Raw genomic sequence first — 51,448 nt, forward strand, 5'->3', positions numbered from 1 at the left:
AAAGTTATACAGCCATCTGAATTAGTGGAGAAGGTTAAAAAAGTCGCTACGGGAATCCTTAGAACCGTTGAGCAGTAAGAAATAATATTAGTTAGTGTGATTTTTTTATCTCCCCTGCGAGTGGGGAAACATAGCAGAAGTCGATGGAAATTATAAATTGCTCAAGTTTCCATTAGTGCGCTTCCCCAACGAGTAGGGAAACCCTTTTAGAGTTGGCTTTGATTGTGGCAATGGGGCGTTTCCATTAGTGCGCTTCCCCAGCGAGTGGGGAAACCAAAATATTGCGTGCTCGTTTGTTGGGCGTTTATGCGTTTCCATTAGTGCGCTTCCCCAGCGAGTGGGGAAACTCTAGTCATCAAAACCCATTTACAGAGCCATTTCCACAACCAATTTTGACGGGGGAATATAAAAACCCCATTACGGCGATCGAGAAAACAATCAACCCCATTGCACAAAACTCTAAAAGTATTGATTTATCAAGGTTCTGACGTTTTGACGGGACCCCAGGGTTTTCGCCCTCGCTTTCCCCCGTCAAATTTAACTTCCACAAAAGTCAAATTTTTTGATTTCTGAAAAATTTATTTAGAAACTTATTTTATATTCGTTATTTGACTTAGGTCAAGCTTTTACTTCACCCGAGTTCGGGACAAGAAACTAGACAATTAACTTGATTACCAGGTTCAACCTGGTAACCAAAAATTATCACTTGTTTCCTAAAAGCTTCAAAACTAAAGCTATTCTTCCTCCGCGACCTCAGCAGTCTTATTTCGATCCAACTTCAAAATCAACACGCTCAAAGGTGGTAAACATAAATCTAAGGAATCAGGACGATTGTGAACCGACCAATTATCCGTCCACTTACCACCCAGATTACCCATGTTACTACCGCCATATTTACGAGCGTCACTATTAAATAACTCAGTGTAAAATCCTGGTTCGGGAACGCCGATCCGATAGTGGGAATGGGGCTGAGGAGTAAAGTTACAAATAGTAACTACAAAATCACTGCTTCCCTTATCGCGACGAATAAATGAAACTACACTGTGACGGTTGTCGCTACAATCAATCCACTCAAAACCTTCTTGAGCAAAATCTTGAGTATATAAAGCAGGTTCAGAACGATAGAGCTGATTAAGATCTTGGAAGAAACCTTTCAGTTGTGCGTGAGGTTCAAAATCTAATAAATTCCATTCCAAGTCACCCCAAACATTCCATTCACTCCACTGTCCGAATTCCATGCTCATAAACATGGTTTTCTTTCCAGGGTGAGCAAACATATAAGCGAATAAACAACGCTGATTAGCAAATTTTTGCCATCGGTCTCCTGGCATTTTACCAATGATGTTGCTTTTACCATGAACTACTTCATCATGGGAAAGCGCCAACATAAAGTTTTCGCTGTGGTTGTACCACATGCTGAAAGTAACGTTGTTTTGGTGGAATTGACGGAACCAGGGATCCATGCTGAAGTAGTCCAGCATGTCGTGCATCCAACCCATATTCCATTTTAGGTTGAAGCCCAGACCGCCAGTGTAAGTCGGCCATGATACCATGGGCCAAGATGTAGATTCTTCTGCAATGGAAAGTACTCCAGGGAAATAACTAAATAGTAAGTGATTTACCTGACGGAGGAAGTCGGCAGCTTCAATATTTTCTCTACCACCGTACTGATTGGGAAGCCATTCACCATCTTCACGGGCGTAGTCTAGGTACAGCATTGATGCGACCGCATCTACCCGAATCCCATCAATATGATATTTATCAAACCAGAATAAGGCATTCGCAACTAAGAAATTACGTACCTCATGGCGTGAATAATTAAATACTAAAGTTCCCCATTCTTTATGTTCGCCTTTACGGGGATCTGCATGTTCGTAAAGATGACTTCCATCAAAGAATGCTAAGCCATGTCCATCTTTAGGAAAGTGACCCGGAACCCAATCGACAATTACCCCAATATCATTTTGATGGCATTGGTCGATAAAGTACATAAAGTCTTCAGGGGTTCCATACCGGGAAGTACAAGCATAGTAACCAGTAACTTGATAACCCCAAGAACCATCGAAGGGATGCTCGGCGATCGGTAATAATTCAATATGGGTATACCCCAAATCCTTGACATAGGGAATCAGTTTTTCAGCTAATTCCCGATATGTTAAGAAACGAGCACCAGTATTGAGTTCCGATACTACAACAACATCCCCAAGTTCGCCATTGGGTAATTTGGGTGGTTCGTCAGCAGCAGCATGTAACCAAGAACCCAAATGTACTTCATAAACAGAAATAGGTTCTTGGAGGGGATCACTATTGCGTCGCTTTTCCATCCATTCTTGGTCGTTCCAAGTATGCGAATCTAAATTTGCGACGATAGATGCTGTTTTGGGTCGTGGTTCCTGCTGAAAACTAAAAGGATCGGATTTTTCGTAAATATGACCCTCATAGTTTTTGATCTCATATTTGTAACCTTCTCCCACTCCAATTTCAGGAATAAATAGTTCCCAAACACCAGTCGGACCTTTACGCATTTGGTGTTTCCGTCCATCCCATTCGTTGAAGTCTCCAAGAATAGAAACATTACGAGCGTTGGGAGCCCAAACAGCAAAATAAACTCCCGCAACACCATTGATTTCAGTGGGGTGCGCTCCTAGTTTCTCGTAGATCCGATGGTGATTACCTTCAGAAAATAAATGTAAATCAAAGTCTGTGAGCTTGGGGGAACGAAAAGCGTAAGGATCGTAAATAACTCGCTCGTGTTCTCCTTCTTTGATCCGGAATAAGTAATTTTTTGGTTCGTTTTCTGCTATGGTGCATTCAAAAAAATGTGAGTGATGCACCGTTTCCATCTCGTATTCCTCCCTTTCTTCGGGAAGTAATACCCATACTTTATCCGCTTTAGGTAAGTAGGCTCGCACTACCCAAAATTGTTCGCCATTTTCTTCTACTAGGTGGGAACCAAGAACTTCAAAAGGGTCTTGATGCTGGTTCCAAACAATGCTGTTGACCTGTTCTGGGGCGATGGTGGTAATTGACATGAAGCTATCCAGGTTGAATAAATTGAGTAACTAAATCGGCGATTAACTAAACTGGCTGTTATTTAGATTTTTTTATAATCTATATATTCTTTACATTTATTTGCAAATTTTTTCTTCACCAAAGATAACGGACATCAATTCCATTCTTAGCGTTCAAAAACCTGAAATTAAGGGTTTGGGAAGGCTTATTGTTCGATAAAGCTAAATTTTGGCTTAGATTCTTGTCTTCAGATTTTCGAGCTAAATTCAGGTTCAGATCTCAATCTAGGATTTTACGCTAAATTTGATTTGATGACCTCAGGCATCGGTTAAGCTAGTTAACCAGCTTTATTTAGACAGAGAAGTTTAGACAGAGAATAAAATATTTAGAATTCGCAATTTTATTTGTGAAAATAGAATCTGATATTCTGTTTTATATTTCAATTCTATTTATAAGCCCCTTTCCTCATCATAATTCTGAATGAATATAACACTGAAGTAAATTTTCAACTACAAAAAGTATTTAGCTTTTCTTAGAGAGCAACTAAACACCTGACTAAAAATATCCAACTAAATATCTATAAAAGGGAAAAATTGTTTAATTAAGCTACGTAAACGCAATAAAAAAACTGTTTCCCGGACTCGAGGACTTAACTTTGGAGGAAAAGTACGTTCCTGTATTTTTGCTGTAAGTTGCGCATATTCACCAGCTGTCAAGAGTTTACCATCTATTGGGGATCGCGCTTCGGTAATAATTTCCGTACGTAAAATTTCTTCTGGTATATCTTCTGGGGGTGGTAGTGCAATTGTCTTTGCTCCCCATTGAAAATTTAACACTGTACTAGTTAATACAGTGAAAATAAAGATAGTGACACCCAAGATAATTAATTTTACTATTGCCCTCACCCTTCTTAACTTCCTTTGTACTCTGACTGATACCTAAGTGTAGCCTCTGATTTTGTAATATCACCAGAGGTAATGGGCAAAGTTACTGAGAATGGGAAGTGTGGGAGGTGTGGGGAGTCACCATTTATTTTGACTTGCACATAGCGCTATACCTGTGGAAGCCAAACAAAAACCTGGTAATCAAAATTAGGTGTTACCAGGTAGATCCGAGTAGTTCAAAGGCATTGCATAAACGAGGGATGAATTTTTAAAATTTATCCCAGAGTCTAGTCCCCTAATTAAGCAACGCCAGTTCACAATAAAAAGGGCTATTCAACTGCAATCGCTAGAAGACAAAGTAATAAAAATTACGTTATTCTAAGCGAAAGAGATAATTAGATAGCTGAAAAGTTTAAATTAATACACTAACATGCAGTTAACATTACTGAACTGCAACACAATTAAACCTACGAGACTACTCTGCATTTGAAATTACTAGATTGTTTCGCAACTGGATTTATTGATTGCTTCGCAATACAAATTTTCGATTGCTTTGCAATACAAATTTTCGATTGCTTTGCAATACAAATCTTCGATTGCTTTGCAATACAAATCCTTAATTGCTTCGCAATTCCTTATGACACTTAACATTCGAGTGTTTATTGATTTTAGTAAACCGAAAATAACAGTTATCTAAGTATGGTGAGGAGCGCAAACACTCGTTTGTTGCGTGAGAGTAATTCAAACTGCAACTTCAGACTTATTTATTTCTCTTCTTTCTTTTCTTCTCCTGCTTTAGTATCAGTAGCCTCACCTCCATCAGTGGGCTCTGCTGCAGGGGGAGTAGTTTCTTCAGTGGTAGCACCACCTTCTTTCTTTTCTGCTTCTCCACCTTGTTCGCAGGCTCCTAGAGTGGTAGCCAAACCAAGTAAAAGAGCAAAACCAAGGATCTTAAATTTCATAACTCCTCTTTACACCAATTCTGACAATAAAAGTTCTTAGCCTGTTGAATACAATACCTTATTTACTGATTATTTGGACATTATTTTCAGTTTAAATACTAAAGAGTAATACTTTTGGGTTAGTTGCTTGTTATAGCAGGAGTTAGGAGTCAGGAGACAGGAGACAGGAGACAGAATTCAGGAGTGAAACCTGCTTTAAATATAATGAAACCTGCTGTACTTACTGTTTTTTAATCAGTGCTTTTACTAATCTCAGTTACGATAATAATATTTTTACCTTGCTATTTGCTACCTGAGTCGGCCATATTTGACTAAAATTAACAATCCTGAATCAACTTAATATCTTTTGAATAACTGAACCATTGACAATCCTGATTGTTGTTTTGTAACAAATCTTAGATTGTTACCTTGATGCTGAATATTTCATCTTGTAATTTTGTTAATACCTATCTATGCAAGCATCAATATTTCTGATGATTTACATAGTGCAAGAGTATTAGTGCTTTGGCAAATAATGCTGACCTGAGCAAAAGTAAAAAAATCATCTAAAGTGTAGTATTCGCTAACTAGGAAAATTATGTCTTTAGTTCAGTAAATTAGAGGATGTTTGAAAAGTTATATTATTTACCTAAAATATCTTGGATCCCCCTAAATCCCCCTTAACAAGGGGGACTTTTGCCCCATTTTTAAGGGGATTGGGGGATCACAATAAGGATATTGGGTAATAAGCTATACTTCCCAAACATCATCTTAGATAGTTTCCGAACAGGATTTGGCTTGGGTTCAATTACCGTTACTAGGAAAAGTATCAAGTGAATCAAAATCAACGTCAACATCAAATTCACGATCGCAATCGAAATCTTTATCCCCAGAATTCCCGTTCTGCGAGACGCCAAAAAATGAATAGCCAATCCGGAAACAGACAATTTGGGAGCAATGGAGTGAAAAATTATGAACTCCCTTTAGAAGCATCTTTAAGAAGACATCGACAAACACCAAAGAATTTTTCTTATATTCCCGATCGCAAAAGAAAAGTCCTGGAACCACCGCGTAGTAAATTTACTCGCGCTAACCGTTTGGAGTTTAGGGAAGTATCTAAAAGTAATGCTATTCCTGTTGTTCCCAATTCAGAATCACTACCTTTATGGTTGGTTCGTTGGCAAAATGTTCAGCGTTATTCTTCGATCGCAACTTTTTTACTGGTAATGGCAAGTTTAACAGTTTATGGTTGGACAGTATATGCTCAGCAACTGTGGAGTCAAAATTCTCGCACATTGCAGAAGTTACAACGTCAAGAGCGACAAATAACCACAGCAAATGAAACTATCAAAAATAAAATGGCAAAAGAAGCAGAAAAACCAGCCACTGGTTTAGTTGCTCCCACACCCAGTCGAGCGATTTTTATCCCACCTACGTCAACTGTCAGACAATCGATTTCTGGGGAAATTGCTCCAAATTTTGAGATCCAACAACCAAATAATACACCTATAGGGTATTGAAAAGTAAAAAGTAAAAAGTAAAAAGTAAAAATATAACCTGCGGTTACGCAATACCTATAGCTGCGCTATCGCTAGCTGCTAACAAAATTCAAAAGTCAAATAGGACTTTACAAGAAGGTGACCATAGTTCGATTTAATATTTTTGCAAGTCCATGCGAAAGTTCTCCCGTAAAACAAAGTTAAAAAATCTCAAGAATTCTAGCTTAAAGAATTCGGGTTCGAAGGGTTCAGGTTTAAAAGGTTCAGATATTAGGGGTTCAGGTTTAAAGAATTTGGGTTTAAAGAATTTGAGAAATTCTCAACAACAGAGATTTTCTCAAAGTAGAGGGAGAAAAAATCGCACTCCGAAACAACATCAAAAACGAGGTGTGAGATTTCGGTTATTTGTTGTCTGGAGCATACTAATTATCGCTGGTTCTGGGTTAGGTATTCATTTGTATAGTTTACAAATTATCCAGGGACCCAAGTTAACTAAAGAAGCGCGTTCCCAACAAATGTTTAATATGCGCCCTTTTATCCCTCGGCGCAAAATTATCGATCGCAATCGAGATGTGTTAGCGATCGACCGTCCTGTATATACTTTGTACGTTCATCCCAATCAGTTTAATTACACTATTGAAGTAGTTGCATCTAACCTGGCAAAGATTCTTGGTAAAGATGCAACCGAATTAGAAAAAAGATTCCGCAAGCATAAAAGTGGGATTCTCCTATCTCATGCTCTCCCTGAAGCAACTGCAGACCGATTATATGCTTTACGATTTGATGGTTTAGATCTGCGTCGAAAATATTCCCGATACTATCCCAAGGAAGATTTAGCTGCGGATGTTGTTGGTTATATTGATGGGGATCGACGTGGTCAAGCTGGAATTGAGCGTTCTCAGCAAAAAATGTTGGAGCGTCCCCCTCGTACTGTACGCTTGAGTAGGTCTGGTAATGGTTCTTTAATGCCAGATTATGCTCCAGAAGGCTTTTTACATTTTGATGATTTACAATTACAACTAACTATTGACAGTCGCTTACAGCGTTCTGCTCGCTCTGCTTTGACTAAGACTCTCAAAAAATGGAAAGCTAAGCGCGGTGCTGTAATTGTGATGGATGCGTGGGATGGTTCTTTATTGGCGCTGGTTTGTAGCCCGACTTATAATCCTAACAGATATAGCAAAAAAGATATTCCTTTATTTAGAAATTGGGCGGTTGCTGATTTATACGAGCCGGGTTCTACTTTTAAGCCTTTGAATGTAGCGATCGCTCTGGAAGCTGGCGTAATAAATCCCTTTGATGTTTTTAATGATAATGGAACTATTCAAGTAGCCGATCGCACCATTAAAAATGCGGATAATAAAGGTAACGGACGAGTAGATATTGCTAAAATTCTCCAACGTTCGAGCAATATTGGGATGGTAAAAATCATCCAAAGAATGAGACGTTCTAATTATTATAGTTGGTTGGAAAAAATTGGTTTGGGGGAACGTTCCAAAACAGATTTACCTTCGGAAGTTAATAGTCGTCTCAAGTCTGAAAGAGAATTTACTATTAAACCTATTGAACCTGCAACGGCTTCTTTTGGTCAGGGTTTTTCCCTTACACCATTACAGTTAGTCCAAATGGTCGGTTCTTTAGCAAACCAAGGTAAGTTAGTTACACCCCATGTAGTTAAGGGTTTGGTTGATAGCAAAGGAAAAATGCATGTTAAACCAAATTTAAATCCACCCCGTCAGATTTTTTCGCCAGGAACTACCCAAAAAGTTGTAGAGATGATGGAAACAGTAGTTTCCAAAGGTACGGGTAAACCAGCAAAAATATCAGGTTATCGGATTGCGGGGAAAACTGGTACTGCACAAAAAGCGGATCCGAATGGGGGTTATCGCGATGATGCAAAGATAACAAGTTTTGTCAGTATTTTACCGGTGAATTCTCCACGTTATGTTGTTTTAGCGATCGTGGATGAACCTAAGGGTGAAAATGCTTATGGTTCGACTGTTGCTGCACCCATTGCAAAATCAGTTATGGAAGCGTTGATCCCGTTGGAAGGAATTGCGCCGGAGAAAAGTAATGAGTAAGGAGTAAGGAGTAATGAGTAATGAGTCGTGAGGTAGAGACGTAGCAGAGGCTACGCCGACGCCAAAGGCTCTGCTACGTCTGTGCAGGAGTAATGATTAGATAGATAATGATTATTAAAATAGGGGATGTCCTAGAGAAGAGCAAAAAGTTAAAAGTCAAAAATCAAAATATTATTATTGGGGTTATAGGGAAGTTCTGAGAATATACACCCTGACTAAATTTCACATCTGAACAATTTCTAGATCTAGATTTTTCGATCTGCTCAATCTGGAATAGATGTTTTCGGGTAACAGCAACAAATTATTGAGTAGATAATATAAAGTAGTGTGGTTAAGCCACTCACTCTACATAGTCAACTGTAAATAAATGTTCTCTAGCCATTGGTTGGGTATTAAACCAAGTGCTATAGATTACTGATAATTGGTATAGTGCTGCATCCATTGCTAAACAATATTCTTTGTTTAACATTACGAATCCATCGTCATCTGTTCTTACATAACGTAGTTTTAGCTGAGTAATTCCAACTAAGTCTCTGTTTATTAATAAGTTGAAGATTTCTTCTGTCAGTTCTTGTAGTTTTGTTTTATGTTGCTTCGCGATTGTCATGGTGCGTTTTTATCTTAATGGTTTTTCACTTGACAAAAGGGTCTTGTAGGTAATTTTATATAAGTCATTCCCTTAAGTGGGCAAGATTTAAAATTATTAACAGAATATTAAGGAAGGAATGCTGTTGGTGTGGGGAAATTTTTAAAGTTATTAATATTTGGTTGTTTAGGGATAGGTTAGACAACAGATAGGGTAGATTAGGCAACGGATGTGGTTTTTGGGTTGAACCACGAGCGTAAGTAACGGATGTGAGTAATGGATGCGATCTCAAGTTGTACCTGATGTGATCGCTCTTGACATTCAAAACAGTCGCTACATATCTATCACTCATCACTCATTACTGTGCGCTGTCGCGCCCCGCTTCGCTAACATTACTCATTACTCATTACTCATTCCCCTTTCCCTTACATCATAAAGTTTTGCCAGATTTTCACGTACCTTAATAGTGTAAGGATTATTTTCCTCAAACTTTTGCTTCATAATCTCTAAAGCTTGTAGGTAAAAAGGTTCGGCTTCATCGTACCGTCCTTGGTTAAAGTAGAGTTTTGCCAAGTTGTTCAAACAAATAGCAACTTTGGGATGTTCCTTCCCCAGGCTTCTTATAATTTCTAAAGCTTTTAGGAACAAAGGTTCGGCTTCTTCATACCGTCCTTGGTTTGTGTAGAGTAAAGCCAAGTTATTCAAGTGAATAGCGGTACCAGGATGTCCCTCTCCCAACAGGCATTTTCTTATACCTAAAGCTTGTAGGTACAAAGATTCGGCTTCTTCGTACCGTCCTTGGTCTGCGTAGAGTGAAGCCAAGTTATTCAAGGGAATCGCGGTATCAGGATGTTTCTCCCCCAAGAGGCGTTTGTCCATATCTAAAGTTTTTAGGAACAAAGGTTCGGCTTCTTCGTAGCGTCCTTGGTCTTTGTAGAGATTAGCCAAGTTATTCAAGGGAATCGCGATATCAGGATGTTCCTCCCCCAAGAGGCGTTTTTTCATATCTAAAGCTTGTAGGTACAAAGGTTCGGCTTCTTCGTACCGTCTTTGATCGCTGTAGAGATTAGCCAACTGGTTCAAACAAATAGCGACATTGGGATGTTCCTCCCCCAAGAGGCGTTTTAAAGCTTCTAGGTAGAAAGGTTCGGCTTCTTCGTAGCGTCCTTGGTCTTTATAGAGATTAGCCAAATTGTTCAAACTTTCAGCGACATCGGGATGTTCCTCACCCAACAGGTGTTTTCTCATATCTAAAGCTTGTAGGAACAAAGGTTCGGCTTTTTCGTACCATCCTTGGTTATTGTAGAGATTAGCCAAGTTGTTCAAACTTTCAGCGACACCAGGATGTTCCTCACCTAATAGGCATTTTCTCATCTCTAAAGCTTTTAGGAACAAAGGTTCGGCTTCTGCGTAACGTCCTTGATTTTTGTAAAGTAACGCCAAGTAGTTCAAGCTAGTAGCAACATCGAGATGTTCCTCCCCCAACTGCTTTTTCACTACTTCTAGACACTGCTCATACCAAGATTGTGCTTGGTCATATAATCCTTGATCTTCGTAAAATCTACCATTACCAACAAAAGCCCAAATTAAATCATCATTACTGATATATTGAATCAGTTTCGGATTTTTCGTCTCTGCTAGATGAGGTATGGCGGAGGCAAATTTGGTAATATCCTTGAGTGTGAGTGAATCAATTTCATCGATCTGTTTAGCGATCGCTAACATTACCCGATTAAAAGCACGTATAAGATACTCTTCTCCCGATTGGTAAGTAGTATTGGGGGATTCTAACTCTTCTAACTTGATTTGGAAAAATTCCCGTAGCAGCGGATGCAGTTGATATGTTCCCTCACCTTTGTCCTGTAGCAAACTCAGTTTTAGGAGAACACAATCCCTAATATCTTCTAAATCTTCAGGGTCTTCATCAGGTAAACATTGTTTAACTAAATCCCAAGGTATTGGTGCAAAAGCAAATAAACTCAGTAAACAAGCGAGTTTTTTATCTTCATATTTTAATTCTTCCCAACTCAACTCAAATGCAGCTAACGCACTATTATGGGGTGCTGTCATATCCCCATCAGTATTAGTCAAAGCACGATGATTCAGGCGCTTTGTTTCTAACCTGCTCAACATTTCAGCCAGCGATAAATCTTGTTTCTGCGCCAGATATCTCCCGACTAGTTCTAACCCCAAGGGTAAATATCCTAACCATTCACATAATTTATTTGCTTGGGATTCCTCTGCATTCACCCGTTCCACAATGATGAATGACTGCAATAATTCCAATGCTGCTTTTGGTTCTAATACATTCAGGGATAATTTCTTAATAGACCTTCCTAAATGCGATCTGGTCGTAATCAGTACTTTAAACCGGGATAAACATGGAAGTAATGGTTTGATTTCTCCATAGTTGGTGAGGTTATCCAGGACTAGCAACGCTTCACCTTCACCCCAGCGCTGATAACAGTATTTTAATTGTGCTGCTAAATCTAAATTATCCGGTGGTTTTACATCAAAGTAAATTTGAGCAAGCTGTACTATCTGCAAACCCACATCTTCTAATGCTCGTAACCAACAAATTCCACCTTTGTAGGTTTCGCGGTGCGCAATTGCATATTGCAGAGCTAATTCTGTTTTCCCGATTCCACCCATCCCAGCAATCGAGGTAATCGATCGCCGCGCAGTTGAATCGATCGCGACTTGTTGATTTTGTTGTAGTAGTTTGTGGAGTTTTTGCAGTTCTTCATCTCGTCCCACAAACTTAATGACTCCACTCCGGGGAAGATTATGGAATTTGGTAGGAGCGGGTTTTGCTTGATTACCTTCGCTACGCTGTACCCCTGGTAATTGTTCTCGGCGATTTTGCCATTCTTCATCAAACTTTTTGAGATTCCCTTCTTTATCACTTTTGGGATACCACAGTTTTAGTTTAAAGTGCCAATTTGATGAACCGCGTTTATTTTCGCGCAAATCTTCAAGAATTTCTAAAAAGTTTTCTAGTGCTTTGAGTGCTTCTCGCACCTGTTCTTTATTCTCAAAACCAGTAAGTTCATCGAATACAGCTAATGTAGTACGAACAATTACTACTTGATTTAATGTATCCCATTCACATGTAATTTTAAAACGCTCGGGACGATCTAACTTGTCATTAGCATAAGCTAACAACTGTTCTAAAAGTATTCTTACTCGCGCTTTAACATCATCACCGTAGGAAGGATTTGGCATAAGTATAACTTATAGAAGCTTGCGGTAAAAGTTTGAGATAAAAAATTCGAAATAAAGTCTAGCGATCCCCCAAACTTATTCTACATACCCGAAACTTTAAACTCGCAACTTCCCAGGATTTAAGTTTTTCAACAAAGAGAATTTTCTTTCGGGTACTACCCCAAATTTACCTTTACCTCAGAGTTAGGAATTTAACAAATGAGAAAGGTAATCAGCTTTATTCAACGAAATAAGAAGAAGTTAATATTGGTTGCTGCGTTTGTAATTTCTTTGACAGCAGATCTGATTTTTCCTGGTGCGGGTGTTGCGATCGATTTACTGTTCCTACTATGGGAACTGTGGCAATTATATTGATATTACCCGTCGGTGCGCCCCTACCATAAATAAATATTGTTCGTGGTACGTTTCTATGTTGTGGAGATCGGGAATCTTAATCAAACACCGCTAAAACAGACTTGGCTAATAAATTGAAAATCTCATGGGATCCCCCTAAATTCCCCGTTGAGTTGGGGAACTTTGAATTTCCCCCCTTTTCAAGGGGGGTTAGGGGGGATCAAAAACTCGGTGGTGCAAACTGGTAACTCAGGCTAACACCGCTAAAACAGACTTGGGTAATAACTTGAAAATCTCATGGGATCCCCCTAAATTCCCCGTTGAGTTGGGGAACTTTGAATTTCCCCACTTTTCAAGGAGGGTTAGGGGGGATCAAAAACTTGGTGGTGCAAACTGGTAACTCAGGCTAACACTGCTAAAACAGACTTGGGTAATAACTTAAAAACCTCATGAGATCCCCCTAAATCCCCCTTGGAAAGGGGGACTTTGAATTTTACCCGCTTTTTGAAGGGTTAGGGAGGATCAAAAACTCGGTGATGCTTAGACCAATACCGCTAAAACAGACTTGGGTAACAACTTATCTTTAAACCAAACAATCTTAGCCGGGACATCATTTAATTTGACCCCTGCTTTATCTAAGTTCAACCGTTCGGAAATCGCCAAAATTAAGTCATTACGTTCGGAACGTCTCACCTGATAAAACTTCTTTTGTAAATATTCAGGACGCCAATACCCGACAATTTCTAACAAAAACGTTCTCCCATCGGGATGAACCAAGCGAAAATCCGGAATCATCACACTACCCGGAATCGGAATTAAATCCACTTCTCTTTCCAATACCCACTCAGTTTTTGCTGACTTCCATTTATTCGCAAAAGATTCTTCCAGCATACTATCGTAGGGTTTACCGGGGGAATAATGGGTAACTAAACCGCATTCCGAATTGAGGGTAAAACGTCCGGTCTTCCGAGCTTTGGTGTAAAAATCGCGGGTTTGCAATGTTGATGCTAAACTCCACTTGGTAACGTGAAGTAATGCGGGAATTAATTTCGCGATCGCTAATCCATATCTAGTACTGGGATGAAATAAACTTGTAGGTCCATCAATGGTAATAGTAAAACCGTGGTCTGCATCACCCTCAATATAAGACATTAATTGAAATAATTTGAGGTAGCGAAATAGTAGCTTATATTGTCCCGGAACATTACGATGGGCGTTAATAATTAACTGACTGGCTTTATAAAATACTCCCTGCACCTGGGACAAATTATAACGGTGCAATAATGATTCGGGAGTTGGCGCGTCGAAATTCGTTAAAATCTTGTTCTCATTTAAATCTGCATATAAACCATCCCGCACCTGTGAGGGAAGAATTTCTTTTTCTAATTCTCGACTTAATTCATCTGCAACTTTACCCAGGGTAATTTGAGTTGATTCGCGACTAGGTGAAGATTTTGCAGCAACAGCAAATACCTTTGCTCGCAGCATCGGTGGTTCCAAAGGACTTACCACCTCAAAGGTAGAAAAACTGCTTTTGAGAATATAAGCCAAACCCCGCTTCATCCGATAATCTGGGGTATCTCCTTCTAGATCGGAAAGTTTACGCTCCAATAAACCTTGGGTATTACCAACAGTATCCTCATAACAAGTAATGATTTCAGTAGCTATTGTTAAATTGCGATCGTCAATGCTCAACCGCTTGGGAATAATTTCTTCGCCATTATGGCGGTAACTTAGTAGATCTGTTGGGAGCATATGAAAAGTAAAAAGTAAAAAGTAAAAAGTAAAAAGTAAGAATTCACTAATTCCTTGCATGATGCTGCCATGTCATGCAATACCTACAGTACGCTACGCTAACACCAATTACCCATTACTCATTACCCATTACCCATTACCAATTACCCATTACCAAATCGCCAATCCCCAACCCCCACAAGATTAAGTTAAGTTTATTAAAGCTACTACTATCCGAACCACATAACATGGTGGAACAAATTAAGTCTCGCTATTCTGTTGCTTGGATTGAAAAAATCACTGAAGTTCCCCAAAGCGAATGGGATGCTTTAGCTGTCCCCTTAAAAACTCCCTTTTTTGAGTGGGACTGGTTACATAATATGGAAGCTTCTGCAAGCACTACGGCTAGAAGCGGTTGGAAACCACACCATTTAACTTTATGGCGAGACAAAAATTTAATTGCAGTTGCTCCACTGTACATTAAATCTCACAGTTTTGGAGAATTTGTCTTTGACCATCAGTGGGCAGATATTTCCGAGCGCGTGGGCGTGAGATACTATCCTAAATTACTTGGTATGTCGCCCTTCACCCCGGCTGAAGGTTATCGGTTTTTAATCGCTCCAGGGGAAGATGAAGATCAAATTGTTGCCTTGATGGTACGGGAAATTGATTATTTTTGTAATAAACATCGTATCAGTGGTTGTCATTTTCTCTACGTCGATCCTCAATGGCGTCCCATCTTAGAAAGACAGGGTTTTAGCTCTTGGATGCATCATAGTTTCATCTGGGAAAATCATGGTTTTTCCACTTTTGATGATTATCTCAAAATTTTTAATGCTAATCAGCGTCGCAATATCAAACGCGAACGTAAAGCAATGACTAAATATGGTTTGGAATTAAAAGCTGTAACCGGCGATGATATTCCCAAATCCTTTTTTAGCTTGATGTATGACTTTTATGCCGACACCTGCGATAAATTTGGTTGGTGGGGAAGTAAATATTTGACGAGAAAGTTCTTTGATCTCCTACATACTAATTATCGCGATCGCGTAGTGTTAATTGCAGCATATAGCGAACAGGATAATCGCCAACCACTGGGAATGTCATTTTGTTTGTATAAAGGCGATCGCATGTATGGAAGGTACTGGGGTAGCTATCAAGAAATTGATTGTTTGCACTTCAATGCTTGTTACTATTCACCCATAGAATGGGCGATCGCCAACAACATCCAAAGTTTTGATCCCGGTGCTGGAGGAAGACACAAAAAGCGTCGCGGTTTTCCTGCTAGTCCGAATCATAGTTTACACCGCTTTTATAGCGATAGATTAAAACAAATTTTCCTACCTTATATGCGCGAAGTAAATCAACTTGAAGAACAAGATATTGAAGCAATTAACGCCGAATTACCTTTTAGTAAGAAAGATTCTTAGTAAAAACTCTGGATTCAACGTAATCAGACCCATAAGTTAATTAGACATCTCCGGAAAAGAATGTAGAGACGTACCAGAGGCTTTGCCGACGCCGTAGGCTCTGGTACGTCTCTACAAGGATTTTGGGTTACACATATTTAATTTCCGGAGAGGTCTATTACTGATGAGTTGGTAGGGATGGGTACAAATAAGGAAGATATTGTATTGGGTTTATAACCCAGAGAATATCCAAAATATGGTTTGGTATAGGAAGTTTGATGTGTCTATTAAGCTACACCATAATCTGTATATTGTCGTTTATATGGCGGCTGCAACCCCAGCACAATATCCTCCCTTGGAACTCCCATTTCAACCAATTCTTCCCCAGGATTTTGATCTGTTAAATTCTGTTGGAGCCAAATTTTTCCATCTTTAATGTCGAAATGCATTATGCATCGATAAACACGATTTAACTTTTCCCAACCCACATTCATCCATTGGTAATGATCTCTTTCAGTGTCTAAGATCAATTGCACTTCTACTTCGTTGTCTGATATGTCATCACTGGTATAACGAGTTAACAGTGTTTTTATGTAATCTCGATATTTTGCTAATTTATCCATTGCACAATCACCTCATTTACTGGATCATATACAAATTAATAGAATCTGATACTGTTGTACCGCAGTTTGTGAAAATTCTAATTGAAAAAATGTTTTGTATGCATCCAGTGGAACTGCTAGATATAATATTCGCTCTTGCTCATTAGCTTGTAATGCAAGACGGTAACTGAGAAATTGTCCCAAAGCAGAATAAAAATCTGTAATTGCAGAAGGATTGAGAAAGCTTTTAATTTCAACAGCTATTTTTTTACCTGCTTTCTCTGCTGCAATTATTTTTTCTGCTCCTAAATCTACCCGAAAGTTAACATCTCCAAATTTAAACTTCAGTGGATCGTCTGTAATCACCCACTGCTCTTTTTGAAGAGCTTTTTTGACAGCATCATGGAAAATATCTTTAGCAGACACAGATATAAATAAAAATCTAATTTAACAAAATTATTTTTCCCACATTAAATTGAGAAATTTTTCTTCTATGTATGAGAGAAGTATTGAGAAAGAATTACACTAGGAATGAAGTGTAAAAACCTAAAAAATAGTAAATACTGAGAGAGAACATGGATTTGCTGGAAAATTTAACGGCAATAGATAATAAACTTTCTCACCGTCATATTGACCTCGACCCTAACGGCTACTTTATTATTTATCTCGATCGCGATGCTGGGTTAATTTGCGCCAAGCATTTTACTAATGTTATTGACGATCGCGGTTTAGCAGTAGATCCTGAAACCGGAAAGGTGATTCCTGCAAAGGGGAAAGTTGAACGAACTCACACAACCTTATTTTCTGGAAGAACAGCAAAAGAATTGTGTGTCAAAATTTTTGAGGAGACTCAATCTCCTCACGTAACAATGTTAGATCATGCAGCTTATCTCGGTCGGGAATTTGTCCGGGCTGAAATCGCCTTGGTGACAGGAAAAGAATATGTTCAAGATTAAACAAAGACAAACATTATCTTTTTTTGAATTTTAACCATTAACCGTTAACAATAAATCTGTTAACAGTTAACGGTTAATGGTTAACCCTTAAAAAACTTATACTGTTCTAATATCTGAGGTTTCTAATGGTCAAACCGATAGTTAACTATTAGATGAAGGTTGAACTGCTAAGTAAATGTAGTAGGTCGCCATTGGGATTACAGTTGCAGCAACTAATAATCCTACAATCCAAGCAATGGCGTTGCTGCGTTCTTCTCCTTCTACCTTACCAAAATTACCCTCCACCGAAACATTATTATTAACTTCAGGTGGTCCCGGATCTGCTTCCCCTGAGAGGATTTTACTCAGGCGATCAGCTGAATCTAGAAATGCTTGGTTGTATTTGTTCCCATCTCTCAACGGTACCAATAAAGTTTCTGATGCTACACTTTTAGCTGTCTCCTCTGGAAGTAATGATTTGACTTCTTCTCCTGTAGCGATCGCGCTTTGGTTAGTCAAAACGTCAATCATTAATAAGACTTGATTCGCCTTATCTTCAGTTGTTGGAAACCATTTATCGAATAGAGCTTGAGTAAAACTTTGAGTCGTTTCACCATAGTCAAGCCGACGTATAGTAACTATTCTTACTTGATTGCCAGTATTTCTTGCTAAATCTGCAAAAGTATTGCTAATTTGACCTTCATTAGCACGGTTAATAACCTCGCCTTGGTCTATAACCCAAGTATTTGGATTGAAATTTGGTATGTCATAAACACCTGTAGCTGATGCTGGAGCACACATTAGCAATACAGATAAAGTTGCAGTAATCAGTGATATTACTGATAGTGGAAATATTTTTTTAATTTGTTTGAGGAGCCCTTCCATGGGACAGACCATAATATACAGACTTGCACCAAAAATACAACACAATTAGGTCCATCACCAAATAAATACATGGTGTTGTTATTTGTTACCACAGAAATAATATTACTATCACAAAAAGGTCATTAATGCTAGAGCAAACTGAAGGAGAAATCTAAGATACTAGGACTTAAGCACTCGTTACCTTAGCCGTTAGGAATGAGAATTTAATAATCTGTAATTCTGAAATTTGAAATGGTGGGTTACGCGATGCTAACAGCACCCTATTTTTGTACTTTCTTTAATCCACATTCCTTAGCAAGGCGTAGGTAGCAGAACTGAAGGTAGGGAACTGTAGCTATCGTAATTATTTCCGGTGGTTCGGGATTACTTATTTCCTTACAGGTACAGCTAAAAAGTTTAAATTATGCGCTGTCGCATCTGTGTTAGTACGCCACTAACCTAACAATTTTAAATTAAATTCCAATCCTATTTTCTATATTCTGCTATGGCTTGCGATCAACTGAAAATTTAGTGTGATAGACAAACACTAAAAACACCTGTATAAAAATAGTTAAGTAAATTAAAGATTGACATAAAATATTCGCTTCAAAGAAAATTTGATTGGCTTTGATGTACTCCAGACGGTATAAGTGTATAGGTTATATATTTTTTTTCTAATTACACAATATTTAGACAAGCAGAAAATTTTACTAATATAATCCAAAATAACCATGTTTAAAAAAAAAACAAGAATGCCGTTTTGATATTGACCCTGCTGATCTCTTCGAGCATCATCATTGGAGTTTTTTGGATTTTGGGTCATGTTTACCGTCTTAACTTAGGTTCTTTTTCCCAGACTTCTGGCAAGAATAACAAGCGACACTCACTAAAGTTAGAATCATTGGGGGGTGAGGAATCAACTCAAATCCCAGAGAAAAAACCGACTCAAGCTACAACTGGAAGATTTGCTGATGTTGAAAATGTACCCTCCGGAATCTTTCGTTATGGAGGTAGTACTACCTGGGCTATTATTAGGTCTAAAACTGAAGGGAAAATAGAAAGGGCATTTTTGAAATATGACCTACGTTACACAAACCCCATAGCAACCTCTCCCGACTCTGGTGTTGGGATTAAAATGTTACTCAATAATGAATTAGCCTTTTCTCAAACTTCTCGTTCCCTTAAAGATAAAGAACATGAAGCAGCTCGGATGAAAGGCGTGACACTTACAGAAATACCAGTAGCAATTGATGGTATTGCAGTAGCAGTAAATCCTGATCTCAGTCTACCTGGTATAACAGTTAAAGATCTCAAAAAAATATATGTTGGTAAAATTTCTAACTGGAAAGAACTAGGTGGGCCAAATTTAAAAATCATACCTTACTCCAAACGAAATAAAGGAGGAACGGTAGAATTTTTTACTAAAAATGTTTTGCAAAAAGAAAAATTTGGCAACGATATTCAAACTGTTGAAACAACCACCGAAGCCTTACAAAAAATAAGCCAAAATCGGGGTGGTATTTTTTATGCATCTGCACCAGAAATTGTAAGACAATGTAATGTTAAACCCTTACCAATAGGTCGAGTCGGTCAAAGATTTGTCCCACCTTACCAAAGACCATTGATTCCACCTTCTCAATGTCCCGCTCGGCGCAACAAACTAAATATTGCTGCTTTCAAGAGTGATGAATATCCCATGACCAGAAGGTTATTTGTAGTTGTAAAAAACAACGGTAAGATTGAAGAAGAAGCGGGGGAAGCTTACGCTCAACTTATGCTAACCCAAGAAGGTCAAAAATTAATTTCTGAGGCTGGGTTTGTTAGAATCCGTTAGTAGCAATAGATAATAATCTTGTAATTACATATTCCTAAGTAAATAATTTTGCTACGGTTAGTCAGTAACTAATTTCTATCACTGCCTAGCCACAGAGATTAAATGACACAACCTCATATTACTCTTAGTAGTTTGAAGAAATACCTGAAGACTTGTTCTCAAGAACAACTAGTCAATGAGATTTCCGAACTTTTTCGAAGATTCCCTACAGTAAAACAGTACTACCAAATCAAGCTTTATCCTGAAAGTGAAGAACAGGTTATTAGTAAATACAAAAAAGCGATCGAAAATGAGTTTTTGCCATCTAGGGGTTTTGATAATGCCATGCACAAAAGTGCAAAAAAAGCTATCTCTGAATATAAAAAAATTAGTCAAACACCTCTAGGTTTGGTAGATATTATGCTATTTTACGTGGAGCAAGGTGTCAAATTTATCAAGTCTTGTGGTGACATTGATGAAAACTTCTATATCAGTATGGAAGGAATGTATGAAAAAGCTGTAACATTCATCAGTAATCATGGTTTTAAAGATATTTTTCAAGAACGTTGCCAAAAAATTGTAGAAGATACATCGGATATAGGATGGGGGTTTCATGATGCTTTATCTGAAATCTATGAAGAATCTTTTTTATAAACATGTTAGTTACAGAAAACACTTATAACTGTCAGGGGACCAAATGTTATTCATTATCATTAAACCCCCGTTAATAGTAAAAAAAATCACTTTATATCGTTAAAACGAAAACTGCATTAGTGATTTTTTATTCTCTTTTTATATGCTTAAAATTTACTTCGAACTGCCAAAGCTCAACTATCATTAGTGTTAGTTGATTGACGCAAAACATTCTATTTTCACTGAACAAATCCAGCTTGGAAAAATGTAAAGTGAAAATAATTTTTGGCTACCAAAATACTTTTTAAGTGAGTAAAATGAACGAAGAGAAACCACAGCTAGATCCTCATCCCCTTAGTCCTTATGTAGCATGGGCTGGTAAACGTAACCGCGATGCAATTTTAGCCGTACTGGAGGAGCAGCTTCCTAAAAGTGATGGTCATGTTCTGGAAATCGCCAGTGGTAGCGGTATGCATGTATCGTATTTTGCTCCACACTTTAAACATCTGTGCTTTCATCCATCGGATTTTGATGAAAATGTTTTTGATAATATAAAGCAGCTGAAGCAAGAAAAAGGAATCGAGAATATGAGAGATCCTGTGAAGTTAGATCTTCTTTCTCAGGAGACCTGGTCGAACCCTTCAGAGCAATTTTTTGACGTGATTATTTCCATTAATATTCTCCAAGTTGCTCCGTTTGAAGTTGGAGAAGGAATCATGCAATGCTCTGGGAAACTACTCAAACCAGGTGGATTCCTATATATGTACGGACCATTTAAGGTTAATGGAGAATTTTCTTCCCCATCCAACGAAGAATTCGACCGACAATTGCGTTCTGCTGGTGTTCCTTTTTGGGGTCTTAAGGATGTGGCTGATTTAACCGCAGCAGCGAAGGATAATGGTCTCGTCCTTAAGGATAAACTAGATACACCGACTAACAATTTTTCTCTATTGTTTTCTAAACCTTTGACTTAATTTTGATAACTAAAAACCATCAAATTAATACTTAACTAAAATGTCGATGAATAAAGTGTTTGTATATGCCGAGTATCAAGTTTCTATTGATTTTACTCAAATAGATTGGGATTCTGTCAATTTAGAAATGAAAAAATTTGCAGGATTAAAATCTAAAACTTGGTTAAGCGGGATAAACACCAATACTCTTGGGGGTTTTTATGAGTTTGATTCTGTAGAAAATGCACAAAATTATATAAATGAACTTTTAATCCCATTTTCTACCAAAATTAATGGCAATCTGAGCGTGAAAATTTTTGATGGTAATGTAACTCAAGAAGCTAACATTGGGATGAATTCTCCTTTTTATCCAACTACATCTGAATAATCCTCAAATCTCGAGGGAAATTTATAGTTATCCAGAAAAAATGATTTAGGCAAATTTATTTAAGCAAAATTAACTTAATATTCTGTGGGTGAATATAATAGGGTATGTTAGATAAGGAGAATTTAATATAACCTAACAGTAAATATAAAAGTTATTTTGCTTATTTATTTTTACTTATTTATACTCAGAATCATAATAAAAACAAAAACCCCTAAAATTAAGAACTTCTAAAATCAAAAATTCTAAAATAAAAACTTCGGTTGTATTGGTATCTCAATTAAGAACTCACTCCCGTGATTAGGTTTGGAGAAGCAACTTAATCTTCCACCATGTTTTTCTGTAATTATCTGATTACATATATACAAACCAATACCAATACCTTTAGCAACAGGTTTTGTCGTAAAGAAAGGATCAAATATTCGGCGACGGATTTCGTCTGTCATCCCAAAAGCATTGTCTATTATTTGAATTGATAAACAATTTCTACGAGTTACTTCAGTGCTAATTCTGATTTGGGGATGTATAACTTCTTTTACTTCATAGTTGACTACGTGCGATGTATTAAGATTATTTCTATTTGCTAGCTGGTTATTTTTATTATTCTTGGTAGATGATTTATTGTTATTAATAATTAACTCATCTAAAGCATCAATTGCATTGTTAAGGATATTGATAAATACTTGATTTATTTGATTTGGATAACAATAAACCAAAGGTATATTTCCGTACTCTTTAATAACTTCCACACCTGGATGGAAGTATTCCATGGAATTGTCTTGAACCCTTCGAGGCTTGAGACGATGTTGCAAAATTACCAAAGTATTATCAATACTTTCATGGATATCTACTTTTTTGATTTTGGCTTCATCTACGCGAGAAAAATTTTGCAAAGATTTGACTATTGCGACTATGCGCTCAGTCCCCCTTCTCATGGAATAAAAAACTTCTCCTAGGTCATCTTGAAGGAAATTAATATCGATTGCAGCAATTTTTTCTCGAATACTGGCGCTAGGTAGGGGATATTCTTGCTCGTATAATTTGACTAATTCTAATAACTTTTGAATACATTTACTGGTGCGAATAATATTTTCATCAATAAAGTCAATTGGATGATTAATTTCGTTGACAACACCAGCAACTAATTTTCCTAAACTCGACATTTTTTCAGTTTGGACTAACTGAACTTGAGTTTTTTGCAAATCATCCAAGGTTTGTTTTAATCTTTCATTTATTCTTGAAAGATTTTCTTGTGCTTGTTTGCGCCATTGGGTTTCCTCTGTAAGCTCTTTGATTTTTTGGTTGAGCAGAAGAAAATTACTATTGGCTGAAGTACGATTTTGTAAGCGTAAGAGATTGACCGCAGGAGAATCCAGAGAGCGGACTTTAATTACTGCTCCCTCACAACGAGAACTAAATTCTTCTCCATCAGAGTTACGAAACGTTAAAGAGCCAAGAACCATCTCCCGAGTCCGCGAACAAGCCCTTAGATAGTCTAGGACTTTTTCATCAGCCTCGGTGACTAAATCGAAAAGCATTTTACCTTGCAATTCTTGCTTGCTCAAACCCAACATCCTCACAAGAGGTCTGTTAGAAGCTATAATTTCTCCCTCAGCATTCACAAGCAATAAAGGCTCTGGTAAAATATTAGCAACTTCAAGAAAATTTTCTGGGTTCATCAGGTTTTATTAAATCATTATTGTCTGGAGCTTTACTCCATTTAAGTCTTACTTAACCCTTAAGGTACTCTCTACCTTTTGCCTCCTGAGCTTCCTGTGTCTGTTTTAAATAAACCACTACTCTGCAACCAGAAGCACCAGAAGCAATGGTTTCTTGTAACTCGACTTTGGCGTAACCAAGGTTCTCTGCAGCAACGGAACCAAATACGTTTGAGGTCATCATACACATTGAAGGACGACCAATAACTTTTTCTGCAAATGGACAAGTACGATTACCAAGAACAATCTTTTCATCATTTTCTTCAATAATGTAAAAATCACCCTTGATTCGTTTTTTTAGATCAACCAAAACATCAGCGACTTGTTCCCGGGAAAGATTTGATAGATTTAATGCAGATTTATATTCTTGGTCTATTTGTCTACCCATTGACTGACCAACTATAGCAATAAATCCAGACGCTTCTTCCAAGCCAACTATTTCTTGCAAAGCACCAGACAGTTCTCTAATTAAAGTACGTAAAAATACATCACGCTCGAGGGAAATATCAATGTTGCCGATGGATGTTTCTTTGACTGGTAAAGAGGACATAGGATTATTTTCTCACAAATAAGAACATATGTTTTTAGAGGTTAATTCAGATATATTCTAAAGAATCTTTGAGCTAACCTGCTTAAACATCAGTGCTTATATAGTTTATTTGCAGTTGATATATTGATATCTAATGGTTATACATTTCTTCATGTGTGAGTATTCGTATATTACCATTAGATCGTGTATATTTACCTGTTTTCATAGTAGCGTTTGATATATCTAGTATTAAAACGAGTCAATGAATATAAATCAAGCAAATACAAGCATTGGCACTAAATAGGATAATAGAATTTGAGGTGTGAAAAATTATATATATATCTCTACATATACATCTAAATATAAATATTTATGTCAAACTCAAATCAAAAACAGCGATCGCAACGGAAAACCATATGCAATGATTGTGCTTTTCACACATTGAATAATGGTTTTGTGCAATGTACTCATCCTGATGAGTTAGAAGTTAAGTGTTCTACTGTAGTTTTTTGTAATTCTTTTCAAGCAGCACGGGAAATTGACAGTCCTTGTGTGTCATTTGATTTTGATAATGAATAGACTTTTATGATTATTAATTAATGCAGAAATTGAAAGCCGTTCTTGACTTGCAAGAACGGATAAGAAAGGAAAATTCATCCTAAAGTCAAAATTTATTTCAACAAGCTCCATAAAACCCATTAGCGATCGCCTTGAGTTAAAAAAGCTACTAAATAATGGACTATTAAGCAGTTTCTAAGGATGCAATTGGAAAATACTGTTTCAATACTTTAAGCCAACTTGCAATTCGTCCGTCAGTTTTATCGCTCTCATTTACTTCATCAATAGGTAATCCAACAAATTTACCATCGCGCACTGCAAAGGAATATTCATAGGTATAACCATCAGTTGGAAATTCACCAACTAAAGTTGCACCTAATTTTTTGAAGTGGTCGTACAAAGTTCCTAATGCGCTGACAAACTGTTCACCATGAGTTACATAATCTCCCGCTCCAAACAAGGCAATAGTTTTACCGGTAAAATCGGGTTTGTCCATTTCCATATCAAAGAGTGGATCGCGCCAATCATTTTGCACTTCTCCGGAGCCCCAAGTAGAACAGCCAAAGAGTAAATAATCATACTCAAGCATTTCATCAACACTCATGAAATCTTCTTCCATACTGTAGATGTCACATACCTCTTCACCAATTAGTTCGTGAATTTTGGTCGCAACTCCTTGGGTAACACCGGAAGTACTACCATAGAAAATAGCTATTTTTGCCACGATTAAAGCTCCTCTGGATCTAACGTAATAAACTTTTCTTTTCAAACGCTAGGATTTTTACTTCCAGAGATTCCTTAAAATTCAAAAAGATAGATTTGCAGTTAAGAACTTATACTTTGTAAGTATCCTATTAAGATTTACTTCATTCAAAACTCTCCCCACACTCCCCACACTCCCCACACTCCCCACTCTCCCCACACTCCCCACACTCCCCACACTCCCCACTCTCCCCACACTTCCCACACTCCCCACACTCCCCACTCTCAATCAATAAGGTAATTTTCCACCGGGATAGGAGTAATTGTTCCAAGCTAGGTTTGGACAACATCTTTTTTTGAAGTATAGTTTTGCTGCAACTTCCAAAAAATAGATATTTCTTTACTGACTAAATCTGGATAAAAATAATGAAAGAAGTGACTACCTTGGGGACATTTCCAGACAGTATCTTCAGGCTTTAACCATTCATCCCATTTATATAACTCTAAATAGCTTAAAATGGGATCCACTTGACCGCCACATATCATTAATGGCATGGAAACACCGCCTACAGGCAATTTTTCTATATTAAATAATGAGTGTTTCAAGGGTAAATTTTCTAAATCTCGATCAAATTGATTAATTAATTTTTGTGGATTTAATTTCTGTAGAGTACAAATGGGTTCTTCCCTAAACATATTTTGAATAGTATTGAATAAAGCTTCTGCTTTAGTGAGAGTGTATATTTGACGCTGTTGATAATAATTTACATGCCAAGTATTTGCTGGTTGTGTTGCAACGGAAAGCAAAGTTAAAGATTTGACAAATTGAGGATATTGGCGAGCAAAAATCAATGCAATAGCCCCACCACTACCATGACCGACCAGATGAACGGGAGATTTTCTAGTTTGTAGATAGTCATGTAGTAACTCTACTGCTGTATCCATACAAGCAGCTTCATCCTTGGACTGAACGTATTCCCATCCTGAAATATTTGCATATCGTAATAATCTTTTAATTAAAGGCATACTCAAACATCTCAAAGAAGGGCTAGCACTAACCCAAACAGCATCACAAAATATAGACATCCCAAATTCCTCAAAGCAAGATTACATCACTAGCTAATAACAATTTGCAATAGATGGACTGCCCCTAAAGCACAATTATCCCTCATAAATAAACAATATACAGTAAAGTACAGTTGCTTAATGAAGATAAATCGCAATAAGTCCTAATTGAATACTATTCAGATAAAACATAAAAAAAAGTTTAAATATAACAAAGAACATTTAAACCAATGAATTATTTGTTACAGTTTTGGTTAATGATTTGAATAAATGTAAATTATTGGGGATGCGCGCACCCAACACCCCCAAAACAAAATCATAATTAGCTGACAGATACAACTACGCCAGCACTCTCATTAGCCATTCTGTCTACAGCACAAAGAGCATATGTACCACTGGGCATATCTGCAAAGGTAGTACTTACCGGCATGATTTTTTTGAGTTTCCAGCGTTCTTCTTCCTGTTCGTACAATATCCAAGAACGAATATCAGCATTACCAGCAGACCAACTAATTCGCCGGGAATTAACTGTTACTCCTGTGGGTGGTAATGGAGGAGTATTATCCCCTCGCCATTCCATCCTGGGAACTAGCGCGGGGTTGACATAAAGAGCGTACTCGAATTTTTCCGCAATACTTTCACGGTTCCGAGTAATGGAATCACTACTAAAGAAAATATTACCCAGAGATAATTTGGATGCTAAGGTACGGCTAATTGTGATTTGTTTAATAATTTCTTGATTTTTCCAAGCTTTACCATCTAAACGAGCAATATTATTACCCGCATAAATATGGCGTTTTTTGGGGTTAATACTAGTCCACCATTGGAGTAAAGTTGGATAACTCTGGGCTGTTTGCTCGATTCGCCAGTAAAGTTGAGGAGCTATGTAATCAACCCAACCTTCTTCTAACCATTTTTTCGCATCGGCATATAGTACATCATAAGCATCTAAACCAACAATTCCTGCAGGTTGTCCCGGACGATAAATACCGAAAGGACTAATACCAAACTTAAGGTGAGGTTTTGCTGATTTTATCCCTTGGGATAAACGTAAAACCATGCGATTAACGTTATCTCGTCGCCAATCACCTAAATTTAGGTTACCACCATTGGCACGATAAGCCGAATAGGTCTTGCTATCGGGGAAATCTTTCCCGGAAATCGGATAAGGATAAAAGTAATCATCCAAGTGAACGCCGTCAATATCGTAACGTTCTACTACATCCATGATGACATTGTATGCCCGGTCTTGTACTACCTTTGCGCCGGGATCCATCCATAACTGATTACCCCAAGGATAAACATATTCTGGGCTAGTAATTGCCATGTGGGGATTAACATTTCGCGTTCCCCCCATAGATGTTTTGGCGCGGTAGGGGTTAAACCAAGCATGTATTTCTAAATTCCGCTTGCGACATTGTGCGATCGCAAACTCCAAGGGATCATAATATGGGGAAGGAGCTCGCCCTTGAGCGCCAGTCAACCAAGCACTCCAAGGTTCATATTTAGATATGTAAAAAGCATCTCCTTCTGGTCTGACTTGAAGAATTACCGCGTTAAAATTTAATTTTTGCAGTTTATCAAGTATTTTAATTAATTCAGCTTGTTGTTGAGAAGCAGGAAGTCCGCTTCTAGAAGGCCAATCACTGTTCCACACAGTGGTAATCCACGCGCCACGAAATTCCCGATAGTGAGAAAGTTGTACGTTTTTGGTAATTTTTTCTGGTTCTGTTAATTTTTCTTCGTCGGGCTTAGGAATTGGAGGTACTTCGCCTGGAGGAATAACTAAGTAGGGAGAAGAAATCTTGTCAGCTTCCCTTAAGTACACCAAAGCTTGATAAACAAACAAAGCTACATCTGCTCGAGTGGCGGCTAAATTGGGGTTAAGTAGTTTTGTGTTAGGAAAACTACCAACTATACCTGCACGAGTCGCAATTGCTGCTGCCTTTCTTGCCCATCCGGGAATATTTGCAGCATCGGTATAAATCAGTGGTAAGGCATCAAGCAAATCCGATTCAACCCTGGTAGTCCAACCCAAACCGCTAATAATTGAGATGAGGGCATTAATCCGTTTAATTCTATAGGCAGGACGGAATAAACCACCAGGATATCCAGTAATAAAAACCGTTTCGTAAGACTTTTGAATTGCTGATATAGCCCAGTGTGTAGCTGGAACATCATTAAATGGTTGGTAATCTCGTTTTTTGGTAACCTGGGAAAAAGTCGCTGTCACAATTGCTGCGAATTCTGCACGAGTTACAGAATTATTGGGGCGAAATCTGCCATCGGGATACCCGGTTAAAATCCCACGTTTTGCTAAGGCTTCAATAAATGGACGCGCCCAATGATTATTAATGTCCGGAAATCGACTTGAAGTAGATACCATAGTTTACTTGAGTATAATTGTATTTAAATTAACCTTGACGCCACTTGTGCCTATGCTATCTCACTCAGTAGTTTTTGGCGTCATAATGGTGTTTTAAAGTACTAATAATTAATCTTTTGCGTAGAAGAAATAGTCAGGAGTAGACCATTGGATGAATTTTGGTCATGGTTACTATCTTCCTGAACTGTTATCAATTTCTTCTCTAGTTGTTCTCGATAGATGAATATTTTTTATTTAGTTGCAACCAACAAGAATGAATTGCGTCAGGAATTACGCAAAATAACTAATGAAGCGCGTTTATTCAGTATGCAAACCTTTCAGGATACAATTATCGATTTGGATCCTGGTACTTACACCGTTCAAATTACTCAAAGCAAGAAGGTTCCGGTAACAAAGGGATACACGGCTGTAATTCATGGGGCAAAATGATCGATCAAATCAGAAAATAGGCTTTACTGTTAGCAATAGTGTGTCTTTAGCTATATACAGGTATGATTTTTTGCGAAATACCCAATTATAGAAAGATATTCAAAGCTCCCAAAATTTGTGAATTTAGGGTGAATGACTCAATTACTGGACTTTAAGTAACTTCAATTAATAAGGTACTCAAAAGATTTTTATTAGTGCAAGCTTGTATTTTTCATTGAATATATAAAGGTGTGTTACTGCATCTACCACTACTACTAATATCACAACCGAAGGTAATGCACCCTTATATATTTAAAATAGTTATTTCTTAATTTTGGTTATTTGTTTAATAATATCTCCTTCAAAATAAAATAACTGTATATTTACTTCAATACCATTTATATTATTTCAGCTTCTAATTCACATGATACGTGAATTAGAAAGCTTTACGAAAATGGCTTAAATAGATTTTGAAACCGATAAACAAAGGAAGGAATATGAAGGAAGGAGGAAGAAGTTCAATTAGATGGGGTTTTAGACCCCAACTAATTGTAGACACCGTAAAGACGGTAGGGTCTTAAACCCATTTGCTCCATGAAGAAGTATAGGCCGCGCTGCGCGAACGGTCGTGCTGTTTTTTATTCAACTTAATTCTTCCCTCTTCCTTCTTCCTTCTTCCTTCCGCCGAAGGTGATAAATTTTGAGAGTGAGAATGTTTTGAATTTCTATCTTTTGAGTATCTACCTGGGAATTAGTCAGGACTTACGCAATTGTCACAATACACCGGTGGTGCGTGACGCTCAAAGCCTCATTAATACGTTCAGGTTAACTCGCTTGTGTCACGCACCCTACAAGAAAAATGTGCCGGTTGCGTAAGTCCTATTAGTATTAAGCAACGAAGGAAGTAGTTTTCATTAAAATATTCACTACAGAAAGGAATTCAAAATCGTTGCAATATTTATTTTGCGATAAGCCCATAGGGGAGAGAGAGGCTAGAGGCTATAACTATAGCTGCGCTACCTACGGATCCGGAGCCGTCACCTATCGCAATGGATGGGATCATCATAGAAAATTTACAGTTGTGGACTCACGTATAAATCACTCTTAACCTAAAACTAGGTTAACTTTGATCGATACTGACAAGAGCCATCAGAGTATGTCCAACTCCTAATCCTTTTTGAGTAGAAACTTCTAAGTTGTGTAAGTACTTAGCTAGAATTGGCTCGATAATACTAGCGCGGATATTTTCAACTTGAGAATTATCAAGCGACTCTTTTAATTCTTTGGTCAAACCTTGAAATTCAGTGGGTAGAGTAGATTCACAGCCATGGACAGTTTCTCCACAAAGTATTGCAGCCTCTCTTATTAACTGATTCCACCAATCTCGGAAAGTTTTAAAGAAATCAATGATTTCTGCTGGTGCTTCTCCTAACTCCACATCAAACATCAGTTGTTCAAAATCTGTAGTAAAGTCTACATCCATCAAACTGTTAACTAAGTTTCGATAACGAGATAAGTTCGGAGTAAACTCTCCTGTTGACGTGTGTCTTCCAACCATGACAGAACGATCAAAAAAGTCTATATTTGACAGCTTACAATTCGCTTGGGATGTTTTTTAATATTTACTAGTGAATTAATGATATAAGGACTTAAATAATCTTCTATACAAAATGTATTGAATACTTATTTGCTGTGATCACTAGACATATGGATTACAGGCAAAATTTTAATATTAGACTAAGATTTCTTTAAATTTAGTGACTTAAGCTAAAATATAGTTATCCAATTCACAGGAGTCGATAGTAATGCAAATCAATCGACATCCCAAAAATTTACTTAATTCAGAAGTTGAAAATATATCTCTTGAAAGATATAAATTTAACTGGTTTGACTGGTTTTGTGTATGGTATCCACCAGGATGGTTAATTTTATTCAATCGTCATTGGCGACACTACCACAAAGACCCAGATGGGTGGAATTGGTTTGAATATTTACTATTTTTAATACCTACAGGTTTTTACATCGCACTATTTCTACGCTGGTTGCGTCTTGGTTTCCGTCCTCCAAAACAACGCGATAATGCATTCAATCCTCAGTATCAGCAAGCCTTTAGAGAGGAAATACTAGCACCAATTGTTAAATTTTATTTTCGTGCAGAGTTACATCTATCAGAAAATTTACCCACAAGTAAAAATATAATTTTCGCGATGAATCACGCAGGAATGTGTTTTCCGTGGGATTTTGTGGTACTGGGCTATTTATTGGCTGAGAAAAAAGGATTGATCGTACAACCTTTAGCTGGTGTATCTTTATTTGAACATCCTTGGATGATTTGGTGGTTACCTTCAGGATGGTCCAGAGTATTAGGTGGAATCAAAGCCCAGAAAAAAGATTTTCAAAGTGCTGTAGAACAAAATCGTATTTTACTTTACGCTCCAGAAGGTCTGAGGGGACCAAGTAAAGGATGGGGAAAACGCTATCAGTTAGAAAAATTCGACCCAAGTTTTATCCAGATTGGCCAAAAAAATCATATGAAGATTGTACCCGTCATTTGTATTGGTAACGAAAATCTTCATCCTTGGACAATTAATATTAGTAAGCTACAAAAAAGGTTACAAAACTTACTTCAATTACCTTTTCTACCATTATCACCTCTCCTACCTATTTTTATCCTCTTCCCTTCCATGGGTGTTTGGGCTGCAAAAAGTCGTTTGCATTATTTTATTGAGTCTTGGATCGAAGCAGAAGCAATCAAATCCCTGGAAACAACACAAACAAAATCACGGAAGAAAATTTATTGTCAAGCTCAAAAGCTACGCGCACAAATGCAAGAACAAATTAATATGAGACTTAAATTGATAAAACCTTAATTGATCAATTTAAAAGTAGCAGATAATACTTTAAATTTTGGTTTAGAGCCTGATAACATTAAAAAAATATTTTTGTATAACAATTTACTTCATGCTGAGATAAATTGCTGATACTTTTGAAATGAATTGAATAATCTAAGCAGAGTTTCTCACAATATTAGTTTGGAACTAATATTTTGGACAATAATATTTTGTCATGATCCTCAAATCTCATAGTATCGGGGCTTTTTTCAGTTTTTCTCATTAATATAAAATTTCATATGGAAATAAAAAGAGTATGTGTTATTGGTGCAGGAATTAGTGGTTTAGTTGCAGCAAAAACATTTATTGAAGATGGGTACCAAGTTACAGTTTTTGAGAAAAAGTCTCAGATTGGGGGAGTATGGGAAGACTCTAGAAATTATTCAGAATTGACAACCCATAATCCTCGAGATACATATTGTTTTACTGACTATCCCTTCCCTCAAGAATATCCAGAATTTCCTACTGCAGAGCAGATGCGGAATTATTTACAATCCTATGCGGATAGTTTTGGTGTGACCGAAAGGATTTTTTTTCAAACAGAAGTCACGAATATATACAGAAAAATAGGTAACAAAATTATCTGGGTAGTAGAAGTAAACGCCAAAGATGAAAAAGAAAATCGGATCGGGAAAAAAATATATGACTTTGATTTTGTTTTGATATGTAATGGTGTATTTAATCTTTCCAAGATTCCCAAGCTAGCAAATAGATCGGAGTTTGAGTCAGGTGGTGGAAAGATACTTCATTCTAGCCAGCTTAACGACCTATCAATCTTAGATAATAAAAAAGTAATTGTTGTTGGTTTTGGTAAGTCTGCAACGGAAATTTCAGTCATTGCAGCTACCAGAGCTTCTTCATGTACTCTGATTTTTCGCCGTGCTTTATGGAAAATTCCAAAATATTTATTCAATATAATTCATTATCAGCAAATTTTCTTCACTCGTTTTGCAGAAATTTGGTTACTCTATCTTAGACCTGTAGGAATCGAAAAATTACTTCATTATTTTGGTAAACCTTTGGTATGGGTTTTCTGGCGCATCCAAGAGATGATAATCAGATGGAAATTTGGTTTCAAAAATCATAAACTCATACCCAGAAAATCCATGGATAGCATGCTAAACTATACTGCTAATTTAGTTACAGATTATTTTTATAAGTATGTCCAAACAGGAAAAATAGATACAAGAAAAGCAGAAATTAGCAATTTTTTACCTGGTGGTTTAGAACTAAATTCAGGTGAAACTTTAGCCGCCGATATTGTCATTTTTGGAACTGGATTCCGCCAAGATATCTCTTTCTTGGAGGAAAAGTATCGTCACTGGATAGTCGATGAGGAAGGTAATTTTCATTTATATAGACATATGATTCACCCAGATATTCCCAATCTGGGTTTTTTAGGTTATAACTCCAGCATATTTTGTCAGTTAACCTCAGAGGTGGGAAGTTGGTGGTTATCCCAATATTGCAAAGGTAAATTATTCTTACCTTCGCGATCGCAAATGTACAAAGCAATGCACATAAATTTTCGGTGGAACAAAAAAAATCTATCTAATAGTTTAGCCTATGGTATTTGTGTATCTCCCTTCAATTTTCACTATTTAGAAAACCTGATTGAAGATATGGGTTTCAATATTTATGGAACAAAGAGTAAGTATATTCAGAATATAACGAACATTGTAAAACCATCTGCATACAATTGTATTCGACGAGTGTTACGGAATAAAATAAATTGATGTATAGCAATCGTATTTTATTTTTACCTACGGTACGCTTACGCGTTTGGACGCACTACATGTTTGGACGCAGCTTCCGCTGAACACCGCAGGTGCATCCAAACATATTTGATGCGGCTAACACGAATTATTTAGGATTGCGATATAAGTTATTTTTTATAAATTAATCGTTGGCTGGGAAATTATTTTTTGTAGGATAATCAGAAAAAAAACAAACGTAAAACTGCATAAGTTGAATATTTGTACATTTATCAATTAATTGTAAATAAACTAATTAAAATTTGAAGAAAGCGCATTGAATATGAGCGCCTTGTCAAGGTATTCGAATATTTGGCGAATAGATCCTGCGAGCGAAGCTGCGGGGTACAGATCTTATTCAGTTCCTATTGCAAAGGAATTTATTAAAAATTTAGGAGTTTTTCAAGGTAAAGACCTACAAACAACTTTACTATCTTACTTTTATGGACAAAATGAAACTGTAGATATCGTCACCCGCGCAAAAGCAGGTCTTTGTCTGCGATGTTATATTTCTTATCCAATTTTAAAGGTTTGCAAAAAAATTGATTATTTATTTAGTGGTGGTAAACAGTTTACCTATCGAGACCTTTTACCTTTTGTACTAGACGATGATGGGAAAAGCTTAATTTTTATAGATAGAGATACAAAACAACAATTTTTTATAGATAACGATGGCGAACTTAAAGACCCCACTTATCAATTTTTTTCCACCAAGATATTACAGTCATTTCGTTCGGAGTCTAAATCAAGAATGAGCTTAGATAATTGGGCATATTTACAAACAAAACAAAATCCCCAGATTAAAAACTTTATCTCAGAATTTGGTTTTAGACATTTAAGTGATTGGGCATTATTAAATAGAGTTAGACGTAAACAATTAGAAAACTTATCTGTACGCGATCGCAATATAGTAGAAGCATTTCATATGGTTTATCGTCGCGATCGAGTTAAACAAAGACAAACTGGAATTAGAAAATGTCCAGATCCCTCACGGGAACAGTTACAAGAAATGTTGATGTATTTAAAAGATAAAGAATCTCACATTTATACAACCAAAGACTTAATTCTTTCTCTCAATCAAATAGCAATACAACTTAGACAGTATGACATTTGGAACTCCAGGGAACCCTTGGAAATATATAATCCTGAAATTCAAATTTACACGGCGAGAACTGATTTACCAGGTTCCAGTTTAGACCTTGAAGAAGAAGAAGATAAAGAATTTATGGGCTTTTTACATAAACAATTAAATCTAGCTTTATCAAATGCAATTAAACAGGAAATAAATAACCGCATATCTCAACTCCAAAAAAGTAAAAAATATGCTATCTTCGCCAATCAATATCTTCAAGGGTTAAAATTATATTATTGTCATAATCTTTCCCTTAGAGAAATAGCTCCCAAATTAAATATGAAAAGTTGGGATAGAGCTAGGCGAGTGTTAAATCCAGGGAAACTTTTAAGTGATGTTCGTAGTTTTACGATTCAAGAAATAATTAGTGAAATCTTGCATAAAGTCAAGGAAAAGAAGTTTCCTATGAGTTTATCATCACCAGAATATCTAAAAAACTTAGCTATAGAAGTTGAATGTTTTGCTGACACAGAAATTTTCAAAGAAGCTGCAGAAGAGATTAGAGCCGGGAAAAATAGAACGATGAATAGTTTATATGCTCAACAATTACGAATTTATTTAAAAAAAAATAATTAATAAATTTGCGGCTAAAATTAAAAATTAAGGAGTAAAAGTAATGTCAAATATTTCAACATATGACTCTGTAGATTTCAGACTTTTAATCCCAGAAGTTATTTATTTAGAATCAGAACACTTTGACTGCGCTGAAGAAATATATTTGCGAAGTAATAATGAAGATAAACAATGGGAAAATTATCTAAATTCTCTAGCTTGCGTTGCATTTAAAGATTGGGTAGAGGAAAAATTATCTACACACAGTTTAAGTATAGATCTTAAAATTACTGAAGATGGATATTACTTATCAGTTGGTAAATTTAACTATTTTTTGATTGTAGTAGAACATCTATTAGATGAAGTTGTAAATATATCTAAGAATCTTATTAATGCATCCACAATTAAGGCAAATTCTTATGTACTAGTAGAAGTATTAGAAGAAGAGGAAGAAGTAGTAATTAAAGGTTTTTTAAATCATGATAATTTATATGATTATTGCAATCAAATAACACTGCAATCATCCAATAATGATTATTATCAAGTTCCCTTGTCAATATTTGATTCAGAACCAAATCACTTATTGTTATGTCACCAGTTCGCAGAAATAGTTGCATTCTCTACGGTTGAGTTATCTGCAATTGAGTTCTCTGAAATTCAAACTACAACAGAGAAGAAAGAGAAGAAAACATTTATGAGTGAAATAGATGAAAAAATACCCAAACTTAGTCAATGGTTTAAAAATATGTTTGACGAAGGCTGGTTGACAATAGATAAATTAACAAAAGTAGAAACAAACTTAGCTTTTAATACCATCAGGAAATCAGTTCAAGGGGTTAGAAGAGGTAAGCTAATTGATTTAGAAATACAACTAGGAAAAAATACTGTAGCTTTACTGGTTAATATAGTTGAAGTGAATGAAAATAAGTTTTCCATCTTAGTTCAACTACACCCCACTGGTAAAAAGAAACATTTACCCCATAACCTTCAATTGAGAATGTTTGCTAAAGGAGGAAAGGTACTTCAAGAGGTTCAAGCAAGAATTCAAGATAATTATATTCAATTAAAACCATTTAAAGGAGAAGCAGGAAAACGTTTCAGCATTGAAGTCGCTTTAGGTGATGTGAGTGTCAAAGAGAATTTCGAAATTTAAGTATAAAACCTTAAAAGGATTCTGATTTAACCATTAACTCATCCAATACTGATAAAATAAACAGTAAAAATCTTAACTCCAGCAAAATTAGGAAAGCATATTTTTAGCTAATACCTCGAAATATTAGCTAAAATTATTATTTGTGTTTCAATAATTATTTTGTAAAAGCAAGTTGTAAAATACTAATGCATATTAAATATAAAATTAACATATCTAGTTGAAAAACAAAAGATAAAAGCAAATTTTTTTTATGATTAATTATTTTATCTGCTTCTTATGAGTAGAGTAATTGTTTTAAGTTTGGGAGCGGGAAATTTACAAGATGGTTTTCCTGTTGTAACTTTACAACTTGGAGAATCAAATAATGCTTATAGGATGAAATTTACTGGTAGCCTACCACCAGCACCAGAAATTGCTCAAATCTATCGCAATTGGCAATCTTTGTATTCAGCTTTTTATCAACCTCTAGCGTTATATCGTAATACTGAGGATATCGACGAAACAGATGATACTTGGGAAATAGAAGAAGGTTACATAACTAATATTTCCGAAGTAGATATTGTTTCTCTATGTAATCAAATTTCACAAAGTATAAATGCTTGGTTTGATTCAATAGAATTTCGTAATATTGATCGACAATTACGCACACATTTAGAACCATCCGAAGAAATTCGCTTCATCATTGAAACAGATGATATTTTATTGCGAAGACTTCCTTGGCATCTTTGGAAATTTTTTGACGACTATCCCAAAGCAGAAGTTGCCATAAGTTCTTATGACTATCAAAAGCAAAAAAATATTCTCGAGTATTCCTATAGAGAGGATGTAAGAATTTTAGCCATTTTTGGTAGCAGCGAAGGGATTGATATTAGTCAAGACAGACTTTTCTTAGAACAGTTACCCGCTTGTCGAGCAAAATATGATGCTGTCGCGTCACCTTGCACTAATGACGCCCCTGCGTCACGTTGCACTATCGAATTTTTGGTAGAACCAAAGTTGAGCCAATTAGATGAAAAGCTCTGGCAAAAAGGTTGGGATATTATTTTCTTTGCTGGTCATAGTGGCACTCAAGAGCAAGGATTTATACATATAAATAATAAAGATATTATTACTATCGATAAGTTAAAGAATGCTTTCAAGCAAGCCATCGGTCGAGGGTTAAAATTAGCAATTTTTAATTCTTGTGATGGTCTAGGTTTAGCAAAAGCATTAATCGAATTACATATTCCACAAGTTATTGTCATGCGCGAGCCTGTCCCAGATAAGGTAGCGCAAGAATTTTTAAAGTATTTTTTGGCTTCATTCTCACACGGAGAATCTTTATATACAGCAGTACGTTACGCACGAGAAAGGTTACAAGTTCTCGAAAAAGATTACCTTTGTGCGACTTGGTTACCAGTAATTTGTCAAAACCCAGCCGAAGCACCTATTATTTGGTCTGCAAATGGTATTCACACTGAAGGCGAACAAGATAAAATATTTTCACCTTCAAGCAATATATTGATTTCAAATTCTAATTACACAAATCAATCTAAGATTTCTATACCCAAAACTAAAATAAATCAAACTAAAAGAAATTCCAGTCACAACCGCAAACAAAAATTTCCATCAATAAAATTTAATAAAAAACACTTAATAAAACAACTTCGGTTATTTGGTCAGGGCAAAGATGCTTTGAAGGCTTTACTAGTAGTAAGTATATTTTTAGTCACTCTATTAATGAGTATTCGCTACTTGGGAATTATACAACCTTGGGAATTAAATGCTTATGACCATTTAATGCAATTGCGACCATACGAACAGCCAGATAGACGTTTGTTGATAGTTACGGTGGGCGAGTCAGATGTCAAGTATCAGATAGAACAAGGAATGGATATGCGATGGTCTTTATCAGACCAGGCATTATCTAAGGTTTTGGAAAAGTTAGAACAGTATAAGCCAATATCTATTGGTTTAAATATTTACCGAGAGCTTCCAGCCGATCCAAACTATCCCAATCTAGTCAATCGGTTGAATCAGGGTAAAGGTTTAATTGCCATATGTAAAGTTTCTGCCCCTGCTGACGGCGAACCTGATGGTGTATCTCCTCCACCAGAAGTTCCCAAAGAACGTCACAGTTTTAGTGATTTTGTAATAGATACGGATGGGGTTCTCCGTCGTCAACTTTTATTTATGAACCCTCCTTTAAATTCTCCTTGTATAACGGAGTATGCTTTTAGTTACCTCATGGCAAGAGAGTATCTAACATCACAAGGCTATCCCCAACCTAAATTTAACGACCAAGGTAACTTGCAAATTGATAAACTTATATTCAACCGTTTAAAACCCCATAGTAGTGGTTATCAGGGAGTGGATGCAGCTGGCAATCAAATATTAATAAATTATCGTTCTCTACCTTCTTTTAAAGATATTGCGACTCAAATCAGTCTCAAAGACATTCTTAACGACAAAATTAATCCTAACTCTATTAAGGACTTAAAAAACCGTATTGTTCTGATTGGTGTTACCGCTCCTAGCGTTACTCAATTCTGGCAAACCCCTTACATTTCTAAGGGAGTTTATAAAGAACTTGAGATATCTGATGTAATTGTACAAGCCCACATGATCAGTCAGATTATCAGCGCAGTTGAAGACAACAGACCTTTAATATGGTGGTGGTCTGGGTGGCTTGAAGCTCTGTGGATATGGTTTTGGTCTTTGCTAGGAGGAATTATTGCTCTTACTATTTGGCAACCAATTACCCTACTATTCGCTACCGCAACAACTTTGTTATTACTTTTTAGTACATGCTTTGGTATATTGATATATGCTGGATGGATTCCTCTTGTACCTCCAGCATTGGGGTTGATATGCTGTGCATTTCTTCTCAAAGTTTTATTAAGCGATCGCTTTATTCCAATCCAGAAATCTATTGATACTTGATAATGGCCGAGATTAATTTATTCCAAATTATAATCAAACAGTTTTATATTATTTCTTTGCCAGTTGCACTATTTGGAAATTTAGAACTATCTTGGGCTGGAATGTTAGATACTGATATTTCCCAAGAAAATATGCCTGTTATCGATCAAATATTTAACCTTCACCTTCAAGTATCTAAACAAATATCCAAGGTAAATTCGCCCGACAAGTCCCTCGATAGACCGATTTCTCTACCACAAATTAAAACACAAAAATATTTATTAGCCCAACAAGTACCCGACAATATAGGTGCTCCCACAGGTCGCCGTAAGGGAGGAGCAACTAGAGATCCAAAGCAATGTTCAAGTTTAGAAAAACCTATAACTGCTTTGGTTCCTGGAGGGAAAAGTGGCGAGAAAAATAAATCATTTTTTGCATCAACAATTGATCAGTACCTAAATGTTTGGTTGTTCGTTCCTCAATTAACGACTCCCATGAAGTTTGGAGAATTTGTATTGCAGGATGACAGTGGAAACGATATTTTGAGGAAAAGAATGTCACTTCCCCAAAAGGCTGGTGTTATAGGTATTAGCATTTCCCAAAATCCCCAATACGCTCTCAAAGAAAATCATAAATATCAATGGTATTTTCAAGTTTATTGTGGGGATCCAAAAACTCCCCGAGAGTATGCTTATGTTGATGCGTGGTTACAAAGAGTCGCAATAACTCCAAATCTGCAAAAGCAATTACGAACGACTAAACAAGGTAAATACACTGTTTATAGCAAAAATCATCTTTGGTACGATGCTGTTACCGATTTAGCAAAACTTCGCGCTCGCAATCCAAATTCACAGCAACTCGCTCGAGATTGGGCTAACTTACTCAAAATTTTTAATCTGGAAGAATTTGTTGATGTACCTATTATTGACAATTATGTTTTGTCAGAGTGATTGGTAATGGGTAATGGGTAATTGGTAATTGGTAATAGATTTGAGCTAGAATCTATTGTTTTACAATTCTGTAAGCACAGCGACGCGCACCAGCAACAATATGCTCGGTTCGCTTGATCGCATATTCTTCTCCTAAAGCTGCTTGAAAAACTTCCTGCTCCTTCATACACAGACCGACACAAGCAGTTGCAGCAGCACAAATCGGACAATGATTCTCAATCAACAAAAACGACCCATCTTCTTGAGGTTGAACTAGAGCCATATAGCCCTCTTGAGTACGAATTTCTGCTAAAGCTTCTAATCTTTCTCCTAGGGTATCTAATCCTGCTAAGTATTCTTGATAATTATCTGTTTGCTGTCGTGCTTTAATTTCTAAAAGTCGATCTAAACCAGCTTTTCCAAACGCTTCTGTGACGGAGTTAATTAGACTCAATGTTAATTCGGCGTATCCATCAGGAAAAAAGCGATTTGCAGCAGCAGTTAATTGCCAAAGTTTTGCAGGACGCCCCATCGCCCTAGATTCTTCTTTGTAAGTAACTAACTTTTCATCTTGCAGAGCGTACAAATGTTGACGTACAGCCATCGCCGAAACATTTAAACGAGAAGCTAACTCCTGCGAATCCATCTCTCCTTCTTGTTTAAGCAAGTTAATAATTGCACGTCTAGTCCGGACTGCAGTCGATTTTTTGTTGTTTTTTTTTGCCATGTAACACTCGTCATTAATGTGTTTTACATCAAGAAAAATGCACTTGTGGGTTTATCCACACCGATAAAAGTTTGAATACAGATTTTTTATAGATATATATACAAAATAAAGAAAAATCTTTACAAAGTCAATTGAGTTGTGTAGGCTAGTTTATAAAGAAAAAAGTTTAGAAAGTTATTGCGAGTAACTGGATATGAATTTTCATCGATTTGAACATATTAACCAGTCATGTAAGAACCTGGATGTGACTCGTCAGTTTTATCAGACTCTATTCCCTGAATGTTATGTACGAGCTGAGGGTGAAGAAGATGGCTGGAAGTTGATGCAATAGGAGCAATTCCCAATTCTTAGTCATTAAAAATTTGTAATCAATTTATTAATGACAAAAGTTCACAAAATCTAAAATTTTAATAAATATATATAGAGGAATTCGAACTATGTCTGTAGAAGGTCAAGTATTGACTACAAATGTAAACGACCGACAATGGGTTTGTACCATTTGTGGTTATAACATGGTTGGTGAAATGCCCGATGTGTGCCCGTTTTGTGGAGCGCGCCATGACATATTTGTTACTTGGAATAAAGCAGAACAGACCTATCGAGTAACACCAAACAAAGTAAATGATTACGTCACACAATTGATTTCTGTACCTCGTCTAGGAATTGAGCATGCTGCTTATCGTATTGAAACAGATGATGGTGCAGCAGTATGGATTGATTGTCCATCAGCATTCAATCGAGACTTAGAACCAGTAGAAACTATTTACTTCACTCATAAGGATTTTATGGGTGCATCCAACCAATATCGACAATTATGGGGTGCTAAGGTTTATCTGCATATTAACGATAGCGAACATCCCCTTGTCCAGCAATTTCCTGTTGACAATAAGATTTACGGTGACTTTAGCGAACATGGAATTGAAGGGTTTTACATTGGTGGTCATACTCCGGGCTTCATGATATACGTCTATCAAAAGGTTTTGTTTATTTGTGATTATGTATTTCCTCCGGGTTCAAACATGCAATTCAACCCCTTTGGACCAAAAGATAAAACCCGTAAACGCGCATCAAGAATACTAGATATTGTTTCTGAGAAATCCCTTGAAACCGTATGTGGCTACAATTTTGTTACTGATTTCGATAGCTGGTACAAAGATTTTAAGCACCTACTCCATGGTTAATTAATACTTTGTGTATCAATTTTTGTATATAAATTGATGCAGGTGTGTTAGGCGCACAACCAATTACAGATTATTTTAAGTTACCTCATTAGCGCCATAACCCACCATTAATAAAATAGGTCGAGGTCAGTGAGAATGAATCAACAGAAAATTGCGATTGTTACAGCTGCGAGTAGATCTATAGGTGCAGGATGTGCGCGAGAACTAGCAGCAAGAGGTTACAAAGTTTCTCTAATGGCGCGTGGTAGAAATATTTTTGATTTAGCTTCAGAGTTGGATGGGATTGCAATTCAAGGCTCAATTACAAAATTCCAAGACTTGCAACAATTAGTAGAGACAACCTTGGCTAATTATGGACGCATAGATGCAGTAGTAAATAGTTTTGGCGATCCACCCCGACCGGATTTACTTTCTATCTCCGATGAAATGTGGTTAGAAAATTTTGAAATGCTCTTTCTGAGTGTTGTTAGGATGGCGAGATTAGTTACAGAAACAATGCAAAAATCAGGAGGTGGCGTAATAGTTAATATTTCAGCCTGTGATTCCCAGGAACCATCTTTAGGAACGCCTTTCAGTGGAACCATCCGCGCTGCAATGGAAGGATTTACAAAACTTTATGCTAAGCGTTACAAATCAGATAAAATTCGGATGATTTCGATCGCACCTTTTTTTGTTGCAGATTCAATGGAAGAATTGGAAGGATGGGACGTACCGAACGATTTGATATTTGGTCGTCCTGCTACCTATGCTGAGTTTGCCAAAACAGTCGCTTTTCTGGTTTCTGATGATGCTAAGTTTATTACTGGTACGACCCTAAAAGTTGATGAGGGACGTTCTGCAACAATTTAATACTTTTCCTAAATTCAAGTTGATATGGCACTACGCTCAAGTCATTGACGTAAGTCTTCTCTTCAGAGTAACTAAAAAATAAGAAATTCTCTCGCGCCCATAACATAGACATAACCTAAAATAATTTTACTTTTGATTAATGACAAATTTCCAAGATTACGATCCCAGCGACATCGGTCAAGTGAATGGTAATATTTTTGGCTTACCTTTTGATTATGAGTCTGCAAAATTAATTATTTTTCCCGTACCTTGGGAGGTTACAGTTTCCTATGGTGCAGGAACTTCTAATGCTCCACAACGAATTTTGGATGCTTCACCACAATTGGATCTATTCGATTTTGATCGCCCTGATGGATGGAAGCAGGGAATTTTTATGGTAGACATTCCCCAAGATATTGTAGATAAAAATAAATATTACCGAAACCAAGCAGCAAAAATTATTGAACGATTAGAACAAGGTCAACCCTTGACTATTGAACCAGATTTAACCCCCGTACTTGCAGAAATTAATCAAGCGAGTGAAGAGGTCAATCAATGGTTATATCAACAATGTCAACAAGCTATAAGTGATGGGAAGCGAGTTGCAGTTATTGGTGGAGACCATAGTTCCCCGTTGGGATATTTGCAAGCATTAGCAACTAATTATCATGATTACGGTATCTTACACATTGATGCTCATGCAGATTTACGGGATGCTTACGAAGGATTTAAATTTTCCCATGCATCAATTATGTTCAATGCGGTGAAAATACCGCAGATATCAAAACTAGTGCAGGTGGGATTGCGGGATATTTGCCATGATGAAGTGGAAATGATTGAGCAATCTAACGGGAGAATAATTGCTTTCTACGATCCAAAAATCAAACAAAGGCTTTACTCTGGAAGCAGTTGGATTGAACTATGTCGAGAAATTGTTAGTCATTTACCAGAATATGTTTATATTAGCTTTGATGTGGATGGTTTAGATCCAAAACTGTGTCCAAATACCGGTACTCCGGTTCCTTCTGGATTGGAGTTAGAGCAAACTTTTTGTTTATTTCGGGAATTGGTAAATAGCGGAAAAAAAATTATTGGGTTTGATGTTTGCGAAGTTGGTGACGCACAATGGGATGGGAATGTGGGAGCGCGGATAGTTTATAAGTTAGCGAATTTGATGGATTTATCGCAGGAGTAAGGAGTCAGGAGTCAGGAGTCAGGAGTTAGGAATAATATCATGTCTGGATAATCAGTTATGATAAGAGAAGCACTTTGCAATATTCCTGGCTGCAAATATTACTCCATCCGGTTAAACTTCAGCTACGACGATTAGATTTCAATTTTAGGGTAGACCACAATCTGTTTCAGTGCGTCCGTTGCAACGCGATTGTTAGGCTAAAACAAACTGAACTTTCCAGTTTGATATGAGAATAAAATATGTTGACACAACAATAGATTCCTACTTAACGCCTACTCTTTGGCTTATTTTTTTGAGAGGATGAAAGCTTTAGCTCTTCAGCCAAAGGCGTTATAACTCTTTCATCAATTTCAATCGGTAGTTTATAAAGCAAAAAATCATACTGTTTTTCCCATTCCTGGGATAAAGTATCATCTCCTTTTTGGATCAAAGGCATTAATGTTTCATCAATTCTCTTGATAAGATTTTCTTCAAAGAAATACAACAGCTGATTGTATAGGTCGTTTGATACTAAACGCGCAGCCTTACTAATCTCAAGTCTAATATTACTAAATAAGTCCCATGATTTCACGTCATAATTTTCTACTGCGGCTATATATTTCTCTGAGTTCGAGTGAACTTTATAGTAACAAACTGCAAGAGCTAGAAGTTGCAGTTCCCATAGTGACTTAGAAATGTTCTCCAAAAGATTTATTTGTGCATCAACTATATTGGCTGATCGTTTTAAGTCTGCCTCATACTCCATTTTTGCTCGGAGCTTCCTTGCATCAATTCCCTTGAGAACATGAGGAATAAAAAGACCACTTACTCCCGCTGTAAGTATTAAAAAGATTACTCTATCCAGGAAATTTTGATTTAGTAATAAAGTCTTTAGGGTATCTAAAAATTCCTGGCTAAATTTCATAAGCAAGTTCCAAGCTGGAAATCTTAATATAAGGATATCGAGTTCATTGGGGATAAAACTATTTTACGGAAGATCTCAAGCAAGACTTCAAGAGTTTTGACGATCATTTCATTTAAGAATAGTGAGAGAAAAGGGATATTTCCAAAATTCACCGTTATTTGCTTTTATCCCAGCAATAATTGGAAAAAGAACTCCAAGTACTCCCAAAAGGGCTAGTAGCGGTATCCCAATAAATACAATTGTTAAACAAGAAAAAATTGCACCATAAATTAATGATGAGATTAACCAATTAACAGCCATTTTGCCATGAATATCCAATATTGGTAATTCATCTTTTTTAAGTTGCCAGATGATTACTGGCGCAATAAATCCTCCAAATGGAATTATATAACCACCTAATAACGACAAATGTAGAAACATTGCCCATAGGTTGGCTTCTCGCTCTTGATTTTGAATCGTCATTAAAGAACCTCTACAAAATTGATGGATTTATTTTGCTGATATTACATACTTAAAAAAACCAGTTATTATGCTTTCCTGGGTCAATTTTCACCATAAGTCCAATTGCTTTATTATGAAATTATATTTAAAAATTAAATATTAATAATGTTAGCTTTTTATTCTTTTTCAAAGAAAGCCTAAATCAATGAGACAAACAACATAATTAAGATTTAAGCCCAATAAGCGCAGTAAATGGATTCACACACCAGGTATTTTACTGCAAAGCTAGAATGCACAAAGTAAATCATAAAGTTATTTAATTATACATTAATGCAGTTAAGAGTATTGATGCGGATGAACATGTAATTCTTAATAATTTACAGCAAGAGTGTAAATTTTTTGTAAAATAATATTTTGCCTCCAAATATCTATTAATTTGGAGGGTATATGTTACAAAATTATTGATATCTTAATCCACAGTATTGTGGCAAATTCCCCTAAAGGTCGACATTTCATTTGTTAATAAATATTTTGCTCCCAGTATCAAAACCTGACAATAAACTATAATATGGCGATCGCACTAAATGTTCGAGACATGAAAAACTAGATATTTTATTAATCGAAAACAAGTTTTAAATTGCTAAATTATACCTCCTCACAAATTCCTCACTTTTTTGTTTTAAATCTGGAAATAAACAAACAGATCAACCCTTGGGATTGTAAGCATAACCCTGCCTAAAAACGAAATGTTACTTTAAATCTATATCAATACTTCTATAATGCTTACACATTAAAACTTCAGTCCAATTGCCTCCTTAATTATGGAAAGCAACTCCTTCGAAAATTGGCCAACCTTGGAACAGATTGTTGATGCTACTGCGGCTAAGGGTTATTGTAGTACTTTAAAAGTTACACCAGATACATCCGTTCTCGAGGCAATCACCTTAATGAACCAGGGAGATTGCAGTTTTGTCTTAGTTGTTGATGGGATGAAGTTAGTAGGCGTATTCACAGCACCAGATATAGTCAAGCTAATTGGGGCAGGAAAAAATTTATCCCAGACCAAGATTAAGGAGGTGAATACACAGCCAGTTATTAGTCTTACTTTTACTGGTTGTGAAAATATTTTCACCGCTTTATCTTTAATGCACTCTTCACAGGTTCCTTACCTAACGCTACTGGATCGCCAAGGTCAATTGCTTGGTTTAGTTACTCAAGAACAAATCCAACAACAAGCAGAAATTGCTCTGCAGCAGAGCGAATGTAAATTTCGAGCAATCTTCGATAGTACGTTTGAATTTATGGTACTGCTAAGTCCTGAAGGAATTGCGATCGAAGCCAATCAAACTGCATTAAATGCTATTGCTGCTCAGCGCTCCGATGTAATTGGACAACCTTTCTACAAAATCCCCTGGTGGGCTGATTTTCCCCAACAGCAGCAGCAGTTGCAACAAGCGATCGCCAAAGCTGCGAAAGGTGAATTAGTGCGTTTTGAATCCAAACATATTTGGACTTCGGGAACATTTGCTTTTGTAGATTTTTCCCTCAAGCCCTTTTTTGATTCAGAAGGTAAGGTTGTAATGCTAATTCTAGAAGGACGGGATATTACCACTCTCAAGCAAGCCGAATCAAAGCTTCAGGTAAGCCAAACCAAATTTGAGGCATTGGTAACCAATATGCCAGGGATGGTCTACCGCTACTTCCCTAATACCCCAGATCGTCCACATCACTTTACCTATGTCAGTGAACATTCCCACCAGCTGTTAGAATTAGCGCCACAAAAGATTGTCGAAGATGCCGATACATTCGTCAACTTGATTCACCCAGAAGATTTACCATCTTTCTTGGCTTCTGTAACTTATGCGGTTGAAAACTTTTTACCCTGGCACTGGCAAGGACGAATCACAACCCCATCGGGAATATTGAAGTGGATTGAGGGTAATTCTCAGGCACAGAAAACACCCGAAGGAGATGCCTGGGATGGCTTGTTGATTGATATTAGCCAACGCAAGCTCGCCGAACAGAAGATTGCTCAACAAGCGGCTTTAATTGATATCGCTACCGACGCAATTTTTGTCCGAGATTTAGATAATCGCATTTTATTTTGGAGTGAAGGAGCCCAACGCTTATATGGTTGGACTGCTACAGAAGCCATTGGCAAAGCCGCCCATGAGTTGTTTCATACTGAATCTTCTTCTCAACTCGCTCAAGGTCTTAGTCTTGTTCTAGATCGAGGCTTTTGGCAAGGTGAGTTAAAACAAGTTACTAAAACTGGTCAAGAAATTATAGTTGTCAGTCGCTGGACTCTGGTGCGGGAAGAATCTGGACAACCCAAATCTATTCTTGCTGTTAACAGCGACATTACTGAAAAGAAAAAATTGGAGCAACAATTTTACCATTCCCAGCGCTTAGAAACCATTGGAACTTTGGCTACTGGTATTGCCCACGACTTCAACAATCTTCTTACGCCTATTCTTACTATTGCTCAATTGCTTCCCCTCAAGTTACCCAATATCGATCAAAATACCCAACAACTCTTGACAATGGTTGAGAACAGTGCGAAACGCGGGGCTGATTTAGTTAAACAACTTCTTTATTTCAATCGGGGAACAGAAGGTAAGCAAGTTAACATCCAATTAGAATACTTGCTTGAAGAAGTAATTAGTATTGCTCAAAGTACCTTCCCCAAAACCATAGACATATCCCAACAGATTCCAAAAAAGAAACTGGGGCTAATTTTGGCTGATAGTACCCAAATTCATCAAGTATTCATGAATATTTTGATCAATGCTCAGGATGCAATGCCTAATGGTGGAAATTTAACTATCAAGGCACAAAATCGCTACCTGGATGAAAATTATACCCGTATGAATTGGCAAGCCAAGGTCGGTTCCTATGTTATCGTTACAATTTCTGACACCGGAGTCGGTATCCCACCACACCTAACAAAGCGAATTTTCGACCCCTTTTTCACTACTAAAGAATTTGGAAAAGGTAAAGGACTGGGACTGGCTACTGTAGAAGGTATTGTCAAAAGTCATGGTGGCTTTATCAAAGTTGATAGTCATCTGGGAAAGGGTACCCAATTTGAGGTTTTTTTACCTGCCGTAGAAGGAACACCTTGTCTGCAAAACTCAACACAAAATCAATTACCAAAGGGTAACGGTGAATTGATTCTGATTGTAGATGATGAAGAAATTATTCGACAGACAGCACAAACTTCTTTACAAAACTATAATTATAAAACTCTCCTGGCTAAGGATGGAATTGAAGCGATCGCCATCTATGCTGAACACAAAAAGGAAATCAGCCTTGTTCTCATGGATCTTATGATGCCGAATATGGATGGATTAACAACTATCCGCGCTATTCATAAAATTAATCCCCAAGTCAAAGTCATTCCTACCAGTGGACTTCCTGCTGATCTTGGAAAAACTTTCCCCCTCAATATTAAGACCTTTTTATTAAAGCCTTATACTATTGAACAATTATTAGATGCTGTAAATTCCTATCTTTCGCCGGATATTTCTTAACAAATCTATCTCCTGGGAAAAATCTGTATGAGTTACTTCCCATACCACCCCTAACAAATCCTGGGACTTTTCCCTTTAAAATCACGCTTGCAGATATCTACGATAAGGTTGATTTTGAAGACTGTTGAACCCACCGCTTGGGATCTGATTTATAATAACCTTGTAATAACCGATAAAGAGCCGGTCGCTTTTTGATTAATTCCTGGGGTTTTTCAAAGAAAGTTTCAGTCGCTACAGCAAAAAATTCTGCGGGGTTAGTTACACCATATCGATCCAATACCGTATCTACTCCTTTCTGAACATCTTCACACAGTTGCTTGTATTCTGCCGTCATCACCTTAGACCAAGTGGAGTAGTCTGATTTCCGTCGCAAAATTGGAACCCCTTCAGCTTGACCATCTTCTTGATCTAACTGATGAGCAAATTCATGCAATACAACGTTATGTCCATTTCCCCAGTTACAAGTATCTTGTTTTACCTGCTCCCAAGATAATATTAATTGATCAGTTGTCCATGATTCTCCCAATCTTGCAACTAAACTTTCTTCAACAATATGATTTCCGGTGACAGTGGTTTGTTTTACTATATAAGCAGTTGGATAAATTAAAATTGAACGCAATCGAGGAAAATATTGTCCTCGTTCGTTAAGAAGTAGCAAACAAGCATTTGCAGCAATTAAAAGTTTCATTTCTTCTGTTAAATGTAATCCAGCACAACCAATAAATTGTTTTTCTGCTAAAAATACTTGAATGTGTCCCTGAAGGCGTTTACGCTCCCCAGGGGAAAGATAAGAATAAATGGGAAGATGGTCGTCAATAATAAAATTCCAAAGTCGTGGGAAAGAACGACGTTGCAGACGTTTTCTGGCTTTTTTTACTAAAATTGGGCTTATTAAGATCGTTATTGCAATAAGGAAACTGACAAATAAAACAATAATTGCTTCGAGCATCGATTTTAATTATTTTATATTGCAGTGCAATTTCGAATTGCCATGCTTTATTTGCAAATTTAACAATTATTGCGAACTATCGTCGATATTGTCGAGCGAGCGATCGTATCTTTTATTATTATCTACTAATATTTATTGATGTAATACTCTGAAGATTTTTACATTTATTTCAATAATGGGAGATGACGCACACGAATGCGACTTGGTTCAACAGTGACAACTGCACCTTGTTGTAAATCTGCTTCACATTTATTAATTACTTTAAATAACAACTCAGTTAAAGCTGGAGCGCGTAAACTTTGAATCCGAATACGAATAACTGAAGGAGAAGTTGCTTCAGTCAGGGCTAACAAAGCGTGAAAATCAGAATCAAGGGTAACAACAACGCGCTTATCATCTTGTGCGAAAATAAGAATTTCTCTATCTTCCGCTGCTGATAAAGCAATCTGAGCAACATGAAGAGTATCAATATCAGCTTCGCACAATAAAGCTGCTGCAGAACGTGGTAATCCTTGGTCAAGCAACAGTTTCATTGTTAAGTCTTAGTTCTATGATACGGTCATCTAAATATGTTGAAGTATAAATCAGAGCTTGCTGAATATCCTCATCTTCCAGTTCGGGAAACTCTTGACGCAGTTCTTCTCTATCTGGATAAGTGGCTAACAACTCAATTACTCGACGAACTGTCAAACGCAAATCGCGAATGCATGGTTGTCCATTCATACGATTTGGATTGCTGGTAATGCGATCTAATTTCATTGCTGAATTGATGAATTGAATGTTCCAGTACAAGAACTCTAGCATTCATTCAATGAAAATTGCTGTAAGTTGTTTGAGGTGCGATCACATAATTATCATAGACAATTAATTTTGTTTAAGCTTCGTCTGCTAAGTAGTGATTCTATTGATTTAGAGTAAGTTTCTATCTTTAAGTGGGAAGTAAAAATCCTTTCAAAATCACTGGGAGTTAAAAATAAGCCACTCATAAGACCTGTCCGGAATATTAACTTGGTGCCAAAAAAATGGTAGAACGGAGTTTTCACCGTCTACCAAAATGAAAAATCCACTTCATTATATTCAAGAATACCCACACCGCACAAAACAAATTCTGGGAATAAGCAAC

The 51,448-nt window shown here is 36.9% G+C and carries 42 protein-coding genes, 1 pseudogene and 1 CRISPR repeat array; of the genes and pseudogenes, 22 read left to right on the forward strand and 21 right to left on the reverse strand.

Features of this window, described 5'->3' with window-relative positions; all coding sequences use genetic code 11:
* Positions 1 to 165: 165 nt before the first annotated feature.
* Positions 166 to 348: a CRISPR direct-repeat array (repeat unit 23 nt; unit sequence GTTTCCATTAGTGCGCTTCCCCA).
* 386 nt (positions 349 to 734) lie between these two features.
* From glgB to QNJ50_RS10850, 3 genes are all read right to left on the reverse strand, one after another.
* Complete coding sequence (gene glgB / locus QNJ50_RS10840) at positions 735 to 3,032, reverse strand: 1,4-alpha-glucan branching enzyme (RefSeq protein ID WP_300635148.1); 2,298 nt, start codon at positions 3,030 to 3,032, stop codon at positions 735 to 737.
* 549 nt (positions 3,033 to 3,581) lie between these two features.
* Positions 3,582 to 3,848 (reverse strand): glutathione S-transferase, encoded by a 267-nt coding sequence (locus QNJ50_RS10845; protein ID WP_366914251.1) that lies wholly within the window; start codon positions 3,846 to 3,848, stop codon positions 3,582 to 3,584.
* Positions 3,849 to 4,660: 812 nt separating this feature from the next.
* Positions 4,661 to 4,858, reverse strand: a complete 198-nt coding sequence (locus QNJ50_RS10850) for a hypothetical protein (RefSeq protein ID WP_300635150.1) — start codon at positions 4,856 to 4,858, stop codon at positions 4,661 to 4,663.
* An 812-nt stretch (positions 4,859 to 5,670) separates the two neighbouring features.
* Here QNJ50_RS10850 and QNJ50_RS10855 point away from each other — a divergent pair.
* Complete coding sequence (locus QNJ50_RS10855; protein WP_300635152.1) at positions 5,671 to 6,357, forward strand: hypothetical protein; 687 nt, start codon at positions 5,671 to 5,673, stop codon at positions 6,355 to 6,357.
* A gap of 152 nt (positions 6,358 to 6,509) precedes the next feature.
* Positions 6,510 to 8,417, forward strand: a complete 1,908-nt coding sequence (locus QNJ50_RS10860; RefSeq protein WP_300635154.1) for a penicillin-binding protein 2 — start codon at positions 6,510 to 6,512, stop codon at positions 8,415 to 8,417.
* 340 nt (positions 8,418 to 8,757) lie between these two features.
* Here QNJ50_RS10860 and QNJ50_RS10865 read toward each other — a convergent pair whose 3' ends face one another.
* Positions 8,758 to 9,024 carry a hypothetical protein gene (locus QNJ50_RS10865; protein ID WP_300635157.1) on the reverse strand — a complete coding sequence of 89 codons (267 nt, stop codon included), beginning with the start codon at positions 9,022 to 9,024 and terminating at the stop codon, positions 8,758 to 8,760.
* A 378-nt stretch (positions 9,025 to 9,402) separates the two neighbouring features.
* On the reverse strand, positions 9,403 to 12,228 hold the full coding sequence (locus QNJ50_RS10870) for a tetratricopeptide repeat protein (RefSeq protein WP_300635159.1): 2,826 nt from the start codon (positions 12,226 to 12,228) through the stop codon (positions 9,403 to 9,405).
* 198 nt (positions 12,229 to 12,426) lie between these two features.
* On the opposite strand from QNJ50_RS10870, the gene QNJ50_RS10875 reads away from it, so the two are divergent.
* Positions 12,427 to 12,582, forward strand: a complete 156-nt coding sequence (locus QNJ50_RS10875; protein WP_300635161.1) for a hypothetical protein — start codon at positions 12,427 to 12,429, stop codon at positions 12,580 to 12,582.
* Between the two features lie 519 nt (positions 12,583 to 13,101).
* Here the strand turns inward: QNJ50_RS10875 and QNJ50_RS10880 are convergent.
* Positions 13,102 to 14,316, reverse strand: a complete 1,215-nt coding sequence (locus QNJ50_RS10880) for a DUF790 family protein (protein WP_300635163.1) — start codon at positions 14,314 to 14,316, stop codon at positions 13,102 to 13,104.
* A gap of 227 nt (positions 14,317 to 14,543) precedes the next feature.
* Between QNJ50_RS10880 and QNJ50_RS10885 the strand changes: the two genes are divergently transcribed.
* A complete protein-coding gene (locus QNJ50_RS10885; RefSeq protein ID WP_300635230.1) occupies positions 14,544 to 15,725 on the forward strand; it encodes a GNAT family N-acetyltransferase in 1,182 nt (393 codons plus the stop codon).
* 266 nt (positions 15,726 to 15,991) lie between these two features.
* Here the strand turns inward: QNJ50_RS10885 and QNJ50_RS10890 are convergent, their stop codons facing one another.
* Positions 15,992 to 16,327 (reverse strand): XisI protein, encoded by a 336-nt coding sequence (locus QNJ50_RS10890; RefSeq protein ID WP_300635164.1) that lies wholly within the window; start codon positions 16,325 to 16,327, stop codon positions 15,992 to 15,994.
* Positions 16,315 to 16,732 (reverse strand): annotated as a pseudogene (locus tag QNJ50_RS10895) (XisH family protein). Before QNJ50_RS10895 ends, QNJ50_RS10890 begins: the two are co-directional and overlap by 13 nt.
* 149 nt (positions 16,733 to 16,881) lie before the next feature.
* On the opposite strand from QNJ50_RS10895, the gene QNJ50_RS10900 reads away from it, so the two are divergent.
* Positions 16,882 to 17,262, forward strand: coding sequence for a DUF4346 domain-containing protein (locus tag QNJ50_RS10900; protein WP_300635166.1), 381 nt, complete (start codon positions 16,882 to 16,884; stop codon positions 17,260 to 17,262).
* Between the two features lie 141 nt (positions 17,263 to 17,403).
* Here QNJ50_RS10900 and QNJ50_RS10905 read toward each other — a convergent pair whose 3' ends face one another.
* Complete coding sequence (locus QNJ50_RS10905) at positions 17,404 to 18,042, reverse strand: TPM domain-containing protein (RefSeq protein WP_300635232.1); 639 nt, start codon at positions 18,040 to 18,042, stop codon at positions 17,404 to 17,406.
* Positions 18,043 to 18,871: 829 nt separating this feature from the next.
* Between QNJ50_RS10905 and QNJ50_RS10910 the strand changes: the two genes are divergently transcribed.
* The 4 genes from QNJ50_RS10910 to QNJ50_RS10925 all read left to right on the forward strand — a co-directional run bounded on the left by QNJ50_RS10910 (position 18,872) and on the right by QNJ50_RS10925 (position 21,892).
* Positions 18,872 to 19,939 (forward strand): PstS family phosphate ABC transporter substrate-binding protein, encoded by a 1,068-nt coding sequence (locus QNJ50_RS10910; protein ID WP_366914253.1) that lies wholly within the window; start codon positions 18,872 to 18,874, stop codon positions 19,937 to 19,939.
* Positions 19,940 to 20,041: 102 nt separating this feature from the next.
* Positions 20,042 to 20,572: a DUF6155 family protein gene (locus tag QNJ50_RS10915; protein ID WP_300635170.1), complete on the forward strand. Its 531-nt coding sequence runs from the start codon at positions 20,042 to 20,044 to the stop codon at positions 20,570 to 20,572.
* Positions 20,573 to 20,868: 296 nt separating this feature from the next.
* Entirely contained in the window at positions 20,869 to 21,525 is a 657-nt protein-coding gene (locus tag QNJ50_RS10920; RefSeq protein WP_300635172.1) for a DUF938 domain-containing protein, read from the forward strand.
* Positions 21,526 to 21,571: 46 nt separating this feature from the next.
* On the forward strand, positions 21,572 to 21,892 hold the full coding sequence (locus QNJ50_RS10925) for a hypothetical protein (protein WP_300635174.1): 321 nt from the start codon (positions 21,572 to 21,574) through the stop codon (positions 21,890 to 21,892).
* 242 nt (positions 21,893 to 22,134) lie between these two features.
* Here QNJ50_RS10925 and QNJ50_RS10930 read toward each other — a convergent pair whose 3' ends face one another.
* Both QNJ50_RS10930 and QNJ50_RS10935 read right to left on the reverse strand, forming a co-directional pair.
* Positions 22,135 to 23,568 carry an ATP-binding protein gene (locus QNJ50_RS10930; RefSeq protein ID WP_300635176.1) on the reverse strand — a complete coding sequence of 478 codons (1,434 nt, stop codon included), beginning with the start codon at positions 23,566 to 23,568 and terminating at the stop codon, positions 22,135 to 22,137.
* A 52-nt stretch (positions 23,569 to 23,620) separates the two neighbouring features.
* Positions 23,621 to 24,157, reverse strand: coding sequence for a methanogen output domain 1-containing protein (locus QNJ50_RS10935; RefSeq protein WP_300635178.1), 537 nt, complete (start codon positions 24,155 to 24,157; stop codon positions 23,621 to 23,623).
* A gap of 351 nt (positions 24,158 to 24,508) precedes the next feature.
* Here QNJ50_RS10935 and QNJ50_RS10940 point away from each other — a divergent pair, with 351 nt between their 5' ends.
* Positions 24,509 to 24,715 carry a hypothetical protein gene (locus tag QNJ50_RS10940; protein ID WP_300635180.1) on the forward strand — a complete coding sequence of 69 codons (207 nt, stop codon included), beginning with the start codon at positions 24,509 to 24,511 and terminating at the stop codon, positions 24,713 to 24,715.
* Positions 24,716 to 24,878: 163 nt separating this feature from the next.
* Here QNJ50_RS10940 and QNJ50_RS10945 read toward each other — a convergent pair whose 3' ends face one another.
* From QNJ50_RS10945 to QNJ50_RS10955, 3 genes are all read right to left on the reverse strand, one after another.
* Positions 24,879 to 25,418, reverse strand: a complete 540-nt coding sequence (locus QNJ50_RS10945; protein WP_300635182.1) for a flavodoxin — start codon at positions 25,416 to 25,418, stop codon at positions 24,879 to 24,881.
* Between the two features lie 311 nt (positions 25,419 to 25,729).
* Positions 25,730 to 26,482, reverse strand: coding sequence for an alpha/beta hydrolase (locus QNJ50_RS10950; RefSeq protein WP_300635184.1), 753 nt, complete (start codon positions 26,480 to 26,482; stop codon positions 25,730 to 25,732).
* Positions 26,483 to 26,783: 301 nt separating this feature from the next.
* On the reverse strand, positions 26,784 to 28,847 hold the full coding sequence (locus QNJ50_RS10955) for a family 10 glycosylhydrolase (protein ID WP_300635186.1): 2,064 nt from the start codon (positions 28,845 to 28,847) through the stop codon (positions 26,784 to 26,786).
* Between the two features lie 219 nt (positions 28,848 to 29,066).
* Between QNJ50_RS10955 and QNJ50_RS10960 the strand changes: the two genes are divergently transcribed.
* Positions 29,067 to 29,276: a hypothetical protein gene (locus tag QNJ50_RS10960; RefSeq protein ID WP_300635188.1), complete on the forward strand. Its 210-nt coding sequence runs from the start codon at positions 29,067 to 29,069 to the stop codon at positions 29,274 to 29,276.
* A 1,099-nt stretch (positions 29,277 to 30,375) separates the two neighbouring features.
* On the opposite strand, the gene QNJ50_RS10965 is transcribed toward QNJ50_RS10960, so the two are convergent.
* Positions 30,376 to 30,813, reverse strand: a complete 438-nt coding sequence (locus QNJ50_RS10965; RefSeq protein WP_300635190.1) for a hypothetical protein — start codon at positions 30,811 to 30,813, stop codon at positions 30,376 to 30,378.
* 247 nt (positions 30,814 to 31,060) lie between these two features.
* On the opposite strand from QNJ50_RS10965, the gene QNJ50_RS10970 reads away from it, so the two are divergent.
* From QNJ50_RS10970 to QNJ50_RS10995, 6 genes are all read left to right on the forward strand, one after another.
* A complete protein-coding gene (locus tag QNJ50_RS10970; RefSeq protein WP_300635192.1) occupies positions 31,061 to 32,125 on the forward strand; it encodes a 1-acyl-sn-glycerol-3-phosphate acyltransferase in 1,065 nt (354 codons plus the stop codon).
* A gap of 260 nt (positions 32,126 to 32,385) precedes the next feature.
* Entirely contained in the window at positions 32,386 to 33,882 is a 1,497-nt protein-coding gene (locus tag QNJ50_RS10975) for an NAD(P)/FAD-dependent oxidoreductase (protein ID WP_300635194.1), read from the forward strand.
* Positions 33,883 to 34,183: 301 nt separating this feature from the next.
* Positions 34,184 to 35,608: a hypothetical protein gene (locus tag QNJ50_RS10980; protein ID WP_300635197.1), complete on the forward strand. Its 1,425-nt coding sequence runs from the start codon at positions 34,184 to 34,186 to the stop codon at positions 35,606 to 35,608.
* A gap of 40 nt (positions 35,609 to 35,648) precedes the next feature.
* A complete protein-coding gene (locus tag QNJ50_RS10985; protein ID WP_300635199.1) occupies positions 35,649 to 36,737 on the forward strand; it encodes a DUF1822 family protein in 1,089 nt (362 codons plus the stop codon).
* A 276-nt stretch (positions 36,738 to 37,013) separates the two neighbouring features.
* Positions 37,014 to 39,659 (forward strand): CHASE2 domain-containing protein, encoded by a 2,646-nt coding sequence (locus tag QNJ50_RS10990; RefSeq protein WP_300635201.1) that lies wholly within the window; start codon positions 37,014 to 37,016, stop codon positions 39,657 to 39,659.
* Positions 39,660 to 39,661: 2 nt separating this feature from the next.
* Positions 39,662 to 40,588, forward strand: coding sequence for a DUF928 domain-containing protein (locus QNJ50_RS10995; RefSeq protein WP_300635203.1), 927 nt, complete (start codon positions 39,662 to 39,664; stop codon positions 40,586 to 40,588).
* A gap of 52 nt (positions 40,589 to 40,640) precedes the next feature.
* Here the strand turns inward: QNJ50_RS10995 and QNJ50_RS11000 are convergent, their stop codons facing one another.
* On the reverse strand, positions 40,641 to 41,294 hold the full coding sequence (locus tag QNJ50_RS11000; protein ID WP_300635206.1) for a metalloregulator ArsR/SmtB family transcription factor: 654 nt from the start codon (positions 41,292 to 41,294) through the stop codon (positions 40,641 to 40,643).
* A gap of 193 nt (positions 41,295 to 41,487) precedes the next feature.
* Between QNJ50_RS11000 and QNJ50_RS11005 the strand changes: the two genes are divergently transcribed.
* From QNJ50_RS11005 to QNJ50_RS11020, 4 genes are all read left to right on the forward strand, one after another.
* On the forward strand, positions 41,488 to 41,625 hold the full coding sequence (locus QNJ50_RS11005) for a hypothetical protein (RefSeq protein ID WP_300635208.1): 138 nt from the start codon (positions 41,488 to 41,490) through the stop codon (positions 41,623 to 41,625).
* 106 nt (positions 41,626 to 41,731) lie between these two features.
* Positions 41,732 to 42,475 carry a rubredoxin-like domain-containing protein gene (locus tag QNJ50_RS11010; RefSeq protein ID WP_300635209.1) on the forward strand — a complete coding sequence of 248 codons (744 nt, stop codon included), beginning with the start codon at positions 41,732 to 41,734 and terminating at the stop codon, positions 42,473 to 42,475.
* A 135-nt stretch (positions 42,476 to 42,610) separates the two neighbouring features.
* Positions 42,611 to 43,324: an SDR family oxidoreductase gene (locus QNJ50_RS11015; protein WP_300635211.1), complete on the forward strand. Its 714-nt coding sequence runs from the start codon at positions 42,611 to 42,613 to the stop codon at positions 43,322 to 43,324.
* Positions 43,325 to 43,463: 139 nt separating this feature from the next.
* A complete protein-coding gene (locus QNJ50_RS11020; RefSeq protein ID WP_300635213.1) occupies positions 43,464 to 44,498 on the forward strand; it encodes an agmatinase family protein in 1,035 nt (344 codons plus the stop codon).
* A gap of 265 nt (positions 44,499 to 44,763) precedes the next feature.
* Here the strand turns inward: QNJ50_RS11020 and QNJ50_RS11025 are convergent, their stop codons facing one another.
* Together QNJ50_RS11025 and QNJ50_RS11030 are read right to left on the reverse strand one after the other, a co-directional pair.
* A complete protein-coding gene (locus QNJ50_RS11025) occupies positions 44,764 to 45,402 on the reverse strand; it encodes a hypothetical protein (protein ID WP_300635215.1) in 639 nt (212 codons plus the stop codon).
* Positions 45,403 to 45,510: 108 nt separating this feature from the next.
* Complete coding sequence (locus QNJ50_RS11030) at positions 45,511 to 45,864, reverse strand: DUF4870 domain-containing protein (RefSeq protein WP_300635217.1); 354 nt, start codon at positions 45,862 to 45,864, stop codon at positions 45,511 to 45,513.
* Positions 45,865 to 46,664: 800 nt separating this feature from the next.
* Here QNJ50_RS11030 and QNJ50_RS11035 point away from each other — a divergent pair.
* Entirely contained in the window at positions 46,665 to 49,376 is a 2,712-nt protein-coding gene (locus QNJ50_RS11035) for a PAS domain S-box protein (RefSeq protein ID WP_300635219.1), read from the forward strand.
* A 97-nt stretch (positions 49,377 to 49,473) separates the two neighbouring features.
* Here the strand turns inward: QNJ50_RS11035 and QNJ50_RS11040 are convergent, their stop codons facing one another.
* The 3 genes from QNJ50_RS11040 to QNJ50_RS11050 form a co-directional block, all read right to left on the reverse strand.
* The gene (locus QNJ50_RS11040) at positions 49,474 to 50,325 is read right to left on the reverse strand and encodes a M90 family metallopeptidase (RefSeq protein WP_300635221.1); all 852 of its coding nucleotides are present in this window, start codon (positions 50,323 to 50,325) and stop codon (positions 49,474 to 49,476) included.
* A gap of 164 nt (positions 50,326 to 50,489) precedes the next feature.
* Positions 50,490 to 50,858: a DUF5615 family PIN-like protein gene (locus QNJ50_RS11045; protein WP_300635224.1), complete on the reverse strand. Its 369-nt coding sequence runs from the start codon at positions 50,856 to 50,858 to the stop codon at positions 50,490 to 50,492.
* Positions 50,842 to 51,084, reverse strand: coding sequence for a DUF433 domain-containing protein (locus QNJ50_RS11050; protein WP_300635226.1), 243 nt, complete (start codon positions 51,082 to 51,084; stop codon positions 50,842 to 50,844). Before QNJ50_RS11050 ends, QNJ50_RS11045 begins: the two co-directional genes overlap by 17 nt.
* Positions 51,085 to 51,448 lie beyond the last annotated feature (364 nt).

Source organism: Mastigocoleus sp. MO_188.B34 (assembly GCF_030065675.1).
Lineage (GTDB): Bacteria > Cyanobacteriota > Cyanobacteriia > Cyanobacteriales > Nostocaceae > Mastigocoleus.

What these genes read in the sequence shown, in the direction of transcription:
- QNJ50_RS11040 (WP_300635221.1), bottom strand. Translation starts at nt 50,325, where the DNA reads ATGCTCGAAGCAATTATTGTTTTATTTGTCAGTTTCCTTATTGCAATA.
- QNJ50_RS10980 (WP_300635197.1), top strand. Translation starts at nt 34,184, where the DNA reads ATGAGCGCCTTGTCAAGGTATTCGAATATTTGGCGAATAGATCCTGCG.
- QNJ50_RS11045 (WP_300635224.1), bottom strand. Translation starts at nt 50,858, where the DNA reads ATGAAACTGTTGCTTGACCAAGGATTACCACGTTCTGCAGCAGCTTTA.
- QNJ50_RS10935 (WP_300635178.1), bottom strand. Translation starts at nt 24,157, where the DNA reads ATGTCCTCTTTACCAGTCAAAGAAACATCCATCGGCAACATTGATATT.
- QNJ50_RS10885 (WP_300635230.1), top strand. Translation starts at nt 14,544, where the DNA reads ATGGTGGAACAAATTAAGTCTCGCTATTCTGTTGCTTGGATTGAAAAA.
- QNJ50_RS10915 (WP_300635170.1), top strand. Translation starts at nt 20,042, where the DNA reads ATGACACAACCTCATATTACTCTTAGTAGTTTGAAGAAATACCTGAAG.
- QNJ50_RS10995 (WP_300635203.1), top strand. Translation starts at nt 39,662, where the DNA reads ATGGCCGAGATTAATTTATTCCAAATTATAATCAAACAGTTTTATATT.
- QNJ50_RS11020 (WP_300635213.1), top strand. Translation starts at nt 43,464, where the DNA reads ATGACAAATTTCCAAGATTACGATCCCAGCGACATCGGTCAAGTGAAT.
- QNJ50_RS10875 (WP_300635161.1), top strand. Translation starts at nt 12,427, where the DNA reads ATGAGAAAGGTAATCAGCTTTATTCAACGAAATAAGAAGAAGTTAATA.
- QNJ50_RS10955 (WP_300635186.1), bottom strand. Translation starts at nt 28,847, where the DNA reads ATGGTATCTACTTCAAGTCGATTTCCGGACATTAATAATCATTGGGCG.
- QNJ50_RS11035 (WP_300635219.1), top strand. Translation starts at nt 46,665, where the DNA reads ATGGAAAGCAACTCCTTCGAAAATTGGCCAACCTTGGAACAGATTGTT.
- QNJ50_RS11030 (WP_300635217.1), bottom strand. Translation starts at nt 45,864, where the DNA reads ATGACGATTCAAAATCAAGAGCGAGAAGCCAACCTATGGGCAATGTTT.
- QNJ50_RS11050 (WP_300635226.1), bottom strand. Translation starts at nt 51,084, where the DNA reads ATGAAATTAGATCGCATTACCAGCAATCCAAATCGTATGAATGGACAA.
- QNJ50_RS11025 (WP_300635215.1), bottom strand. Translation starts at nt 45,402, where the DNA reads ATGAAATTTAGCCAGGAATTTTTAGATACCCTAAAGACTTTATTACTA.
- QNJ50_RS11010 (WP_300635209.1), top strand. Translation starts at nt 41,732, where the DNA reads ATGTCTGTAGAAGGTCAAGTATTGACTACAAATGTAAACGACCGACAA.
- QNJ50_RS10865 (WP_300635157.1), bottom strand. Translation starts at nt 9,024, where the DNA reads ATGACAATCGCGAAGCAACATAAAACAAAACTACAAGAACTGACAGAA.
- QNJ50_RS10985 (WP_300635199.1), top strand. Translation starts at nt 35,649, where the DNA reads ATGTCAAATATTTCAACATATGACTCTGTAGATTTCAGACTTTTAATC.
- QNJ50_RS10940 (WP_300635180.1), top strand. Translation starts at nt 24,509, where the DNA reads ATGTCAAACTCAAATCAAAAACAGCGATCGCAACGGAAAACCATATGC.
- QNJ50_RS10930 (WP_300635176.1), bottom strand. Translation starts at nt 23,568, where the DNA reads ATGAACCCAGAAAATTTTCTTGAAGTTGCTAATATTTTACCAGAGCCT.
- QNJ50_RS10905 (WP_300635232.1), bottom strand. Translation starts at nt 18,042, where the DNA reads ATGTGTGCTCCAGCATCAGCTACAGGTGTTTATGACATACCAAATTTC.
- QNJ50_RS10920 (WP_300635172.1), top strand. Translation starts at nt 20,869, where the DNA reads ATGAACGAAGAGAAACCACAGCTAGATCCTCATCCCCTTAGTCCTTAT.
- QNJ50_RS10860 (WP_300635154.1), top strand. Translation starts at nt 6,510, where the DNA reads ATGCGAAAGTTCTCCCGTAAAACAAAGTTAAAAAATCTCAAGAATTCT.
- QNJ50_RS10870 (WP_300635159.1), bottom strand. Translation starts at nt 12,228, where the DNA reads ATGCCAAATCCTTCCTACGGTGATGATGTTAAAGCGCGAGTAAGAATA.
- QNJ50_RS10850 (WP_300635150.1), bottom strand. Translation starts at nt 4,858, where the DNA reads ATGAAATTTAAGATCCTTGGTTTTGCTCTTTTACTTGGTTTGGCTACC.
- QNJ50_RS10960 (WP_300635188.1), top strand. Translation starts at nt 29,067, where the DNA reads ATGAATATTTTTTATTTAGTTGCAACCAACAAGAATGAATTGCGTCAG.
- QNJ50_RS10925 (WP_300635174.1), top strand. Translation starts at nt 21,572, where the DNA reads ATGAATAAAGTGTTTGTATATGCCGAGTATCAAGTTTCTATTGATTTT.
- QNJ50_RS10970 (WP_300635192.1), top strand. Translation starts at nt 31,061, where the DNA reads ATGCAAATCAATCGACATCCCAAAAATTTACTTAATTCAGAAGTTGAA.
- QNJ50_RS10890 (WP_300635164.1), bottom strand. Translation starts at nt 16,327, where the DNA reads ATGGATAAATTAGCAAAATATCGAGATTACATAAAAACACTGTTAACT.
- QNJ50_RS11005 (WP_300635208.1), top strand. Translation starts at nt 41,488, where the DNA reads ATGAATTTTCATCGATTTGAACATATTAACCAGTCATGTAAGAACCTG.
- QNJ50_RS10990 (WP_300635201.1), top strand. Translation starts at nt 37,014, where the DNA reads ATGAGTAGAGTAATTGTTTTAAGTTTGGGAGCGGGAAATTTACAAGAT.
- QNJ50_RS10950 (WP_300635184.1), bottom strand. Translation starts at nt 26,482, where the DNA reads ATGTCTATATTTTGTGATGCTGTTTGGGTTAGTGCTAGCCCTTCTTTG.
- QNJ50_RS10975 (WP_300635194.1), top strand. Translation starts at nt 32,386, where the DNA reads ATGGAAATAAAAAGAGTATGTGTTATTGGTGCAGGAATTAGTGGTTTA.
- QNJ50_RS10965 (WP_300635190.1), bottom strand. Translation starts at nt 30,813, where the DNA reads ATGGTTGGAAGACACACGTCAACAGGAGAGTTTACTCCGAACTTATCT.
- QNJ50_RS10900 (WP_300635166.1), top strand. Translation starts at nt 16,882, where the DNA reads ATGGATTTGCTGGAAAATTTAACGGCAATAGATAATAAACTTTCTCAC.
- QNJ50_RS11015 (WP_300635211.1), top strand. Translation starts at nt 42,611, where the DNA reads ATGAATCAACAGAAAATTGCGATTGTTACAGCTGCGAGTAGATCTATA.
- QNJ50_RS10880 (WP_300635163.1), bottom strand. Translation starts at nt 14,316, where the DNA reads ATGCTCCCAACAGATCTACTAAGTTACCGCCATAATGGCGAAGAAATT.
- QNJ50_RS11000 (WP_300635206.1), bottom strand. Translation starts at nt 41,294, where the DNA reads ATGGCAAAAAAAAACAACAAAAAATCGACTGCAGTCCGGACTAGACGT.
- glgB (WP_300635148.1), bottom strand. Translation starts at nt 3,032, where the DNA reads ATGTCAATTACCACCATCGCCCCAGAACAGGTCAACAGCATTGTTTGG.